This is a genomic window from Pseudoalteromonas rubra (assembly GCF_000238295.3).
In the GTDB taxonomy this organism is placed as follows: Bacteria; Pseudomonadota; Gammaproteobacteria; order Enterobacterales; family Alteromonadaceae; genus Pseudoalteromonas; species Pseudoalteromonas rubra.
In genome coordinates, this window is record NZ_AHCD03000034.1 from 57,672 (window position 1) to 115,342 (window position 57,671).

Genomic DNA, 57,671 nt, shown 5'->3' on the forward strand with positions numbered 1-57,671 from the left:
GAGAACCCAGCTAACCCGAAAATCCATGAAGAGACCACAGGTCCTGAAATTTTCGAAGCGATGGACGGTGCAATCGATTACTTCGTAGCCGGTGTTGGTACAGGCGGCACAATTTCTGGTGTAACCCGTTACCTGAAGAAAGAGAAAGGCCTGGATGTTAAATCAATTGCGGTAGAGCCGGTTGATTCAGCCGTTATTTCTCAAGCTCTGGCTGGTGAAGAGTTAAAGCCTGGCCCACACAAAATTCAGGGCATCGGCGCTGGTTTCATTCCTGGTAACCTGGATCTTGAGCTACTTGATGGTACAGAGCAAGTATCAAACGAAGATGCAATTGCAATGGCGCATCAGCTAATGAAAGACGAAGGTATCTTAGTCGGTATTTCTTCTGGTGCTGCAGTGGTTGCTGCTAAGCGCCTGGCAGAGAAGCCTGAAAATGCAGACAAGAACATCGTGGTTATTCTGCCAAGTGCAACAGAGCGTTACTTGTCGAGCCCATTATTTGCTGATGAGTTCACCGATCAGGAGATGGTTCAGTAATCTGAATCCCTCACGCTCGTTAGACTAATTGTCTATAATAAGGCCAGCTAAATGCTGGCCTTATTGTCTTCTACCCTTCCCTTTAGCGTGATAATGTCTAGACTTAATGGATAATCGATGTAGCCTAAAAGCAAACTCATCGTTTTATTTTTAAACGCTTTTATCTCAATTGTGCGCACCAGGAAACAGGTTATGAAAATACTCACCCGGCTATTGTTGCTGTTATTGTGCAGCGTATCTGTGACTGCCTTTGCGAGCCTGAATGTCGGCTACTTTAAACAAGGCAAGTACCTGATGGTTCAGGGGGAGCAATATAAAAATGGGTACCTGTACAACAAAAGCGGTGACAAGCCGTTATTGCATCTGGTAACACTGGACTGGCCGCCCTATATTGGTGACCAGTTGTGCAATAAAGGCTGGGTGTTTCAATTTACAATCTCCTTACTGGCGGATCAGGACTACCCTGTTTATGTCGAATTCCTGCCCTGGGCCCGCGCAGTCAAAGCCGTCGAGTCCGGCCGGGCAGACATTCTCTTTCCTGAGTACTTTATCGAAGATGCCTCCCCCTCAGATAACTACCCCGGCAAAACACGCCGTGAATTACTGGCACTGTCTAATGCATACCCGGGTGGTGAAATTAGCCTGCTGAAACGCCGCGGAGAGTCAGACAACTTCGAGGGCAACCTAAACGCACTCAAAGGCGCGACCATAGGGGTGGTGCGGGGCTACCAGAATACCCCCGAGTTTGACGCCATGATGGACAACAATGAATTCATCATTGTCGAAGCGGTCGATGATTTACAACTGGTTAAGCTGCTGATAGGCAAGCGCGTTGATCTGATTATTGGCGATCCCAAAGTGCTGCGTTTTACCGTAAGTTATTCAGATTTAGCTAAATCTGAAAAGGTCACCTTGTTGCGGGGGCTGGAAAATGTCGAGCCAGCTTTGAGATACAACAATCTGTATTTTGCACTCAGCAAAGCCAAACCGAACTGGCGCAGCGTCCTGAATGACCTCAATAAAGGCCTGTATCTGTTTAAAAACAGTGGTGAGACCGATCGCATCATCGAAATGGGCAGTTCAGAGTGTTATTAACTGATACTGCCATTGCTTAACTCAAGTGCGCAAGATTTGAATATTTTTCATCGAGTGAGCGCAATAGACTAGCCAGACGTTAAATCAATACTTGGTAATGATGGATGTCTGTTGATCCAAATCGCTCGTCCAGTAGTTCAGAGCACCTCGCGACCGAGCCGGTCGCCACCCTTTTTTTGAAACATTTTTTTCCAATATGTATCGGTATGCTAGTCGTTGGCCTGTACAATCTGGTTGATGGTCTGTTTATCAGCCATTTTGTTGGCGAACAGGCACTGGGCGCAGTTGCCATGGTGTTCCCTGTGCAAATGGGGATCGCCGCCCTGGCCGCTATGCTCTCTGCCGGCATGGCAACCTTGGTTACCCGGCTGCTGGGCACCAAACAAAGAGCCAAAGCCGGGCTCATAATTGGTCACACCTTACAAATGGCCATGCTACTGAGCGTAATTCTCCTGGTACTAGGCTGGCTCTATCCTCTTGAAATCCTAAATTGGCTCAGCGTCGACCCGGTATTCAAAGCCGACGCTCACGCCTACCTTCACCCCATTATGCTGTGTAGTTTTGTTGCGATACTTTTGCCTGTACTGGGAGATATTTTTCGTGCCGAAGGCCAACCGCATAAACTCATGCTGATAATGTTAACGGCCTCCGGGCTCAATATTGTACTGGATTACGTGTTTATCGCCGTATTTAAGTGGGGTGTTACCGGCGCAGCTTTCGCCACAGTGATATCCCAGGCTATCGCCTTGTTATTGGCTTTATATCTGCTAACCAGACCAGGCAGATTTACCCCCATTGATTTTGCAGTTGATCATAAAGCCTGGTTCCCTATTGTGTCGACAGGGGCACCTGTACTGATCACACATCTCTGTCTGGGCTGGCAAACGGCCATCATGAATCTTCAGCTCATGCAAACCGCAGGAGAAACCTGGGTGATCACTTATGGTATGCTAAGCCGGGTGCTGACTTTTGCTACTCTGCCCATGGTTGCCATGCTGGTCACTTTTCAAACTTTATGTGCCTTTAACCTGGCAGCGCAAAAAACAGAGCGGGTACGTAAATCAATTGAAATCGCGCTCATCTCTATGATGCTGTATGCCACCCTCGTGACAATCCAGCTTATTTGGTTTGCGCCAAGTGTCATGGCCTGGTTTACCAACCAGTCACTACTGATATATCAGGGTCAGAAAATGATACACTCCGCATTGTGGGGGCTGCCACTCGTCGCCTTGATGCTGGTTGCCAGCGGCTTTTACCAGTCAATTGGCGACCCTCGCCGGGCTAGTTTTTATAGTGCATTCAGGATCATATTTGTGTTTACGCCGTTGCTTTTTGTGCTGCCACTGTGGTTTGATCTGAACGGGATCTTTATCGCGATAGTCAGCGCCGATGTCATCACCGCGCTGGCAACCTGTTGCCTGTGCTGGTTTCACTACCAAAAAACAGCCTCTAACAAACTGGAGATTATCAGTGCAAAAAACTGATCGGCAGGAAAAACATCGGGACCTATATTATCAGCGCCTGAAACCTGTGGTTGCTTATATACACAGTCACCCGGATCAGCCTGTTAATCTGGAAAAAGCCGCGTTACTCAGCCACTTTTCTAAGTGCCACTTACAACGCATTTTTTCAGCCCTGATGGGAGAATCGCTGACTCAATACAGTAATCGGGTCAGGCTGGAACGCGCCGCCTCTTTACTGTTCTTTCACCCAGAAAAAAGCGTAACAGACATTGCGCTGGACTGCGGCTATTCAAGTAGCGCTAACTTCACGCGCTCTTTTAAAGAGCACTATGGCATTACACCAATCAGCGTCAGAAAAACTGAGCGGCTGAAAAAGCAACTGGCAGAGCGCCTTGAAGTTCAGAAGATGAACATTGAATTACTGATGCGACTGCAAGCTGAAAAGATGGCCGCTAAGCAGCCTGACATATCACCCACGGCCAGCCGGATTATGAAGATTGATGCGATGGACTTGTGCACACTCAGAGCGCCGCAAGGCTACCACCTTGGTGGGATCTGGCAATGCTGGGAGCAACTAAATCAGTGGGCCCAGGTGCATGATCTGGACTCTCACAGCATCACTAAGCTCGGATTTGGTCATGACAACCCCCTCTTTACCCCGCTGGATAAAGCCAGATATGACGGTGCGCTGGTGATCCCCGCGGGATTAAAAGACAAAGTTAAAAGCCCTTTCAGACTAAGTACGTTAGCTGCGGGCCAGTATGCGGTTTTTCGCTACCATGACTTAGTGAGTAACCTGCTGCCTTTTCAGTTGGCCCTCTACGCAGCCTGGTTACCGAACAGCGGGTTTGAGCCGGACGACGCCCCGCTCATTGAGCATTACGACCGGCCGGTTGACAACAACCATGACAAAGACCCTTTAAAACGCATGATTGCGTTGGAGATCTGGTTAAAAGTCAAACCGCTGGCTAAGGACGTTCCCGATTAACTGATGCCAATATATTTATGGACCTGCACAGACAAGCGCCAGTTTTTCTGTTTGCAGGTATCAATGGCCAGCTTAGTCGCTTTCGCTTTTTGACTGATAGGTTGCAGATATACCAGCTTCGGCTGAACCCCCGTCTCTTCGAACAAGGCTTCCAACTCTTCAACGTGCTTCTCCATTGCGACCGGGTGTTTAATTTCATCCGCTCTTTGCATCGCACTTGCCAGGACTTTGTAACCGCCGCGCATATTGATTTTCGGAGATACCGTGACCCAGGTTTGCGCTGGCACCAGAATTTCAAAAGTACCGCTGGTTTCTACCTGAGTTTGATATCCCTCAGCATGAAGCTTGTCGCACAGCGGATTGAGATCATACATGCAAGGCTCGCCCCCGGTGATCACCACATGCTTTGCGGTATAGCCACGCGCTTCAAACAAGGCCAGTAGTTGCTCAGGTGTGGCATTGGCCCAAAAATCTGAATCCGCTTTCTTCTCTACCGTTTGATCTAAGCTTACAAGATAAACGGGGTCGACCTCCCAGGTCTGTTTGGTATCACACCAGGCGCAACCCACAGGGCATCCCTGTAAGCGCACAAAAATGGAAGGCACACCAGTGTGGCTGGCTTCACCCTGGATGGTTTCAAACACTTCATTTATCTTGTACAAAACAGCTCCGAACTCACTTTACATCCCGGATTCAAACCGGACACATGACGACTTAATAACGTTTACATTTTACCCTGGCAAAAGCCATAACGCTGAAAAACAGGCATTATCTGACCCGTCGGATTGTCATTTTTTCAGCGGCCGTGTAGTATATCGCGCCCTGACATAAACCTCTATTAAAATCGCGAGCAATGTCAGTGAGTATTCGAGCACACAAACGAGGCAAACCTATGAGCGAAAAAGTCGTTGTTATTTATTCCGGTGGCATGGATTCATATACAGTCCTGAACAAGGCACTTAAATCAGGCTATGAGGTCTATGCGCTGTCTTTTAATTATGGCCAGCGCCATGTAAAAGAGCTCGAAGTTGCCCGTCAAGCCTGCGACGAACTCGGTGTGGCTCATAAAATCGTCGACATATCCGCTATCAACCAGCTGATCGGTGGTTCATCACTGACTGATGACATTGAAGTACCAGAAGGCCATTACGAAGAAGAAAGCATGAAAAGCACTGTGGTGCCAAACCGCAACATGATCTTGCTGTCTTTGGCGGTTGGCTATGCAGTTTCGCTCAAGGCCAGTAAAGTCTTTTACGGTGCTCATTCAGGCGACCACGCAATATATCCTGACTGTCGCCCTGAGTTCGTAAAGAAAATGGACGACGTCTGCCGCATCGCAAACTATGAAGAAATTGAAATTGTTTGCCCATACCTGAACAACAGCAAGATTGAGATCCTCACAGACGGCCTGAAAATGGGGCTCGACTACAGTAAAACCTGGACCTGCTACAATGGTCGTGAGAAGGCCTGTGGCAAGTGTGGTGCCTGTCAGGAGCGCCTGGAAGCCTTTACATTAAATCAGGCCAGTGATCCCCTACCTTACGAATAACGCACCACATTTACTCAGTGGGCACACGCTACGCCCACTGACGAAATCATATCTTGAAACAGATCCGCTCAAGACCTCTGTTCGATAATTTGCTACGCTAGGACTATCAAGGTGAAAAAAGGAATCACAGATATGTCCGGTACAACCATGGTTTTTCTAATTGTCTTAGTGGCTGTCGGTTTCGGGGTTATCCGAGATATCTTTACTAAACGTCTGGAAATGAAAAAGCTCGACGGAATGAGCCAGGCAGAAAAACAGGCCATGCAAGATGAAATTCGGCAACTCAAAGACCGTGTAGCGACACTTGAGCAGATCGTCACCGATGATGGCTACCAGGTTGCTAAAGAAATCAATAAACTATGATACCAGCCAGCAATGGCAGCTGGTATCACTTGACGCTCTAAGCCCTGCTGAAAGCTAAGCGCTGGTTGGCGTAGGCTGTGGATTCGCAACCGGCTTTTTGGCTTCTGAGGCCTTTGGCTTTTTCTTATCGAAGATCCCTAAACGAATTCGGATAAAGTGCAGGATCTCCCGAGCCACATCAACATCAACCGCAGCTTCTAAGCCTTCAAAGCCCGGGCTCGAATTGGCTTCACAGATCTTAAAATGCTCTTCATCAAATAACAGGTCAATCCCGGCCATATCCAGATTAAGAATATTCGCCGTTTGCGTTGCCAACCATTCAATTTCGGGGATGATTGGGTGTGACAGGCCCTTTGCGCCCGCACTCACATTGGCTTTAAAATTCGCGCCGCCCGAGTTTCGCTCCATACAGGCAACCACACGTCCACCAATCGTCAATACGCGTAAATCTCTGCCATGGCTCGACTTAATAAATTTTTGCAAAATTATGTTTGTTTTCGGACTGGTCGCTTCAATCAATTGCATTAAGTCGTCAAACTCACTGCGTGTTTTTGACAAAAACACCCCAATGCCCTGAGAGCCGGACAGCGTTTTTACCACTACGGGGAATCCAATCTGCTTTTCAACCAGATCAATATTCACCGGAAACTTCACCAGCATGGTTTTTGGCGTAGGCAAATTTTGCTGTGCCAAGATCTGCTGTGCAAACAGCTTATCTTTCACCGTTTCAGTCGCTTCTGAGCTGTTAAAACAGTGTACGCCAAGCCGTTCGAGGTGACGAATAATCGCCAGCGCAAAATACGTTGTTCCGGCGCCCATACGTGGTAACACATAATCGGGCAGCGATACCGGTTCGCCATCAATCAAAACACTCTGGTCGTCTTCACGGGATACCAGCAAGTCAAACTGATCAGGAGAAAACACCTGCAGATCTATGTTCTCCTCCTGGGCAACTTCCAGTAGGCGTTTAATTTCGTAAGTTTCTGGCTTTAAAAGGTTTGCCGAGTCTTTGTATATAATCCATCCACGCATCGGGATGCTCTGTGTTCGCTTGAAATTCAAAGCGCGGATTATGAAAAGCAATGACCCTAAAGTACAACAAAATTTATTTGTCGTCAGGATAAGAGAATTCCCAGTTAAGGGGTCAGTTTACGAACGCCAGTGTCTCGTCAATAAACGGGCTGGGATCGTCAGGCACCAGCAAGCAGACTTGCCGGCGGGCACGGGTCAGTGCAACATAAAACAACCGACGCTCCTCCGCATCTGGATACGACTCCCGCGCTGGTAACAACGCCTCTATGATGGCTGCACTATGCTGCCTGGCGGGCACGCTGTTGCTATGTAAACCCAATAAAATGCTGAAATCAGCCTCTTTCCCCTTAGCGCCGTGAAACGTCAGCGCTGTAATATGCGCTCGAGGAAATCGCTGAGAAAGTTTGGTCAATACTTCTGCGGATGGTAAAAACTTGTGATTGCGAGCCAATAGTAAGACTGAACAAGGCTCTGCTGTTAGACTCATAAATCCATCGATCGCAGTGCTTAGCACATCCTCTTCCTCAGGGCGCGCAATCAACACAGGGCAACTGGCCATTTGGCTCGAGTTAACCCGTTTAATCAATTGAGCTGGGTTCTGACACACAAATTCGCTGGCAATATCCAGCAGCTGTTGCGGATAACGAAATGTCATATCAAGCTGTTGGATCGTGGCCTCACCAAAGTGCTCGGAAAAATGAGTCGTCATGGAAATATCCCCGCCACTAAAGCGATATATCGCCTGCCAGTCGTCTCCGACGGCAAACAAATCGCTCTTACTGTTGCGTGCCAACAGCGCTTTAAGCAGCTCAGCCCGAAGCGGAGAAATATCCTGAAATTCATCAACCAGAATGTAATGCCAGGGACTGTGAAACTTGCCACTACGCACATATTCGATGGCACGCGTGATCATGTCATCAAAGTCGATACATTGCTCTTTTTGCAAATAAAGCTGATAGTCGGTAAGCACAGCCCGGAAACAACTCGTCCAGAGCGCAAAATCATGACTCAGTGATTGTGCTTTACCCAAAAACAAGGCCTGTTTATAGAAGCTCAGCGCCTCTGAAAATTGGCGGATCAGTTTGGTCGCCGCTCGGGAAGTCAAATCGAGCGTTTGGCTGGAGTCAGTAGCTGAGAACTGGCTTTTCAACAACGCCAGCAAGTCACGCTGATACTGGGCCTCCTGACACAAAGATGCCAGCGTCTCGGCAATAAACTGCTCCCTGGCAGCATCGCTCTGACACAGGGCAGACAAGGTCGGTTTATTACCTTCGACCTGAGCGATGATCTCCAATCCAAGGCTATGAAATGTAGCGCACTCCACCGCCACTTTACTGTGAGCCAGCCGTTGCTGCATCTCAATAGCCGCTTCCTTTCCGTATGCGAGCATCAGTATTTGCTCAGTCTGAGCTTGTTGGGAATGAAGCAGATAGGCTGCTTTGGCCACCATGACACTGGTTTTTCCGGTTCCTGCCCCTGCAAGTAATAGCTGACGCTCATCCTGTACCACACACGCCCGACGTTGTGCCTGAGTCAAGGGGTGCTCACACACCGTATCGAAAAAGCCCTCATAACGACGTAACTGCGCCTGAATAAAGGCTTCTCTGAATTGAGCCAGGTCTTCGTCATGCCAGCAATGCAACTCAGCTACCGTGTATTGTGCCTGTCGCAGAACCGCATCCATGTCTAGCCGACTTTGCCAGCCACTCCAGTACTTTGCCAACTCAGTGATCACAGAACGAGTGGCAGACCAATAACGTACAGACAGATACCGGTGTTGCAACAACTGCTCTAAAGCCGTGACTGAAGAGATCAAGCGTGCTTTATGTGTATTTAACCAAAAAGTTTCAAGCTGAGATTGCAAATGGGAGTCGGGATGGTATTTAACCCAAATAGACAGCTCTCTGTCCTGCTCATGGCACACCAGGCGTGTCCCCAACCAATCCACCAAAACACGAGGAGGCTGAGATTGCTGTGCCCAGGCGATCAGCGTTTCACCGTCGGCCTTGAGTATTCTTATCCCTTGTTGGCATACGTCGATTGCTCTAACGCCATGGAATACTTTGGAAATAAAGTGAGCAGGAAAATGCATAAAAAGAAACACAAACTAATTTCTTTTATTGTAACGCATGTAAGCAGAATAACGCATCTAAGTAGTTTAAATTAGGGCGTTTTTAAAAGTAAGAAAGGAAATTAGATAACCGATTGGTGCGAATGGGGGGACTTGAACCCCCACGAGCTATGCTCACCACCCCCTCAAGATGGCGTGTCTACCAATTCCACCACGTTCGCTAAGAAGTTTTTAGTTTGGGACGTCTGAGTTGTTTTGAGACTCTTCTGACGCTGGTACATCTTGGCTAGCAGGTACTACTGTAGAAGCTGGCGCTTCCAGATTTTCCCACTCATCAGCCTGCTTAATTTGGCTGGCAGTCAAGCTACCCAATACAATACTCAGGACGAAAAATACCGTCGCAAGAATTGTTGTTGTTTTGGTCATAAAGTTACCGGCACCTGATGAACCAAACACGGTTGCAGAAGCACCAGCACCGAAGGATGACCCCATGTCGGCGCCTTTGCCTTGCTGAATTAAGATCATGCCGATCAAAGCCAGCGAGACGACCAAATATATAACCAAAAGAATCTCGTACATTTACTTATCCCTTTGCACTTTCACAGATAGCGCTAAAGCTTTCAGGTTTGAGACTTGCTCCGCCTATCAGGCCACCGTCAATATCTGCTTGTGCGAACAATAATTCACTATTACTTTCATTAACACTGCCGCCATATAAGATGCGTAGTGCGTCTGCAACCTGTTCATCATAACTTCGTAACAAGTCGCGAATATACTTATGCGTTGCCTGAGCTTGTTCTGGTGTGGCTGTTAAACCGGTACCTATGGCCCAAACAGGCTCGTATGCTATCACAGAATTTACCAGTGATGCTATGCCTAATTTTTCGATAACAGATTCAAGCTGTTGTTTAACAACTTCTTCTGTCTTGCCATCTGTTCTTTGTTCTTGGGTTTCACCAATACACAGAATAGGGGTCAATCCGCTTTGCTGCGCCTGAGCAAATTTGTTTGCGACATCCTCGTTGGACTCACCGTAAATACTACGTCTTTCAGAGTGTCCTACTAAGGTGTAATTTGCACCAAGGGATTTCACTAAAGAGGCTTGTATTTCACCTGTGTAAGCACCAGCGTCAAATTCTGACACAGTTTGTGTGCCACATTTTAAACCTGCTGATATAGCCTCAGACAGTAACACCGCAGGAGGAAAAACTAATACCTCACACTGTTGCTCTGCGACTTGCGCACTCACCGCTGCAATTTCTTTTATAAGCTCTAAAGAGCCGTTCATTTTCCAGTTGCCTGCGACGATTGGCTTTCTCTGTCCCATGTATTACTCCGCATCAGATTCGCAATTCGGTGCTATGCATTGTCGTTTAAGATACAACTTAACTCATGTTATATGAGAGAGCCAGTGCATCTCTGGCTCTGAGATTGGTGCGAACGGGGGGACTTGAACCCCCACGAGCTATGCTCACCACCCCCTCAAGATGGCGTGTCTACCAATTCCACCACGTTCGCTAAGAAGTTTTTAGTTTGGGACGTCTGAGTTGTTTTGAGACTCTTCTGACGCTGGTACATCTTGGCTAGCAGGTACTACTGTAGAAGCTGGCGCTTCCAGATTTTCCCACTCATCAGCCTGCTTAATTTGGCTGGCAGTCAAGCTACCCAATACAATACTCAGGACGAAAAATACCGTCGCAAGAATTGTTGTTGTTTTGGTCATAAAGTTACCGGCACCTGATGAACCAAACACGGTTGCAGAAGCACCAGCACCGAAGGATGACCCCATGTCGGCGCCTTTGCCTTGCTGAATTAAGATCATGCCGATCAAAGCCAGCGAGACGACCAAATATATAACCAAAAGAATCTCGTACATTTACTTATCCCTTTGCACTTTCACAGATAGCGCTAAAGCTTTCAGGTTTGAGACTTGCTCCGCCTATCAGGCCACCGTCAATATCTGCTTGTGCGAACAATAATTCACTATTACTTTCATTAACACTGCCGCCATATAAGATGCGTAGTGCGTCTGCAACCTGTTCATCATAACTTCGTAACAAGTCGCGAATATACTTATGCGTTGCCTGAGCTTGTTCTGGTGTGGCTGTTAAACCGGTACCTATGGCCCAAACAGGCTCGTATGCTATCACAGAATTTACCAGTGATGCTATGCCTAATTTTTCGATAACAGATTCAAGCTGTTGTTTAACAACTTCTTCTGTCTTGCCATCTGTTCTTTGTTCTTGGGTTTCACCAATACACAGAATAGGGGTCAATCCGCTTTGCTGCGCCTGAGCAAATTTGTTTGCGACATCCTCGTTGGACTCACCGTAAATACTACGTCTTTCAGAGTGTCCTACTAAGGTGTAATTTGCACCAAGGGATTTCACTAAAGAGGCTTGTATTTCACCTGTGTAAGCACCAGCGTCAAATTCTGACACAGTTTGTGTGCCACATTTTAAACCTGCTGATATAGCCTCAGACAGTAACACCGCAGGAGGAAAAACTAATACCTCACACTGTTGCTCTGCGACTTGCGCACTCACCGCTGCAATTTCTTTTATAAGCTCTAAAGAGCCGTTCATTTTCCAGTTGCCTGCGACGATTGGCTTTCTCTGTCCCATGTATTACTCCGCATCAGAAAGCGGGTGAGATACTAACGTCACTCACCCTAAGTTACAAGAAAAAATTGTGGATTTTGGTTTAGTTGCTCACAGATTCAACGACTTGAGCAATTTTGGTGGCAAAGTCAATAACTTGCTTTTCCTGTTCGGCTTCAACCATAACGCGAACAACAGGCTCAGTACCTGACTTTCTTAACAGGACCCGGCCTTTATCACCCAACTCGGCTTCAACGTCCCTCACCGCTTGTTGAACCTCATCCGCTGATACGGGATCTGTTCCTTTGGCATAACGCACATTGATCATTTTCATTGGATATTTAACAAATCCAGCGCCTAAATCTTTAGTTCGCTAAGAAGTTTTTAGTTTGGGACGTCTGAGTTGTTTTGAGACTCTTCTGACGCTGGTACATCTTGGCTAGCAGGTACTACTGTAGAAGCTGGCGCTTCCAGATTTTCCCACTCATCAGCCTGCTTAATTTGGCTGGCAGTCAAGCTACCCAATACAATACTCAGGACGAAAAATACCGTCGCAAGAATTGTTGTTGTTTTGGTCATAAAGTTACCGGCACCTGATGAACCAAACACGGTTGCAGAAGCACCAGCACCGAAGGATGACCCCATGTCGGCGCCTTTGCCTTGCTGAATTAAGATCATGCCGATCAAAGCCAGCGAGACGACCAAATATATAACCAAAAGAATCTCGTACATTTACTTATCCCTTTGCACTTTCACAGATAGCGCTAAAGCTTTCAGGTTTGAGACTTGCTCCGCCTATCAGGCCACCGTCAATATCTGCTTGTGCGAACAATAATTCACTATTACTTTCATTAACACTGCCGCCATATAAGATGCGTAGTGCGTCTGCAACCTGTTCATCATAACTTCGTAACAAGTCGCGAATATACTTATGCGTTGCCTGAGCTTGTTCTGGTGTGGCTGTTAAACCGGTACCTATGGCCCAAACAGGCTCGTATGCTATCACAGAATTTACCAGTGATGCTATGCCTAATTTTTCGATAACAGATTCAAGCTGTTGTTTAACAACTTCTTCTGTCTTGCCATCTGTTCTTTGTTCTTGGGTTTCACCAATACACAGAATAGGGGTCAATCCGCTTTGCTGCGCCTGAGCAAATTTGTTTGCGACATCCTCGTTGGACTCACCGTAAATACTACGTCTTTCAGAGTGTCCTACTAAGGTGTAATTTGCACCAAGGGATTTCACTAAAGAGGCTTGTATTTCACCTGTGTAAGCACCAGCGTCAAATTCTGACACAGTTTGTGTGCCACATTTTAAACCTGCTGATATAGCCTCAGACAGTAACACCGCAGGAGGAAAAACTAATACCTCACACTGTTGCTCTGCGACTTGCGCACTCACCGCTGCAATTTCTTTTATAAGCTCTAAAGAGCCGTTCATTTTCCAGTTGCCTGCGACGATTGGCTTTCTCTGTCCCATGTATTACTCCGCATCAGAAAGCGGGTGAGATACTAACGTCACTCACCCTAAGTTACAAGAAAAAATTGTGGATTTTGGTTTAGTTGCTCACAGATTCAACGACTTGAGCAATTTTGGTGGCAAAGTCAATAACTTGCTTTTCCTGTTCGGCTTCAACCATAACGCGAACAACAGGCTCAGTACCTGACTTTCTTAACAGGACCCGGCCTTTATCACCCAACTCGGCTTCAACGTCCCTCACCGCTTGTTGAACCTCATCCGCTGATACGGGATCTGTTCCTTTGGCATAACGCACATTGATCATTTTCATTGGATATTTAACAAATCCAGCGCCTAAATCTTTAAGCGTCTGGTTTTGAGCAACCATAGCAGCAAGTACCTGCAAGCTTGACACAATACCGTCGCCTGTCGGGATGAGTTCAAGGTTCAGGACGTGACCCGAGCTTTCTCCACCAATAGTCCAGCCATGCTCCTGAAGCTTACTCAATACATAACGGTCGCCCACTTTACTGCGTTCAAACGGAATGTCTTTCTCTTTCAGCGCATTTTCCAAACCCATATTAGACATCACAGTGCCAACGACACCGCCTTTTAACTGTCCACTTCGCTGAGCTTGTGCAGCGATGATATATACGATGTCATCCCCATCGAACACACGACCGTTATGATCCACCATCATGACGCGATCGCCATCACCATCGTAGGCGATCCCCACATCAGCCTGGTGCTCAAGTACATGACGTTTTAGCGCATCAACGTGCGTTGCACCGCACTTTTCATTGATATTAACCCCATTTGGCTCACACGCCGTGCAGATGACGTCTGCACCTAATTCACGCATGACGGCCGGCGCAATGTGGTAAGTTGCGCCATTAGCGCAATCCAGGACGATTTTGAGCCCCTCAAGAGACAGCTCATTGGGGAATTGTCCTTTACAGAACTCGATATAACGACCGTCTGCGTTTTCCAGACGTCGTGCCTTACCCAGCTTGTCTGAAGCAACACAAGTCATAGGTTCGTCCAGCATAGCTTCGATTTCCAGCTCAACCTGGTCTGGCAGCTTTTTACCATCACCACCAAAGAATTTAATCCCATTATCATGGTATGGGTTATGCGAGGCACTGATCACAATGCCCGCTTCAGCGCGGAATGTTTGCGTTAAGTAGGCAACGGCAGGTGTTGGCATAGGTCCAAGCAGTACCACATTAATGCCAGCAGCAATAAGACCTGCCTCCAACGACGTTTCCAGTAGATAACCAGAAATACGCGTGTCTTTGCCTATGATTACTTTTTTGGTGCCAGATTTAGACAGCACTTTACCGGCTGCCCAGCCTAATTTAAGTGCAAATTCAGGCGTGATTGGAAACTCTCCAACCATACCGCGCACACCGTCGGTACCAAAATATTTTCTTGTTGTCATTCATTTACTCCATGGGTTGCTGCGCGCCAAACCCGCAGCACATCATTGGTTTCTTTAACATCATGAACACGTATAATCTGCGCACCCTGTTGGGCACATAATAATGCCCCACTCAGGCTTGCAGCCAAGCGCTCATCTGTATCCCGATTAAGTAATTTGCCAAACATAGATTTGCGGGATAACCCGGCAAGAATAGGACGTTGCAGTTCGGCAAAGTAAGATAAGTGTCCTAACAGTGAAAAGTTATGTTCCAGCGTTTTTCCAAAACCAAAACCTGGATCAATAATGAGGCGCTCACGCGCTATACCAGCCTCAACACAGCAAGTCATACGTGACTCGAAAAACGCGCTAATATCCTTAAAAAGATCCTCATAGCTGGGGTTGAGCTGCATGGTTCTGGGCTGCCCCTGCATGTGCATTAGACACACCGCAACATCGTCGTAACGTGCAGCCACTTCAAGGGCACCAGGCTCCTGCAAAGCACGCACATCGTTGATCATATCCGCACCAGCTTCAATCGCAGCTGACATCACCTCAGCTTTACTGGTGTCGACTGAAATAATGCAGTCAGACTGAGCTCGAATGCCTTCAATTACAGGAATAACACGTTCAAGCTCTTGTTCTAATGCGACATCAGGCGCACCAGGACGTGTCGACTCCCCGCCAATATCGAGCACACTCGCCCCTTGTTCAAGCAGTGTCAAGCCGTGATTGACAGCGCTGTCAGCCTGACAATACTTGCCGCCGTCTGAGAAGGAATCAGGAGTTACATTAACAATTCCCATTATCTGGGGTGTAGAAAGGTCAAGTGTACGACCACGAGGAAGTTTAAGCTTAAGCATAATACGCCTGTTGAATTGCTTTTATATAAGCATATTTTATAAAAAACTGCCACATTAAGATAGTAAGTGCTCGCTGGGGAGAGCTTATCTGACACCTTATGAATGGCTGCTTACTTAATCCAATTCGTCGAGTTTCGGCTCTTTAGGAAGCCAGGAAGACACCAACTTTCAGCATCACCTGTATACATAAATACGGTGCGCTAGACACGGTAATTGTCTAGGCGGACTGTCATTTTCCCTATGCTTTATGTATTCGTCAGCTGAACGTGAGATAAACAGAACCTCAGCCAATACAAGCCGTTCGTCAGACAAACTGGTAAAAAGGTCATCCTTAAAATATAAAAAAACCCCGGCTCATGCCGGGGTTTATCAATTATTGAATTCTAACTTAGATTATAACTTGTCATCAAGCTCAGAACCCGATACTGGGGCACTTTCGCTCTTTTCAGCGTCATTGCTGGTACCAGCAGAAGCACCGCTATTACCACTATCAGTTGGCTTACGGTCATGGGCATCTCTTGGTGGACGCACCTCTTTTCTTTCCATTAAGTCGTCAATCTGGCCTGCATCAATGGTTTCGTACTTCATCAATGCGTCCTTCATCGCGTGAAGGATATCCATGTTGTCTTTGAGGATTTGCTCCGCTCTGCCATAGTTACGGGTAACAAAATCCTTAATTTCAGCATCAATAAGCTTAGCAGTCTCGTCAGACACACCAGCCATGCGTGACGACCCGCCACCCATAAACATTTCGCCTTGCTCTTCCATGTACATCTGAGGACCCAGTTTTGGACTCAAACCCCATTGCGTTACCATCTTACGAGCAATATCGGTAGCTCGCTCGATGTCGTTGCTGGCACCCGTTGTTACTTTGTCATCACCATATATGATGGCTTCTGCAATTCGGCCACCATACAGGCTTGAGAGCATAGATTCCAAATGCTCTTTTGAGTGACTTACTCTGTCTTGCTCCGGCAAGTACATAGTGACACCCAATGCGCGACCACGCGGAATGATAGACACTTTGTAGACAGGATCATGCTCTGGAACCAATCGGCCCACAATCGCGTGACCAGCCTCATGGTATGCTGTCATTTCTTTTTCTTTCTCAGACATCACCATAGATTTACGCTCAGCGCCCATCATGATCTTGTCTTTGGCAGCGTCAAACTCAGCCATGCTCACTTTACGTTTGTTACCACGTGCCGCAAACAGTGCTGCTTCATTGACCAGGTTAGCCAGATCAGCACCGGAGAAACCAGGCGTACCACGGGCAATCAATGACGCTTCGACGTTTTCATCAAGCGGCACTTTACGCATGTGTACATTCAGGATTTGCTCACGACCACGTACGTCTGGTAAGCCTACAACTACCTGACGGTCAAAACGGCCCGGGCGAAGTAATGCCGGGTCAAGTACATCTGGGCGGTTCGTCGCAGCAATAACAATAATACCTTCATTGCCTTCAAAGCCGTCCATTTCAACCAACATTTGGTTCAGAGTTTGCTCACGCTCATCGTGACCGCCACCCATGCCCGCACCACGTTTACGACCTACAGCATCAATCTCATCGATAAAGATGATACAAGGTGCCGCTTTCTTAGCCTGGTCGAACATGTCTCGTACGCGTGACGCACCAACACCAACGAACATTTCTACAAAGTCAGAACCTGAAATGGTGAAAAATGGCACTTTAGCTTCACCCGCTACTGCTTTAGCAAGCAACGTTTTACCAGTACCTGGAGGACCTACCATTAACACCCCCTTTGGAATGTTACCGCCAAGCTTCTGGAACTTAGACGGATCACGTAGGAAGTCTACCAATTCGGTAACGTCTTCTTTTGCTTCGTCGCACCCTGCAACGTCAGCAAACGTGGTTTTAACCTGGTCTTCGCCCATCAGGCGAGCTTTGCTCTTACCAAATGACATGGCGCCTTTACCACCGCCACCTTGCATCTGACGCATGAAGAAGATCCACACACCGATTAACAACAGCATCGGGAACCAGGAAATAAAGATATTAGCCAGGAAAGACTGCTCTTCAGGCGCAACCCCTTTGACGTTTACATCGTTTTTAAGTAAGTCATTGATCAGGTCGTCATCATACAACGGCATAATGGTTTGGAAACGTTCACCATTATTCTTGATCCCTGTGATCGTGCCAGCTGTGCGGTCGATGTTGACATCGCGGACTACACCGCTACGCACTTCGTTCACAAACTGAGTGTAACTAGTCTGGCGATCTGCTTGTTCGCCACCATTGAAGCTCTGAAATACGGTCATAAGCACGACTGCTATCACCAACCAGAGTATTAAGTTCTTCGCCATATCGCTCAAGGGGTTAACCTCTTGTATCTAAAATAATTCAAATTCGTCTTAAAAGCGTTTCAACTGTACTACAGTTTGTAGCCCGTCGCCACTATATATACTTCACGAGATCGCGGACGCGACGCTTTTGGTTTGCGGATCTTAACCACTTTAAAGGCATTACGCACGTCCTGTACAAATTGATCAAAGCCTTCACCCTGAAACACCTTCACAGCAAAAGCCCCATTCGGTTTAAGCACCTGGTGACACATATCAAATGCCAATTCGACCAAATACATGCTACCAGCCTGATCTATCACGTTATTGCCACTCATATTGGGTGCCATGTCTGAACATACCACATCAATATTTTTGCCTCCAATTCGCTCCATTAAGGCATTGAGTACGGCCTCTTCGCGAAAATCACCTTGTAAAAAGGCGACACCTGGCAGAGAGTCCATTGGCAAAATATCACAGGCGATTACTTCACCCTTCTCACCAACCTGTTCCGCCAAATATTGAGACCAACTTCCTGGCGCTGCGCCCAAGTCGACAACATGCATGCCAGGTCTGAACAATTTGTCTTTCTGTTGGATCTCTTCCAACTTAAACACAGCACGTGAGCGATAGCCTCGCTTTTGTGCCTCATGAACATAAGGGTCTTCAACATGTTCTTTTAACCAGCGTTTGGAGCTCGCTGAGTGCTTTTTATTTGCCATATTAACTGCAACTCATTAGTAATATTCTTTAGATGGCGTTAGAATAGCGGTAATTCAAGCCTTAATTAGTAAATTGTACCAATATGACATTATCAAATAAACAGAAGCAGTACCTAAAAGGGTTAGCACATGACCTTAAACCCGTTGTTTTGCTCGGTGGTAACGGGCTGACAGAGGGAGTTCTGTTAGAGATTGAGCAATGTTTAGACATCCACGAACTCATCAAGGTCAAAGTACCGACCAATGATCGTGAAACCAAACAGCTTATCTTTGAAGCCATTATCCGTGAAACTGGTGCCCACAAGGTTCAGACGATCGGACATATCGTCGTTTTGTATCGCCAAAGCGAAGATAAAAAAATCCAGTTACCTCGCCAATAGCATCTAGCTGGCTGCCTGAGCATCAGCTTGTGCCCTGGCAGCTCTGCTAAATTCAATGGCCTGACGAATGAATTCTGTACTCAGGCCGTTGATCACCCCACTTTCAGCGTTCAGCAGTAAACTAAAACCAATCCCCAACTCTGGTAATACTGCCACATCCGTTCTATAACCCTGCACCCAGCCACTGTGGTAATACATTAATTCACCTGAAAAACTGTAGATCCGCCAGCCCAGTCCATAATGTGCTTGTTCAACATAATTACGCCACACACGTCTGCGTAATTCGCGCTTTGTGTGCGTGTACGGGCGTGACTGTATGGTAAGCGCATCCAGCGATAAGACCGAAGGGTATATACCCAATTGTGCCTTTAACCATTGTGCCATATCTGCGGCACTGGCATTCACACCTGCTGCTGGCGCCACTTTATAGTAGTGAGGCTTTAACCTGGCGGTGTGCCAACGTTTAGTTCCCCGCACATGAGGTGCCGCAAAATTATCATCTCTGGTCATATGCGCATGACCCAAGCCCGCATCTTTCATACCCAAAGGAGCAAAGAAAAAGTGCTCGAGCCAGGACTCGTAGCTAAGTTGCGTCGTTTGCGCAATCACATTGCCGATCAGGCTAAACATGACATTCTGATAGCCATAACAAATACCCGGGCGACAAATATGCTTAACATCAACCAGGCGCGGATAAATCTTGTCATACGCCATGCGTGACTCTATCAAGTTATCATAGGCGTTGGGTACCAGACCGCTGGAGTGGCTCAGTAAGTGATATAATTTAGCTTTACCGTAAGCACTCTCACTAAAAATAGGTAGGTGCTCCGCGACGGTATCTTCGAGATTGAGAACCCCTTGAGCAGCCAACTTAGCGGTCAGGGAGCCGGCAAAAGTCTTGGAGACCGATGCTAACCGAAAGCGCGTATTCGCCGTGACTTTGCGCCCTTTTTTCACTTTGGTTTGCCCTATACCCGCTATATGATCACCATGCTGCTGATGAACAATGCTCAAAGCAGCACCCGGTATCGATTTTTCTTTTAGTTTTTGTTTGAGTTGCTTAGAATATGCGTTCACAAATTGCTCCCAGCGCAGCTGTTCGCTGTCTGGGTTAGCCTGAACGACCCAGGTCGTCAGTGCGAAAGCAATAATAATAAGGTGATGCAGTGACTTCATAATGATCCGATTCATTAACACGCTGCACATAATATCATGAAGTTTGGCACTGCTCACGCGGACAATCCTTGTTGGTCATAGAAATTCTTCAATGTGGCCCGGGGGATAGTGCCAAATAATTTGTCGTGTTTTAATGCAGCTAAGTGCTGATCTATAAAACTAAGTTTAGAGGTATAAGTCATGCGCTGTTTGCTTTCAATTATTGCCTTGGCCGGACTCACAGGGTGTATTGCAACACCGCCAATGGCCCCCAAGCTAGACGTGCCAAAAAAGCCGCTATTAACTAAATCCGTTTATCAGCTGTCATATAGCACCGAACTCGAATCTGCCCGGATCAAATCTGTTCAACTGCCCGCCCACCCGGTTAAAAGTGGCAACACAGTTTACATTGATACCAGTAAAGTGAGCGTCACAGATACATTGCGTAAGCAGATTATCCAACTGCTAAAAGACAAAGGCTTGACAGTCGTTGCACAAAAAAGCAGTGATTACCACCTGGTGGTGCAGCAAATGGATCTATCGTTTGGCAAGGATAAGGTTTATGTACTTAATAAGCCTGAAGATCCCCACCCTTACATTGCACAACTCGCGCAAACGATCCCAAGTAAGCAGTGCAGTAATATCATCGCATCTTTAAGCATGCGGCTGACTCACAAGTCTTCTTCTGACGTCATTTGGTTTGCTAAATCATCGATTAACAGTGCGGGATATCAAGGGATCCCGCTACAGTATACCTTCACAGAAACCGAGAAGGTCGCAAACGAACACGCTGTGATTTCATTCATTGTCGAACAAAATCAAGAAGAAGCCCGTCGTGCAAGATACAATCAGGCTGTCGACATCCCACCCTATCAGGTGGAATCGCAGATTTCGCCTTTGGTAAAAACCGCTGGCGCATGTAATAAAACAGAAGTGAGCGCACTGACCAGCGACATGATGCATCATTTGAGTCGAGGTCTGATAGAAAAGCTTAATGTGTTGCTTTAACTGAGGTTCTTACACAAGAACACACACTTAATTACACTTTTTACGTGATTCATACTTATAATTGCAGGCAAGCACATAATTCAAACAAAATAGATAACGCCTTGTCCGGCTGCATCCAAGGCAAGCGCAATAAAGGAGAAGTCAAATGGAGCAATACGGCACGATTTTGTTGGTTGAGGATGACGAATCACTCGCACAGTGGGTTGCTGATTACCTGAATAATCAAGGCTACACCACGGAGTGTTGTTATCGCGGCGATCAGGTTGTCAGTATGGTCAAACAACACGATCCTGATTTGGTATTATTGGATATCATGTTACCGGGTCAAGATGGTATCAGCGTGTGTCGCGAGTTGCGCCAGTTTTACAACAAGCCCATCATCATGCTGACAGCCAAAGATGAAGAGATGGACGAAGTGATTGGACTGGAGGTTGGTGCCAGCGACTATGTGATCAAGCCGGTGCGCCCTCGCGCATTGCTGGCGCGGATCAAAGCCAATATGCGGGTTGCCCAGGACAATGATGCCGGCACAGATACTAATGCAGTGATGCTCAATGTTGGCAATTTGCGTATAGATACTCAGGCACGTAAAGTTATCGTCGCAGATCAGGAAGTGAATGTCTCCAGCGCCGAATATCTGTTACTTCATTTTCTGGCCAGTAACGCTGGTGAAGTGGTTTCCAGGGATGCCGTGTTTAAAGCCACCAAAGGGCGTGAGTATGACGGTCTGGACCGCAGTGTTGATGTACTTATTTCTGCACTGCGTAAGAAATTTGGCGATGACCCTCAAAACCCTGAAAAAATTAAAACAATCTGGGGGAAAGGCTATCTGCTGGTGCCTTCAGCCTGGTAAGCCAACTCTGAGCTATTTATAGGTCCGCTGTTTATTGTGCGGACCCCAGCCCTGTCCCTTGCTGACCTTATGTAATGGGATTTATCTTTGGAGTAAAGGATGAGAAAGCTCTACCTGTATTTGTTAGCGAGCGCTCTGATCTCAATCGTGGTACTGGGCTGGCTGCTTGATACCCTGAGCCAGCAAGCTGAACCCGCGGAAGATGCCTTTGCCTGGCAGGCCAAACTGCTTTATGGTGTGACCAACCAAAGTGCCTCCATCCCAGAGACACTGCGAGCAGCCTATATGGAGCAAGTGAGTAAAGACTTTGATCTCCCCATCACCTATAGCTCAGGAGACTCCTTAGCGTTACCGGTCGAACTAAAAAACCAGATGATGCAGCCCGAAGGCCTGCTGTTAGAAGATGATATAGGCTACTACTTGCTTAAGTCTGCGCCGTCACTGGCTCCCGACTACCTGGAGCTGAGACTCGAAAAACCACCCGAACAATATGACTCAGATGTGTTTTTAACCCTGGCTTTTTATGCCGGGATTTGCACTTTTATGTGGGTCATCCTCGCGCCCCTAGCCAGACGACTTGCGGTACTGGTCAGTGCAGCAAAACAATTTGCCAGCGGTGATTTAAGCGCTCGCATTGAGGTGAATCATTTCACCTATATCAAAGATCTGGAGCTGACCTTTAACCGCATGGCTAATCAGATAGAAAAGCTGCTTGCCGAAAACAAGCTGATGGCGTCCAGTTTATCTCACGACATTCGTACCCCGGTTGCCTGTTTGCGATTCGGTTTTGATGCCGCCTTTGAAGAAGATGATATTGAGCAGGTGCACGCCCTGATGCACCGGATGGAGAAAGATCTGGATCAGATGGAAGATATGCTGGCCAGTTATTTGTCTTTTGCCACCTTGGAACAAAAGTCACACCTGCTCAAGTTTACCCCCACCCAGCTGGACACCTATATTGGTAATGTGGTTGAGCAAATGACCCCCAAACTGGCCAAAAAGCAAATTAATGCCAGTGTTTCAGTTCCGGCAAGCTTACAATTGGCTGCCGATCCCCACTGGTTGGCCAGAGCCATCTCCAACTTGTTGAGCAATGCCTGCGATTTCGCCAACAAGCAAATCATTGTCAGTGCCCAGCAACTGGATCATCAAATTGAAATCCGGGTCGAAGATGATGGCCCGGGCATCGAAGAAGAAAACTGGGCCAAGGTATTTGACCCTTTTTTCCAGGAACAAGGACATCGTAACCGGGCAGGAAAAAGCTATGGCTTGGGGCTGGCTATTGTGGCAAAAGTAGTCGACTGGCACCATGGGCAAGCCAGTGTCAGCAGATCTGATCTGCTCGGCGGCGCAAAGTTCACATTGACATTTTCCTGTAAAGCCCCGAGAAATACTGTCAAGACTGACTGACAAGCGTTAGATTTGTGCTATAAATCAGCTAGATACTAACCACAAGTGGAGACACTACTGGATTTTTCGGATTACGCTCAGGATTTAAGCAAAAACTTGTGTTAGATCAATGCAATTTAGGCCTTTTTATTTCCTTTTAATTACAGTAGATTGTTGCCGCCGTCTTTAAAAAAGAGAAGTATAAGAATATGAGCAGTGTGCGCGGAGAGTTCAGCTCTCGCTTTGGATTCATTATGGCTGCAGCGGGATCTGCTGTAGGCCTGGGGAACATTTGGGGTTTCCCCACTCAAACCGCCAGTAATGGTGGTGCCGCTTTTGTATTAATGTATTTGATCCTGGCGTTCTGTCTGGCTTATCCCGCACTGATGGCTGAGCTGGTGATCGGTCGCCACGGTCAGGCCAATGCCGTGTCTTCACTGCAAAAGCTGGGTAATAACCCGGTGCAAAAAAAGTTTGCGTTTTTCGTCGGTTTTGGCGGCATCATTTGTGCCGGACTGATTTTAAGTTTCTACGCCATTGTCGCTGGCTGGATGTTAAGTGCCACCTTTGAGCCTGTGGCCAACACAATCGGTGCAACAGGTGCGGCGCAGTGGCTCTCAGAGCAATCTCTGCTGAGAGATCTCAGCTTCACGCTTGCCTTTGTCGCCCTGACTATCTCCATCATCAGTAAAGGCGTCGAAAATGGCATAGAAAAGTGGTCCAAGCGTCTGATGCCTGCGTTGCTGCTCATTCTGTTCTCATTAATTGCCTATGTACTGACTCAGGATGGTGCTACGACTGGCTTAAAAGCCTACCTGGTCCCTGAATTCTCTTCATTGCTGGATCCAGCCCTACTGGTCAGTGCGCTCGGTCAGGCTTTCTTCTCTTTATCGCTGGGTACCAGTGTGATGATCATTTATGGCTCTTACATCAGCAAGCAAGAAAACCTCGTGTCACTGGGTGCATATGTCACCTTAATCGATGTGTTCATTGCTTTTGTTGCCGGCCTGCTGATCATTCCAGCGATGTACGTAGCACAAGCTCAGGGCGTCGAGATCTTCTCACCAACCGGGCAGTTGTTATCAGAAGATACTTTGGTATTCCAGGTTTTACCGGCCTTGTTTGAAGGCATGGGTGGCGTTGGCGTGTTCGTAGGTTTTGCTTTCTTTGCACTGATGAGCATCGCTGCACTAACCAGCTCCATTTCCATGCTCGAAGCGCCCGTGTCTTACGCAGTTGAAAAGTTCGCGCTGGCCAGAACACAGGCAACCTGGATCATTGGTGGAATTATCGCGACAGTGAGCGTGACGATTATTCTCAACTTCTCGGCCCTGTTTGGTCTGGTTGTGAAACTGACCACGCAGTTTGGTCAGCCCCTGCTAGGCATGCTGTGCTGCATCTTTGTAGGCTGGATCTGGCATCGTCAGAAGCTACTCAAAGAAATCCAGACTGGCCACCCGGAAGTTGCTTCATCACTGTTTTGGCGCATCTGGCCCTGGTATATCAAGTTTGTTTGTCCGCTGGCCATCGCTCTGGTGTTCATCAATTCCCTGTAATAAAAAGACAAACTCAAATTCACTACAGAGAGGCAACACCGCCTCTCTTTTCATATCCACTATACCTCTACTGGCACACCAGTTTTAGATAATTTATACCAAGTTGCTTAATTAAGCGTTCTATTTTGAGGCGAGAAGATAGGATCGATAACCAGGCAAAAAATTTGCGAGCCTATGTCTGAGATATAAGGTTCTAAATGAGAAATTTTTAACGCTGTTAGCGTCCTATTTGCTCCTTCAAATAGACCAGGTATTAAGTGAAATTGGTATTAGTCAATATGTGGTAGCCAGGCATTAAAAAAGCACGCCCGGGGCGTGCTTTTTAAAAGCTTCTTACTAGGTGTCTTTAATTAGGGGCACCAGAACACACTGAGCTTCAGCTCCGGGTGGTTTAACACCGCACGCAGTGGAATATCGAGTTCAGAGCCAGGCTGCTTGGCTTCTTCGTAAACAGCGCGCTTTGCATCCCCACTGATCAGCAAGACAGCATGCTTAGTATTGGCAATGCCAGACAAAGTCAGGCTCATACGCTCTGTAATGCTGCCTGTCACTTCACTTTGCTTAGCATTGATGGCACACACCAGCTCAGAGGTCTGCAATGCTTGCTCCAGTCCTTCTGCATGCGGGAACAAAGATGCAGTATGTCCGTCGGGACCCATACCCAGAATGGTGATATCAAATGGCGCTTTTAATTCAGCATAGGCGCTCTCGCACTGTGCCTGGCCTGCAATGGCTGTTGCTTCAGCATTTTTCATCGTCACAAATGTAGCTTTACTCGCTTCGTTTTGCAGTAAGGTCGAATTAATGAACGCTTCATTAGACTTCTCATGGTCTGCGTCAACCCAACGCTCATCAACCATGGCCACAGTCACTTTATCCCAGGACAGAGATAAATTAGACAGGTGCTTGTAGGCAGGTGCTGGTGACGAGCCACCAGATACCAGCATAGATGCACGACCATCCGCTTCAATCGCCTGACTTAAAGTGCTGCTCAACAGCTCAGCCAACTTTGCAGTCATCGCCTCTTTACTATCAAAAAACGCTTCGGTCAGTTGTGCCATTATGCTTTTTCTCCTACGTTAAACCAGGCGTGATTACTTTCTTCCAGCAGCTCATCAGCAGCTTCCGGGCCCCATGATCCCGCGCGATACAGCGAAGGTGTGCCTTTTTCCTGCCAGCGTGCAACGATCGGGTCGATCCACTTCCAGGCTTGTCTTACTTCATCACGATGGATGAACAATGCCGGGTTATTCGCGGCAGCATCCAGCATCAGGCGCTTATACGCATCTGAGTGGAAACCTTTGCTGTACTGTTGACTCAGCTCAATGTTCAGTGTCACCGGCTGCAACTGCATTTCCAGGTTATCAAGGCGTTTAGACATCAGTGTCAGCTGAATGCTTTCTTCTGGTTGCAATCGGATCTCAAGGCGGTTTGGCTGAATTGGACCAACGCTCGGGTCGTATACGTTATGAGAAACAGGCTTATATTCAACCACGATTTCTGCACAGCGCTTTTTCATTCGTTTACCCGTTCTCAGGTAAAATGGCACACCAGCCCAGCGCCAGTTATCGATATGCGCTTTAATCGCTACAAATGTTTCTGTCTTACTTGACCCTTCCCCAAGTTCTTCCAAATAACCGGGGACCAGTTTACCGTTCAGGTCGCCTGGCACGTATTGGCCACGAACGACGTTGTCATCCACTTCCTCACCAACCAGTGGACGTAACGCTTCAAGCACTTTAAGCTTTTCAGCACGAATACTATTGGGTCAATATGTGGTAGCCAGGCATTAAAAAAGCACGCCCGGGGCGTGCTTTTTAAAAGCTTCTTACTAGGTGTCTTTAATTAGGGGCACCAGAACACACTGAGCTTCAGCTCCGGGTGGTTTAACACCGCACGCAGTGGAATATCGAGTTCAGAGCCAGGCTGCTTGGCTTCTTCGTAAACAGCGCGCTTTGCATCCCCACTGATCAGCAAGACAGCATGCTTAGTATTGGCAATGCCAGACAAAGTCAGGCTCATACGCTCTGTAATGCTGCCTGTCACTTCACTTTGCTTAGCATTGATGGCACACACCAGCTCAGAGGTCTGCAATGCTTGCTCCAGTCCTTCTGCATGCGGGAACAAAGATGCAGTATGTCCGTCGGGACCCATACCCAGAATGGTGATATCAAATGGCGCTTTTAATTCAGCATAGGCGCTCTCGCACTGTGCCTGGCCTGCAATGGCTGTTGCTTCAGCATTTTTCATCGTCACAAATGTAGCTTTACTCGCTTCGTTTTGCAGTAAGGTCGAATTAATGAACGCTTCATTAGACTTCTCATGGTCTGCGTCAACCCAACGCTCATCAACCATGGCCACAGTCACTTTATCCCAGGACAGAGATAAATTAGACAGGTGCTTGTAGGCAGGTGCTGGTGACGAGCCACCAGATACCAGCATAGATGCACGACCATCCGCTTCAATCGCCTGACTTAAAGTGCTGCTCAACAGCTCAGCCAACTTTGCAGTCATCGCCTCTTTACTATCAAAAAACGCTTCGGTCAGTTGTGCCATTATGCTTTTTCTCCTACGTTAAACCAGGCGTGATTACTTTCTTCCAGCAGCTCATCAGCAGCTTCCGGGCCCCATGATCCCGCGCGATACAGCGAAGGTGTGCCTTTTTCCTGCCAGCGTGCAACGATCGGGTCGATCCACTTCCAGGCTTGTCTTACTTCATCACGATGGATGAACAATGCCGGGTTATTCGCGGCAGCATCCAGCATCAGGCGCTTATACGCATCTGAGTGGAAACCTTTGCTGTACTGTTGACTCAGCTCAATGTTCAGTGTCACCGGCTGCAACTGCATTTCCAGGTTATCAAGGCGTTTAGACATCAGTGTCAGCTGAATGCTTTCTTCTGGTTGCAATCGGATCTCAAGGCGGTTTGGCTGAATTGGACCAACGCTCGGGTCGTATACGTTATGAGAAACAGGCTTATATTCAACCACGATTTCTGCACAGCGCTTTTTCATTCGTTTACCCGTTCTCAGGTAAAATGGCACACCAGCCCAGCGCCAGTTATCGATATGCGCTTTAATCGCTACAAATGTTTCTGTCTTACTTGACCCTTCCCCAAGTTCTTCCAAATAACCGGGGACCAGTTTACCGTTCAGGTCGCCTGGCACGTATTGGCCACGAACGACGTTGTCATCCACTTCCTCACCAACCAGTGGACGTAACGCTTCAAGCACTTTAAGCTTTTCAGCACGAATACTATTGGCATTGAGCTTTGACGGAGATTCCATCGCCACCAGACATAGCAACTGCAGCAAATGGTTCTGAACCATATCGCGCAGTGCACCGGCCTTATCATAAAAGCCAGCACGACTCTCAAGGCCCACCGTCTCAGAGATACTGATTTGGATGTTGTCGATTGACTTTGCATCCCACAGATTTTCAAACAAAGCGTTCGCAAAACGCAGTGCCATCAGGTTTTGTACAGTTTCTTTGCCCAGATAGTGGTCAATACGGAAAATTTGATTTTCTTCGAAGAATTGTGCAATTTTCCCGTTAATTTCTTCAGCCGACTTACCACAATAGCCAATCGGTTTTTCAACTACCACACGGGAATTATCCGTGATCAGGTTCTTTTGCGATAACAACTCACAACACGTACCGTACACAGCGGGCGGTAAAGATAAGTAGAAGACGCGTGATTTTTCTTCACCATCTGCATCGAGAATATCTTTCAATACATCCCAGTTATCGTCAGCTTCAGTCACATTTACCACTACCGGTACCAGGAACTGGGCAAAAGCCTGCCAGTCTTTTGCGTTAAACTCACCTTCGCTAAGGTGCGACTTAAGTGCCTGCTCTGCCGTGGCAATGTATTGTTCTTTTTGTTCTTGTGCCCGGACGGTAGGAAGTACGCGTGAGCCTTCAGGTAAATTACCTTCTTGATACGCACGATACATTGCAGGTAACAACTTTCGTAACGCTAAGTCGCCGCCCCCACCAAAAATTACGATATCAAAAGGATTAAGCATAATTATGTCTCACAAGGTTAGGCGCGTCGCACCAGGGTGCATCACACGCTCGTTAGTTAAAACCGTTTTCCAGTCTGCATTCAGACTAGCAAACTCTGCTTTCTTGCTGGAATTGAATTCGTTCGCACCACACAATGATATCATGGTGTTGTGCCGCAGTGCGGTAAGGGATGGTGATGGCTCACCTGTCTGATCTGTTTTATGTACTTCGTCGTGACGACTACACCATACATCCCCAGTCAGAGTCTGTTCCGCCACTGCTTGTTGGCTCTGTTATAGCCAGTTTACTCACCTGCCGCTTACAGGTTATGACAAGGCAAGTAAATTTGAAAAAATGAGCCTTAGGGGCACTGTAATTCCTCTCACAAAAATACAGGCCCTAAGCACTCCAGCGCTACCCGTTCAAAGGTATTCTTTTCATCTGTGCCAGGTTGCAATCTGGCACCCGACAAGCACCTTGCTTGTCGGCTATTATCTGTTTTGTTTGTAATACGCGATCAACCCAGCTGTGGAGCTATCGTGTGCGTGTTCAACGTTATCCTGCGTCAGTTCTGCTTCAATGGCGCTCGCCAGCCCTTTGCCCAGCTCAACACCCCACTGATCAAATGAGCAAACTTCAAGGATAATACCCTGACAAAATATTTTATGCTCATACAAGGCAATAAGACGGCCCACCGCTTTGGCATCAACTTCGTCCAAAATCATTGACGTAGTTGGTCTGTTCCCTTCATGAATTTTATGTGGCAGCAAACGCTCAATTTCTGCTTCTGATTTGCCCTTCGCGGCTAAATCGCTGCGCACCTGCTGCTCATTCACCCCAGCCATCAGGGCTTCTGTTTGGGCAAAAAAGTTAGACAACAAAATATCATGGTGTTTGGCCACATCGCGCTGTGGTTTAACAGACGCAATAAAATCGGCTGGAACAATGACGTTCCCCTGGTGCAAACACTGATAAAATGCGTGCTGGCCGTTGATGCCTGTCATGCCCCAGATAAGCGGTACAGTGGTATACGGAACCGTTTGGCCCGCAAAGGTAACATGCTTACCGTTACTTTCCATTTCACCCTGCTGTAGATAGGCAGGAAGCATATGCAGTGCCTGGTCGTAAGGCAAGATGGCTTGCGACTGATAACCGAGAAAACTGGTGTTCCAAACGCTCAGTAGCGCCATAATTAATGGAATATTCTGGTCAAATGAGGCATTTTTAAAATGCTCATCAATCTCGTAAGCGCCTTCTAAAATAGCTTCAAACTTGTCGTAACCCAGATACAGGGCAATCGGTAAACCAATTGCGCTCCACAAAGAGAAGCGTCCGCCTACCCAGTCCCACATGGTAAATACATTTTCGTCTGCGATACCAAAGGCACGCGTTTTCTCAAGATTGGTACTCACAGCAACAAAATGCTTAGCGATTTCTGCTTCATTTTGTGCAGACTTCAGGAACCAGGCAACAGACGAGCGTGCGTTTGTCATGGTTTCTGAGGTGGTAAAGGTTTTCGATGAGACCACAAACAAGGTGGTTTCTGGAGATACCTTGTCCAATACATGAGCGAGCTGAACACCATCAACATTAGACACATAATGTACATTGAGGGTGTCGTCCGCATAAGAACTCAGTGCTTCAGTCACCATCTGCGGGCCCAGGTTAGACCCGCCCACACCAATGGCGACAACATCTTTAACTGCTTTACCTGTATAACCCAGCCAGTCGCCACTGCGCACTTTATGACTGAATACTTTTAGCTTTTCAAGCTCTGCATTAACTTGGTCCATGACGTTTTCGCCATCAACATAAATCGGTGTATTACCACGGTTACGCAAAGCGACATGTAACACCGCTCGGTCTTCGGTGATATTGATTTTTTCACCTGCAAACAACTTGTCGCGCCACTGAGCCAAATCACATTGTTCAGCCAGATTAATCAACTGTGCGAATGTGTCTTTGTCGATGAGTTGCTTAGAAAAATCAAACAACAAGCCCGGGATCTGACGAGAAAACAGGTCAAATCTCGTTGCATCTTGCTCAAACAAAGATTTTAAATGTTGTGTCTTCAGTTGTTCTGATGCTGTTGTTAAAGCCTGCCAACTCGATAGTTGTGTACGGCAACTCATATTAATTCCCCTAGTGACGATGCGTTTTCAAAACAATAAAAATTGTATTTATCACAAGTGTTAAACGACGTATTGCGTTAAACATAAGTTAAAATGACAACGCTGTCAAATAGCTAATTCTTAATTTTACATTGCGCATAATACCCCAATTTTGACTTTTTGACACCGGTATCATTAATTTATTTGGTAGAATTTTTGCTGCTAATTTAAGAGCAAATTGGATAGACTAGAAACAACAAATGATCATTTTATGAAATCAAGGCACGGACTATACCGAGTGAAAACCTGAGTGCTAGTCATCAGGAATGCGCAATGATCGCGCTATAAAGTGCATGGTTAAGCACTTGTACACAATATAGTACCACCTTCTCTCACAGAAGAAAAACAAGATGAAAGTAACCATCAACGATGTAGCAAAACATGCAGGCGTGTCGATGAAAACCGTATCGCGCGTGATTAACAAGGAACCATCGGTACGCAAAAAAACCTATGATCAGGTAATGCAAGCCGTAAAAGAGCTCAATTATCAACCCAATACTGCCGCACGTAACCTGGCAGGCACATCATCGTTTGCCATAGGATTGGTTTATGACAACCCAAATGCCTACTACATCATAGATATGCAAAACGGGGTACTTTCGCGCTGTAAAGAAGAAGGCTATGAGCTGGTGATCCACCCCTGCAATGCACAGCAAAAAGATATGCAAGCTGAAATCGCAACTATGATCAAACGCTCTCGACTTGCAGGCCTGGTTCTGACTCCCCCGCTATCTGAGCAACAACCCATTATTGATATGCTGGATGAACTCGGCGTCAGCTATGTACGACTCTTGTCGGGCCACAATGAAGACGAAGAAGAAAAATCGAAAAACTGTATCTATGTAGACGATTTTGCAGCCGCTTACGAAATTACAGAGCACTTGCTTTCGCTGGGACATAAACACATTGCGTTTGTCTGCGGTGATGAAGAGCACAAATCGACCACAGAACGCCTGGCAGGCTATAAACAGGCATTGGCTGATCATCAGATAGCCTTTAATGAGGACTTCATACACAAAGGCACCTATTCGTTCGAATCCGGTGTTAAGGGTGCTAAAGCGCTACTTGAAGATGGTAACCCGAATAAGATCACCGCAATTTTAGGCGGTAACGATGAGGTGGCCGCTGGTGCGTTATTTGCGGCTCGTTTGATGAACATTGAGATCCCGGCGCAACTTTCTATCTCCGGGTTCGAGGACTCCCCGTTCTCGCGTCAGACCTGGCCAAAACTTACCACGGCACATCAGGCTAATGATGTGATTTCCGAACATGCTGCAAGGCTGCTTTTCTCTAAAACCCGTGGCAGTCGAAATCAGGACAAAGACATCACCACTACTTTTACGCCCAATATGGTGGTACGAGAAAGTACCGGTCCGGCGCCACAATAAAGACTTTGCCCCGGCATGACCGGGGCTTCAGCATACTAATTTAACGCCAGTCCACCTGCCAGGTTCGCGACCCTATCAAACCCTAGCATAGCCAGCGTGTTACCAGCCTGCATCGAACGATTACCGGTACGACACACCAACAGATAATGCTGCGATGAGTCAAGCGCCCCATTTCGCAATACGTCGGTCATTCTGCTTAGTGGAATATTCAGCACCCGGCCAACCGCGAGATTGCCAAACAGTTCAGTGATCCCACGGCGTGAGACATCGGACTCATACGGTTCCCGGCAATCAATGATCATTCCTTCATGACATTGTAACCACTCTTCTGCGGCCGATCTGTTCAGCGCTTTCACCGCAGGCACAGCCGAGTCCATCAAGGCCCCCAGGAAGCGCTCTCTGAATGTGCTGGAATCGCTGTCTATGCTGGCTTTTTGCTCAATAAACTCATCGGTTGAACAGGCCCCATTCAGCAGGCGACCCAGTAACGGGCTAACCTGTACTTGTGCATGCCAGTTAATTGCAAAGCACTGTTGATAATCCAGCGCACTACAGATCAAACTATTGTCATCCAGTATTTCATTGAGCCGTAGTAGCGTTCCAGCCATAGAAGCCGCGCAGGCAGCCTCTCCCTGACTATCACCAAGCCCCTGGGGCAGTAACAGCTTGCCGGCAAAACAGGCAGATACATCATCGCCCTGCATCAATAAATAACAACGATTTTCCGACTCTCTCTCAGTACCTGGTAGTTGTATCAGGGACTCTTGCAATAATCCGTGTGTGCCGTCCACGGGCCAGCCAAAGTCATCCAAGGCCTTGTCATCAATCAGGTTATGAGACAACAAATTCACAGCATCTCTTGCTTGCTCACTCAGATGGGTTTTCAACAATGCCCTGCAGCCCAGCCCTTGTTTATCCAGCAAGCGTTGTAAACGAGGAACTAACTCAGGTACGGGGTCCACGATAACAGCCTGTTTATCGGGTGTAACATAGAGCCAGCAACAGGCGCCCTGATGACGTAGCTGAGTTAAGCCCACTGCGCAGGCTTCCTGCTCAGGTGCGGTGCTGTCTGAAACCACCAGGCAGTTGTTCTCCAGTATCGGCTGAAGGCTTTTTAATGCCTCACAGGCCTGGCGGATCTGGGCTTCACTATCGGCCGGGCCAAACGACAGCCGGATGGCATTTTCACTTTGCCAGTCCGGGACATTCATTGCGTCAAGCACAAAGCTGCGACTTGAGCCTGAACTACAGGCAGATCCTCCGCTGACACGTATCCCCGCAGCATCCAGCAGATCAATGACCTCTTTATTAGTCAGGTGATCCACCGAGAAGTTAAGCGTTGTTGGTACAGACAGCGCAAAGTCATGATGAAAAGTGACCTGCTTAAAAGTCGTTTCAATGGCTTCGGCCAACATACTGCGGTGTTTTTCAAGCTGCTCTACCGGATTAAAAGGCGAGTTTTCTTTATCCAGCAGCATATCAAAGAGCGTACTGAGTGCCGCAATGCCGGGAATATTTTCCGTACCTGAACGCATCCCCGATTCCTGACCACCGCCCGCAATAAAGGGCGTGTATGGACTGCCACTGCGAATATACAAAAAGCCGATGCCTTTTGGTGCATAGAGCTTATGGCCAGAAAACGGCGCATAATCTATTGTGGTCTGTGACAACTGCAACGGCAACTTACCTAAAGCCTGAACACAGTCGACCATCCAGGCCGTTTTTGCGTTGCCTTCACGGATCACTTGCTCAAGTCTGAGCAAATCTTGCTTGATACCTGTTTCATTGTTAGCCGCCATAGTACAGATCATCACAGCCTGTTCAACATGCTCTGCAATAAAATCCAGATCCAGTATCCCTTTTGAATCGACAGGTATTTCCAGGATCTGTGCATCCAGACCTAATAACCGATTCCAGTGTTTTAAGGTATTCGGCACCGCTTTATGTTCCGTTGCGCCATACATCAGCACCGGCTTTTCGTATGCCTTATCGGCGCGTTGCACATAATCGCTCAGAGCCGAGACGATGGCCGTTTGGATCCCTTCTGTCGCACCAGAGGTAAAAAGCAGCTCTCCGCTCGTCGCCCCAATCACCTCTCGACCTTTATTTCGGGCCTCTTCCATCAAGTGCTTGGCCTGCACGCCCGTAATGTGGGCACTCGAAGGGTTACCAAAACACACTTGCATGGTATGCACCACGACTTTTGCAATCTCGGGTAATACCGGCGTAGTGGCATTGGCATCGAGGTAGATTAATTGGTCTTGTTCAGACTGGATCACACGGCGCTCCTTTATAACAATATAGAATATCTTATTCCATTCTACACAAAAGGCGCAACAAGCATAATAATCATTTGCTGTATAAATGAAGATCGTTATTCCAAAATGGTACAAGATAACATTTGGGGGAGACAGGAAAGAACGAGGTGACGCAGGCGCGCCACCTGTTGTAGATTATTTGGCCTCAGATGCGAGGTATTCCTGTTGCTGTGTTGACCAGGCATTGAGCAGGGCTTTGACTAAAGAGGCCAGCGGAATGGCAAAAAAGACCCCCCAGAACCCCCACAAACCGCCAAAAAACAGGACTGCGACGATAATGTATACCGGGTTCAGGTCTACCGCTTCAGAAAACAGCAGCGGCACCAACACGTTGCCATCCAAAGCCTGGATCACTCCATAGACCACCAATACAGTCCAAAACTCTGGCGCAATACCAAATTGAAACAACGCCACGGCAGCCACAGGCAAAGTCACCACCGCAGCCCCAATGAAGGGGATCAACACCGAGAAACCCACCAGGGTGCCAAGTAAGGCTGCATAACGCAAATCCAACACAGTGAAGGCAATAAAACTGGATAACCCGACAATCACAATTTCAATGACTTTACCCCGAATGTAGTTCATGATCTGATGGTCCATTTCTTCCCACACCTGATTGATCAGACGTCTTTCTTTTGGCACCAACTGCAACAACCCGGCGGTGAGCTGGGTTTTATCTTTCAACATGAAAAACACCAACAAAGGCACCAGGACTAAGTAAATAAGCCAGGCCACCACATCTTTTATTGATGTCAGAGAGGCAGAGACCACCTGTTGGCCAAAATCAAACAACTTAGTTTCCACCGCTCCCACAAGGTTTTGAACCTGCTCTGTCGATATCAGATTTGGGTAATTGTCAGGTAAATGAAGCAGATAATATTTGCCTTCTTCAATCATAGTCGGGGCTTCTTGCACCAGGTTACTGGTTTGCGCCCACAGCACTGGCAAAATGCCAAACATCAGTGCCAGCATGACGCTCACAAAGACCAGCATCACGAGGTTGGTCGCCATCTGCCGGCTGGGCACCACCCGCTGCAGATGCGTTACAGGCCAATCCAGCAAATAGGCTATAACGATGGCCACTAACACGGGAATAATGAAAGTCCCAAAAAAGTATAACAGTGCAGCCATCGCCAGCAGCATCAGCAGTAAGGTCACAGAATTGGGATCTGAAAACTTGGCCCGATACCAGGATTTAATGAGTTCAATCATCTATACACTCCACTTGTATAAAAAATGGTTCTGACTGCTGATTATGTTGAAATACCATATCTTGATTGTCTAAATAGCGCATTACATCTCGCAAGTCTTGTTCTTTTGTGTAAAAAAAGCGCACGGCTTTTGCTTTGATTTTCGCCTCTTTAAGCTGCCACTTAAACTGGACAAAAAGCTGCGGACACTGAAACGGTCGTAAATCACATTCAATCACTCTGTTTTGAGCCTTCTTTAATTTTACTTTCAACCTGTTACAACTCTTAGCCTGTGCCGGAGCACAGTTCGGGTTTGCTCTGTGCGTAAACCGTATAGCCTGAACCCGGTCAATGCGTTATCCTTATAAAAGAGATAGTGATTTTTCGGATTTTCACATGCCTGGTGTAAACAACAAGGCGCGTTTGCCTGACAACCCAACCTTAAAAGAAATAAACTGGTTTAAAAAACAAATTAACTGGGGTGAGTTGCCACCATTTTATCATCTTGTCGCCTCTTCAGTTAGTGAAGGCGAAGGTATTTTTCAACATGGATTTGATCATGCCGTTAAGCGCCTGCTCGACAAGCGCAACTGGAATTTATCTCTGCTTGGCGGATATGAAGACAGCAACGGTATCATCCACTGCGACAAGGCTCCGGCCTTAGCGCTTCATCAAGTGTTTACGGACCGTGGCTTTGAGTTATGGGCTTACCCTATCGCCAAGGGGGTTAAAGTAGACCGTTATCTGAAAGACAATAAATATCTTGAGTTTAACGTCTGGGACCCACATACCATGAAAGTGCTGCTGCGGTTTAACCAGCTCCACAAGTTTATCGCATTTTATTTCGACAGAGGTGACACCGCAGACAAAGCCTTGATTTTGCATGCACACAAAGTGGTCTATAAAACATTAAACATGCTGCAAAGAGAATTGAACGTTATCAAGGTTGATGGGGTCTCAATTAAAGATTTTTATATGTTGTGCGAAAAAGACGCCCGTGCGTGCAGCGATGAAATAGACATCGCCAAAATCATGCTGGGTGACGAAACGAATAAGGACTAGAATGCAGTTAAAAAAGCTGTTTCAGGCATCTCTATGTGCCCTGGCTTTGAGTATGTCAATCCCGGGCCAGGCTCAATCAACACTTAAACTGCCCGACTTGGGCACATCCGCAGTCCAAGTGTTGCCCATAGACAAAGAGCAAGCCATCGGCGAAATTATGATGATGCAGATCCGCTCAGGATCTAAGCTGGTGCAGGATCCGGTGCTCGATGAGTATTTGTCTACGCTCGGCAATAAGTTGGTTGCCAATGCTAACGATGTACGTTTTCCTTTTTCCTTTTTTTGGATTAATAACAAAGACATTAATGCGTTTGCCTTTTATGGCGGTCACGTTGGCGTGCATACGGGCCTGATGGCCCAGGCCGATAACGAAAGCCAGTTTGCTTCTGTACTGGGCCACGAAATAGCCCACGTGACCCAGCGTCACCTGGCACGCAGGATCCAACAAGCTAAAGACAATAGTGCCCTGACCATTGCAGGTATGATCACCGGTATTCTGGCAACTGTGATAGCCCCGGATGCGGGTATGGCCATCCTCTCGGCCAGCTCAACACAATCAGCACTGAGTCAGCTTACTCACAGCCGCAAAGCTGAGCAAGAAGCCGACCGCTTCGGTATGCAGACCTTATACAATGCGGGATTCGACCCACATGCTTCCAGCGAGTTTCTGAGTAAACTGGCAGCCCAGGTACGCTTTAAAAATAAAGCGCCGGTGTTTTTAATGTCTCACCCACTGCCCGACTCACGGGTCTCGGACGTCCGCTTGCGTGCTCAACAATACGAGCAACGCTATGTACCCAGAAGCCCTCAGTTCCAGCTGGCCAAGAGCCGGGTTATTGCCAGATATCAGCTCGATAGTGAGTCAGCCCAGGCGTACTTTGAGCAGGCACTAAAGCGCTCATCAGAACTGGACAAAAGCGCCCTGGAATATGGTCTGGCCATTACTTTCCTGGATCAGGAAAAACTGGATAAAGCCCAAACAGTAATGGACAAATTACTGCGTGCTGACCCCAATAACTTGTTTTATCTGGACGTATACACCGATCTGTTGCTGGCGAAGAAAGATTACGCTGGGATCACTAAGTTACTGGGTGAAAAACATCAACTCAGACCGAATAACCAGGTGATCACCCTGAACTACGCCAATGTTGCAATCAAAAGTGAGCAATATGATCTGGCTGAACAACTACTGAAAGTCTTTTTGCTCGAAAAACCAGGTCATGTTTTGGCAAGGCAGCTACTCACTGATACATACAAAAAGATGGATGCCAAAGCCGATTACCATGAAAGTCAGGCCAGTTTGCTCAGCCATTACGGCGCCTTTATGCGTGCTGCGGATGAAATTCAAAAAGCACTTAACCACGTGGAAAAGGAAGAAACCATTCGTCGCCTGCGCTTAAAAGCACTACTGACGCAATACCGTGATATGCAAAAAGAACTCGCCAAACTTTAGTTTACCTGCTGTACCATGAGCACAGCCATGTTGCCGTGGCGTTCATGGTGCAACTTTGCCTCTGCCCTCCTCAACCTCCTGACGCACCGCTTGGTTATACACTGCTACTTAGCCTGAAAAACATAGGCAGGGCTTACAGGATACGATACAATTTGCGCCAAATTAGATAAGTACTATTACCGTAAAGGATCTTGTATGTCTGTTACGATTTATCACAACCCTCGTTGTTCAAAATCTCGTGAAACGCTGGCTCTGCTGGAATCTCGTGATATTCAACCTGACGTCGTCGAATATCTGAAAACCCCCATCGACGCAGACACGCTAAGTGGCCTGCTGCAAAAACTGGGTTTTACCTCAGCACACCAGCTGGTACGCAGCAAAGAAGCACTCTACAAAGAGCTGAGCCTGAGCAAAGACAGCGACGAAGCGCATCTGCGTCAGGCAATGCTGGACAACCCAAAACTCATTGAAAGACCTATCGTGGTTAAAGGTGATAAAGCCGCCATTGGCCGACCGCCTGAGTCTGTACTGGATATTCTGTGATCCTATGCCTGAGATCTTAGTTTTATATCATTCAAGCCATGGCTCTGTTGCAGCAATGGCACATGAAATTGCAGACACACTGGAGTTTCACGGCGCGCAAGTCAGACTTCGCACCTTCGTTGCGAAAGAAGCCCATGACATTGTGGTATCAAAGCAAGATCTCATTGACTGCGATGCGCTGGCATTTGGCACGCCCACCCGCTTTGGCATGATGGCGTCACAAGCCAAAACATTCTGGGAAACAACCAGTGATATTTGGCTCAAAGGCCAGCTAATCGATAAACCGGCATGTGTGTTCTCTTCGTCCAGTAGTATGCATGGTGGCAACGAAGCGACCCTGCTTAATCTGTCTTTGCCGCTGTTACACCACGGTATGCTGCTGATGGGTGTACCTTATGATGTACCTGAGTTACTCTCTACCACCAGTGGTGGTACCCCCTATGGCGCAACCCATGTGGCAGGCATGGACAACAGCTGTGAGTTAAGCGATACAGAGATAAAAATCTGCCGTGCACTTGCAAAACGACTGTTTACCATTAGCAATAAATTATCATGAGTCAGATCCCTAAAAAAACCGTCACAAAACGCTTTCAAGCCTCAGCCCTTATTGGTTACGTGGGCTTGTTAATTCTTATGCCTTTATGGTTATTTGTGTTGGCACCCCGTGAGGGCTACAGCACAGGTTTCGTGTTTGCGGTGTATATTTTACCCCTGTTGTTGCCACTTAAAGGCATTATTCAGGACAAACCTTATACCTATGCCTGGGCCAACTTCATTGTGTTGATCTACTTCACACATGGACTGACGCTGCTTTGGGTGTCTCCGCAAGAAATGCTGCTGATTTTACTTGAGCTCTTTTTTGCTACCTGTATGTTTATTGGCTGTACCTATTACGCCAGACACCGAGGTCAGGAGCTGGGGTTGAAGATCCGCAAACTAAAGCAGGATTTAGCTGATGAGAAAGCAGCTTACGAGCAGGATAGCCCTAAGGACGAAGAAAGGTAACGCAATCAGGCCATGCATATTAACGCAGTGGCCTGAGCTGCAAATACTAATTAGATAGTGGGCGTCCACCAGTGATTTTATTGGCACGCCCTTCTTCTTTGGCTTTTTCAGCCCGGCGGCGGCGCGCTTCTTTAGGATCGGCGATAAGTGGGCGATACACCTCAATCCGGTCACCAGCACGTACTACGTGATTCAGCTTAACGGTTCTGTTCCACACACCCAGGCTCAGGTTCGTCGGATCAATTTCAGGACATCGTTCCAAAATACCACTTTGTAAAACCACTTGCTCCACCGAGGTTCCCTCTGCAACGTCGACACTGAGCGTGGTGGCCTTATCAGGCAACGCAAATACCACTTCAACCTGGATCATGAGCGTACTCCGTATACAATTTTAGCTCGCTGTGTAAAAGCAGAGACCATGTTCTTCGCCACTTCATTAAAGATACGGCCAAATGCCAGCTCAACCAGCTTATTAGCAAATTCGAACTCTAGCTTTAAACAGACTTTACACGCTTGCTCATCCAATTCGATAAACTCCCAATATCCGTGTAATGACTTAAACGGACCATCAACAAGCTGCATTCTAACCCGGTTACCTTCGTACTGATTCTTAGTCGTAAACCATTTTGTCAAACCCGCCTTAGAGATTTCAAGGCTTGCAGTCATACCCTGATCTGAAGTATCTATCACCCGCGCCCCGGAACAATGTGGCAAAAAAGCGGGATACGCGTCAACATCATTGACCAAGTTAAACATCTCTTGTGTGCTGTACATCACTAACGCACTTTTTTCTACTTGTGGCATACGCTCTCCAAACTCTAACAAGGCGATTTTACCAAGGTTTTCAAGATTTATCTTGTTTGTGACAGGCGACTGCGCGAAAATAGCCACAATTTTTGATCCGCGCCGATATACAAGGTAGACTAAGCCATTATGGCAAAGAAAAAACCAAACAAATCAAATAGCAATACCATAGCGCTGAATAAAAAGGCGCGTCATGAGTATTTTTTACACGACAAGTTCGAAGCGGGTATTGAGCTTCAGGGGTGGGAAGTTAAAAGCATTCGCTCTGGTAAGGTCAATATCACAGATACTTATATTCACCTGAAAGACGGCGAAGCCTATCTGCTTGCCAGTCAGATCCAGCCGCTTAATAGCGCATCCACACATGTTATCTGCGATCCCATGCGTTACCGTAAGTTGTTGCTTAAAAAACGCGAAATAGACCGCTTGATCGGTGCAACTGAGCGTGATGGCTTCTCACTGGTAGCCACGGCCATGTACTGGAAGAAGTGTTGGGTAAAACTTGAATTCCACCTTGCCAAAGGTAAGAAAATGCATGATAAGCGGGCCGACATCAAAGACAGAGACTGGTCTCGTGATAAAGAGCGCCTGATGAAACATAAAGCTTAATACCAAGACACATAAAAAAACCGCCTTTCGGCGGTTTTTTTATCGCTTAATGGCACAGGCCATTAAGCTTTATACTTTTGCATAACCAAAGTCGCGTTAGTACCGCCAAAACCAAAACTGTTCGACATCACAGTATTCAGTTCCTGCTCACGCATTTCAGTAACAATATCCAGGCCTTTTGCCTGCTCATCCAGCTCGTCAATGTTGATAGACGGTGCAATGAAATTGTTTTCCAGCATCAGCAATGAGTAGATAGCTTCGTGAACGCCTGCTGCACCCAATGCGTGACCTGTCATTGCTTTAGTTGCACTAATCGCAGGAGAGTTATCACCGAATAACTCCTGAATAGCGCCCAGTTCTTTCACGTCACCAACCGGTGTAGACGTACCATGCGTGTTCAGGTAATCGATTGGGCCTTCGAGATCTTGCATCGCCTGCTTCATACATCTCACTGCACCTTCACCAGACGGCGCAACCATGTCATAACCATCAGATGTTGCACCGTATCCAACGATCTCCGCATAGATATGTGCACCACGAGCCAGCGCATGCTCAAGCTCTTCAACAACGACGATACCGCCACCACCAGAGATAACAAAGCCATCACGGTTTGCATCGTATGTACGCGAAGCGGTTTCTGCCGCGTCATTGTACTTGGTTGACAAGGCACCCATAGCATCGAATTCCATTGCCAGAGTCCAGTGTAGCTCTTCACCACCACCGGCAAAGATCACGTCCTGCTTGCCCAGCTGGATTTGCTCAACCGCGTTACCAATACAGTGTGCAGACGTCGCACAGGCAGAACTGATTGAATAGTTTACACCTTTAATTTTGAACGGTGTTGCCAGACAGGCAGAAGCTGTACTCGCCATCGTGCGCGGTACCATGTATGGACCAACACGCTTTACGCCTTTCTCGCGCAGAATGTCTGCGGCTTCAACCTGATATTTAGATGAACCACCACCTGAGCCAACGATCAGACCAGTACGCTCATTTGAAACTTGCTCAGGTGCCAGACCTGAATCTTCAATCGCTTGCGCCATTGAAATATAAGAAAATGCAGCTGCGTCGCCCATAAAGCGATGTGCTTTACGGTCAACCAGAGACTTCACGTCAATATCCAGCTTGCCAGATACCTGGCTGCGCAGATTTAGGTCTGCGAACTCTTGGTTAAAAGCGATACCACTTTTACCCGCTTTCAAAGACTCTAGTACTTCTTGCTTGTTGTTACCGATGCTTGACACTACACCGATACCCGTAATAACGGCTCTTCTCATGGGTAATTCCCTTAGGACATTTTAAATTTACGCGTATTCTACGCTGAAACCAGGCACCAAGTGGTCAGCTTTCCAGCGTACACACGTACTCTGAACTGATATTTGTTAAAATGCAACGGACGAATGCAAATAAAATCCGTAAAATAGGCGTCAATTTAGTAGCGAACTTTTACACACACTATGATACGCAACGCCCAGATACACTTTAACGACGCAGGAACGCCCGTCGCAGACAGCTTTGACGACGTCTACTTTTCTAATGATGATGGCCAGGCTGAGTCCGACTATGTTTTTTTCTCGCAAAATAAGCTCAATACCCGTTTGCTGAACCATGACCGCCACCATTTTGTTGTTGCGGAAACCGGATTTGGTACAGGCCTGAATTTTCTTAATACTTGGGCTCAATTTCAACGACTGAAAACACCAGGTAGCGTTCAGCGTCTTTATTTTATTTCATTCGAAAAATACCCGATTAAGATTGAAGATTTAAGACAAGCCTTAAAAGCCTGGCCGGATTTATCTGAGCAAGCCAGACAACTCTGCGAACAATACCCGGATGCTGTTGAAGGTTGCCATCGCCTTGAATTTGATGATGGACAGGTGATCCTGGATCTGTGGTTTGGCGATGTGCACACTTCCTTGCCAAAACTGTCTTATGCGCCGCAGGGCCTGGTTGATGCCTGGTACCTGGATGGTTTTGCACCGAGCAAAAACCCGGACATGTGGCAACAATCTCTGTTCGATTCAATGGCTGCGCTGAGCCGAGACAACGCCACGTTTGCGACCTTCACCGCGGCAGGTTTTGTCCGCAGAGGCTTGCAGCAAGCCGGTTTTACCTGCCAGAAAGTAAAAGGTTATGGCCGTAAACGAGAAATGGTGATCGGCCAGTTTGGGACAGCCAATGCGCAAGCGACTAACCCACAATACTACCGCCACGCTCCCCGCGCACTCAGTAACGTTGCCATTATTGGCGGCGGCATAGGCTCGGCCTGTTTAAGCTACCACCTGGCCAAACGTGATATCAACACGACCTTATTCTGTAAAGATGGCACGCTGGCCGGTGGCGCCTCGCATAATCGTCAGGGTGCCGTGTACCCCAACCTGCAAGCCCAGTACAGCACAACCAGCGAATTGTATGGTTTAAGCTTTTTATACGCACGCCGCTTTTATCAACACATTGAAACACTGGGCTTTACCTATGAGCATGATTGGTGTGGCGTGCTGTTGCAAAGCGTCACCGATGGTAAGCGCACACAGCATCAGAAAATCGCTACTAGTGAATTATTTCCCAAGTCTCTGATACGCCCTGTCTCTGCGGCAGAGGCACAAGCGCTGGCCAATATTGATACGCCATTCGAGGGACTCTTTATTGAACAGGCCGGCTGGGTGAGTCCGCCTCAGCTTACCCAGGCTGTTTATGATGCAGCACAGGCCAGGTGCCCAGGCCAGCACCACTTTAATGCAGATGTCAGTGAACTCGAAAAACGTGAGGACGGCTGGTATTTACAGGTTAACGGTCACTGGCAGGGCCCGTTTTCTGACGTGTTTATATGCGGCGGTGAACACAGCGATATGTTCACTCAGACTCAGCACTTGGGGCTGCACGGTGTACGCGGCCAGGTTTCGCATATCCAGGCAGGCGAAGCCTCGTCTAAACTCTCGACCGTGCTGTGCCATAAAGGGTACTTTACACCCAGTATGGAGGGGGAGCATTGCATGGGCGCTACCTTTGAAAAATACAGCAAAGGCCGGGAAGTCACCGAGCAGGATAACCTAACCAACCGCGCTCAGTTACAGGGCTTTTATGCAGATACTAAATTTGATCAAAGCCTGGGGGAGATCACTGGCGCTAAAGCGGCTGTACGTTGCTGTTTTAACGACCACTTCCCAATGGCAGGTCAGGTGCCGGACCCTGACAGCCTGTGCAGTGCGTTTGCAAACCTGCGCCGGGGCAAACACGATGACTTTGAGCCGTTAACTGAGCCTCATGAGGGATTACATGTGGTGACCGGGTTTGGTGCCAGGGGACTATGCAGCGCCCCTTTAGTGACAGAGCACCTGGTTGCGGCGCTGTGTGACGAGCCACGCCCATTTAGCGAGCGGATCAATCAGGCACTGCACCCTGCCCGCTTTGTGATCCGGGACCTAATCAGGAATAAGATCTAATCGAAACTGCCACTTTGCAGCGACGCGCCTGACAAGCGCGCCTGTTTGTGCTGTTACGGTTTCGAGATCTGGATAATTACCCGACGGTTTTTATCCCGACCAATCGGCGTGTCGTTTGGTGCAACATGACGCTTTTCACCAAATCCATCAGTGACAATTTTATCTTCGGGTATGCCTTTTGACGCCATATAGGTTTTTATCGCTTCGGCCCGCTTTTTCGACATAGCCATATTAACCGAGCGGCCACCATAGCTATCCGTATACGCCGAAATATAAATGGATTCAATTTGCGGATCGTTATTCAGATATTCCCCAATCATATCCAAACGTTTTCGTGATGACTTGGTCAGTTCACTGCTGTTAAATTTGTAGTTCATTACCGTGAATGCAATGTCTTCAAAGCTGTAAGGCAGCAAATTATCGCGACACTGCAAAAATTCCCAATAGGCATTTTTGAAGTTCACAGATGAGAGTGCCACGGAGATCTGATCATGCTGGTTTTGCCAGTCCTGATAATAAAAAGTGGGATAGTAACCCTTTTCTAACTCTGTAAGCATCTCCCAGCTGATGGCATTGGTGAGTTCACCATCAAATTTCTTCAACAACTTCATCTGGCCCATTACCCTGGCAGGCAACCCTGCCCGCCACGCCGGTGGCACAGACTCAAGGCCAGCAAAGTCGTAACTATCAGGCCTGACCACCATATCCAGGTTAAAGGTGAGATCTTTATTCTTACTCGCCGTTGCATGGAATATCGCTTCGCCGTAATACGGGACTTCATGTGACAGAGCACAAGACAACCGCGTTGTCCTGTCGACAAACCACTGGGAGTTGTCTGCTGTGGCAGAGTATTGCCGCATTGCACCCTGCGCCTGAAGTGTCAGGATACTCAGTGTGGTAGCAATAATCAGGTTCGCTTTAAACTTCACGCTCTTACTCCGCTTTAAACAAAAATACCGAACTGGGCGAGCTGGTTGATTGACCATCGCAATCGTCAGGTAGCGCCTCACCGATAGTTTAAGCAATAATCATGCCTTTAAAAACGGACTTTGACGGCAAAGTTCTGACGGCGGGCCCGCTTTGCATCTAGCCTGCGTTACGTGCAGGAAACACGCCAGTAAATTCGCATCTTTATCTCTGATCAGTATAATAGGCCGCTCAATTTAGTAAACCAAGCAGATTATGGCAGAACAAGAGCAAACCCTATTCGCAAAGCGCTTCCGCGGCTTCTTTCCGGTCGTCATTGACGTTGAAACCGCAGGCTTTAATAAAGACACCGACGCACTGCTGGAAATTGCTGTCAGCATGCTCAAAATGGATGAACAGGGCCTGCTCAGTCTCGACCACACGGTGCATTTTCATGTCGCACCATTTGAAGGTGCCAATATCGAGCAATCGGCGATTGAGTTCAATGGCATTGATCCCTTCAGTGCACTGCGTGGCGCAGTGGATGAAGAAGAAGCCATCAAAGAGATCTGCAAAGCGGTACGTAAAGCCCAAAAAGCAGCTGGATGCCAACGCTCTGTGGTGGTCGCGCACAATGCCGCATTTGACCATGGCTTCTTAAACGCAGCCATTGAACGCTGTAAAATCAAGCGTACCCCATTCCACCCATTTGTGAGTTTTGATACCACCTCGCTGGCCGGGCTGGCACTGGGTCAGACCGTACTGGCGAAAGCCTGTCGCACCGCGGGGATTGAGTTTGACAACAGTCAGGCACATTCAGCCCTGTATGATACTGAGCGCACCGCTGAACTATTCTGTCATATCGTGAATAAATGGCAGGCACTGGGTGGCTGGCCTTTGCCAGACGTTGAAGATGAGAACGACGCAGCGTCTGAATAGCAAACCACGCTAAGATACGCGATACCGTGCACTGAGGTATCGCGACAAAATTACTGGGTCGCGAATTCCTGCGTGATCTTACCCTCGTCGAGCAAGACCGAATGAGGCGGATAGATCCGTGAAAAAGACTTGCTGTCTCTGGCAATAGTCAACTCAATGCCCGGATGCATTAGTTCGTTAATCTTAATCCGGCTAAGCTTTAATAGTCGCGCCAGCTTATGTTGCACCAGCTTCATATTTCTTTGATTACGTGCGTAATGTTTACTGAGCTGTTGTTCATTCTGAGCCAGCTTGCTGAGATAAGCATCGCGTTTATTAGAAGCGGGCGCCTTTTGGGCTTTGATCTGTGCGCGTTTCAGGGCAAGGGTTTTATCTGTGAGGCGTTTTTCGAGGTCTTTAAATTCTTGTTGTTTTTGCTTTAGCATATGCCAGTCCTGGGCCAGCGCAATCCGCGTTCGTGTCCCCGACGGAGCCCCCACTTCACCCGCTTCGATGCGCATGGCGTCATAGACTGTGCCACCGATCAACTTTCCTCGGGGCGTATCGCCTTTTCCTACCCGGATCATTCGCTTGGCTCTGAGGTCACAATGTAAAACCTGACGTTCAATCAGCAGATCTTGTTCGGATTCTATATGACAATATTGAGCATACCCGATAGAGACCGTACGCTTTGCTTTGATACAACAGCTGAAATCTTCGCCTTCATCTCGCTTACGACCTATCACGCCCAACATCACGGTCACGGCACCATTGCTTTCAAGTTGAGCAGACTCGACAAACCCAATTACGGTGATATCACCGGATGCTTTGATCCTCATGCCATCTTTGACATCACCGCTGACGATCACACTACCATCAAACTCAATATGGCCCGTGGTGACATCAACCTGATCGTAACACAATACATCATCAACGCGGATCCCTCGCGGAATAGCAACAGGTACGCCTTTGGCGTCAGCAATGAGCAGGTTAGGATCATCCGGTGAGATTTTAGTCCCTTCGGGTACTTCCAGCGCAAAGTCTTTGCCCTGCTTAGGTTCCAGCACATCGCCAAACACAGAGTAGCCTTCTTCGCCGGGTGTTGGCGGGACACGCTTCATAAGTGGACTGCCCGGACTAACGGTAATGATGGCACCCAGGTCACGCATATCAACCTTACCACCATCTTTTTGTTGCGGGCTCAACACTCTGTCCTGCGCTGTCATGCACAAACGGACAAACCGGGCATCGGTGCCATCTTTAGCGCGCTGACCATGGGCGACGATACCACTGTAGGCACTGCCCGGAGATTGCTCAAACTGCTGACCTAAAAAGGTATCTAAAGCCTGCTTGCTGATGCCGCGCTTAACGCCTGCGGATTTAAGTGCTTCACGGGCTTGATCCATAGTGACCATTTTACCGCCACGTGCCGTTGTCAGTCGTGCTTCAGCCATCATGTTATTTTCGTCAACCCGGATCGACAACTCGGCATCAACCGCCTGCGCAACAATTAAAGAATCCTTCTCCCGGTCATCCGACGGCGAAAACAACTGCCCGATATTGGCATGTATGATATCAAAGTCGGCATAAGGAGAGCTTTCCAGCGCTTCAACAAGCTGCGCGGAACTGGCCGGAAATCCGGTATTTGCAGGGTGTTCGTTCATTGAAACGTACCCTGACTCCTCATCAAAATGAAACAAAGACATCACTTACTTCCCGAAAAATATGCACGATGTTACTAAATTTATTATGCACTACCAGGTCTATACATTGGACTCGGCCGCTGTGTAACCTCTTATTGTGTATTGCATCCATGCTGACAATCTGTGAAGAGCTTATACAGAAAACAGCCTGCGATATCCTCGCCAAAAAAAGCGCTCACGCTTCTAATAGCTTTGATATCTAGTCCCATCATTTTACACTTGTACCCAGTCATGCAAGAGAATTTTGACAAACAACAAAAATCACGTGGAAAAATTACAACCAAAGTGCTATATTTCCCATAATCTAAGATGCGGCCAAATTTCAAATTTAGCTAAAACAAGTACAAGTCTGCCAAACAGACTAAACAACGATACATCAAAACAACCATTGCCTTGCCTTATTTGAGCATAACCTTCCCTAATTGTTAAGCCCGACCAGCCGTTCAGCTAGACAAAATATAAACGATTGTAAATGAGACTTGAGTATAAAACCGCCAAGTAGTTCTTATCACTGTACTTATCGGCAAACTTCGCTTGAGCTTTAGGGATTTTATTGGGTATAATCACAATTACTGACTGAAAGAGATTTCAGGGGCTGATTAGGATTCGACAGGATTCATGAAGCCTGAGGTGCATGTCGAGGGGCGGTTGGCCTCGTAAAAAAGCCGCATTTAAAGTAATCGCAAACGACGATAACTACGCTCTAGCGGCATAATAGCCCGCTAGCACTCTGCCAAGATATGCTTGTGGATCTGGATTATGAGTGTCACCCTACACAAGATCGCTACGGAAACCCTGGCCGGGGTTGAAGGGCTAAATTTAAGCGGCCTCGCCTTTACTTATCGTGTTCGTCCGAGACTTAAAGGTTAACCAAAAGACGATACTAAACATGTAGGACCGAAGGTCGACGCTTTCTGGACGGGGGTTCAAATCCCCCCAGCTCCACCAATAGATAAGCCCCCGCATTTGCGGGGGCTTTTTTTATGGGATTGTCCATCCTCAAACATGTTTTTTAACTACTCACTTTTCCGCGCGATTCAATCATAGCCTGCACTCGTATTTCTTTCATTTCGGCATTGCTCTGTTCAAGCAGTTCGTCGCTGAAGGTGGTATCCGCAAAGGTATGCGGCCTGAAAAAGCGAGATAGTAGATTCACAAATTCGTTTGAGCTTTGTGCATCGTAACCCTCTTCTTCTTTTTCCATACTTTTTAGTCGCGTGTAGATCTCAATGGCTCTTTCGGGGTAGGCGTAATCATCTACGCTGAGCCAGGCTTCCTCCAGGTCACTAAGTGAATATGTCGAATAATCAATCTCTTTTCTTATAATCAATGTACTACCCCGGTAAAAATCAATCTGCCACACTATATCAGCACACTCAGCACAGAAGCAAAATACCATCCTTGAACTATGCCGCCTGCCAGGCTTTGAATTGCTTAAAAGTCAGATTTTGCCGGATGTAATGTGACCTCGTCCGCTTCCCATAAGTCCAATAATATTTGGGCGTAACAGTTGAAAGGGGCAAAACCCGCTGCCCCTCCTCAATCAGCTACTCAACAGCCGGGGCTTTTGTCAGTTCCGTAAGCAGTAACTCAAATAGTCCATATTCTGCATTGACGCATTCCTCACTGCTAAACCCACAACTCAAAAACAGGACAATGCTGGTATCGTGACTTTCAATATAGGCATTCTGAGTGGAATAACCATGGTTACCGCCGCTGTGTTCGTATACGGTGGCATTTGGATAAGTGTGTTTCATTATACCCAGTGCGTATTGGGTGTTTTCATCTTCACGAACAAGACTGTCACTGCCCCGCAATAACTCTTGTAACGACTCACTCGCAAAGTCTGGATTTTTAAACAGACTACGGGTGAGCAATGCCAGATCAGCAACCGAAGAGGCCACCGGTGTTGCATTTGACCAGATGGAGCTAAACAGCGGGCCAACATTCATGAACTCGCCGTCGATATAATCATAGCCCGGCGTTATTTCGCCCTTGTCCTGTTCGTAACCGATGGCAAATGTCGCATCCAGTGATAAAGGCGTAATAATGCGGTTTCGTATCTCAATGGCGTTATGATATCCCAGCACTTTATCCAGTATCATGCCTGCCAGCGTATAATTGGTATTGGAATAATGAACGCCTGCACCGGGCTTGAAATAACCGGGGTTATTCAGTGCGTACTGTGTCAGGCTTTCGTTGGTTACAAGTAATGCCGGATTAGCGAGTTTATCTTCTACATAGGTATTTTTATCTGAATAGTTGTAAATACCACTGCTGTGATTAAGTAGCTGCCTTAGTGTGATTTGGTCACTGTACTGGATCTGATCCAGCAAAGTGTCTGGTAACCAGGTATCGAGTGTGTTGTCCAGATCCAGCATGCCGTCCTCATGCAGCATAGTGGCCAGCAGCGCGGTAAAAATTTTGCCAGAGCTGGCAATATGAAAGCTGCTGTTAACATCCATTGGCGTATGCTGCTCAAGATCTGCGACACCAGCGGCCCCTGTGAATTCGTGTTCGGGGGTTCTTACATACAGCAGTATTCCTGGCACTTCTTCCGACACCAGTTGATCTATCAGTGCCTGGTAATCCAGGGTTTTGCTCTCAGGCTGCACTACTTCGGCTTTTTTTACCGGCTCTGGTTGAGTTGCCGCTGTATGCTTATCTGACCCGCCACAAGCGCCCAGACCAAGACACATCGACGCCATCAGCACACTGTGTTTTATCTTTGTTGTAAATTGCATTGCATATCCTTTAGGTGGTTTGCTTAAGTGAAACCATCCTAAAAGAAGTCAGTATGCGAAGGTGTACCAAGGGCTACCAATGTGTATCAAAACGTACCAAGATACACTGTTTACAAACATAGGCTTAAAACATCCGCCATGACGCAGGTGAACGGCCCGAACGCTTATATACCCACATCAGCTTGAGCTCACGTTTGGCAAGCTCCGCGCCACCTTCTTTATAAAGCGTAAATACAACAGGCTCTGTGGTCACTATAGTTTGTTCAATATAGCCACTTTGTGCTCCTGTCCAACACTTTAACACTTCCTGAGAATGGGAGGATTTGAGACAATACGTACCTCCTGCTTGTGTCTGCCATTGCACTTTCACATCAACGTGACATTTATCCCCTTGCGTAACTGACACACACTGCGTCGGCGATAACTCAAGTCGATTTCTGCTCAGCTCAGGGTCATCTGGCTTTGCCTGAAGATAGCCACACAGTAACAAACCCTGACATGTAAAAGCCGGTATGATGAGCAAACCAGCTCGGTTCTTTTTTATTCTTTTCATAACGCTATAACAGTAGATACTTTCAACCTGGTTAGAACACAAAGCTCACCAAAACCCCCAGCTCAGATACATGCCCGTCACGGTTTTCAGTTTTGTTGAACATAGCGACCCACGGACTGTTATTGATACTGCGCGGCATATGGCTGTATTTAAAATAGGTTTCAAACATCCAGTGTTGTGAAATAGGATACAGCGCCCCAATTTCTGCACTCACCTCAGTCCCGGAGGAAGTGGAATAGGCAGGAAACATATAAGACGCTATCTCCTCAGGCACACCAAAATAGTAATTGATGATTTCCTCAGAACGATAAACTAACCCCGTATTGGCGTACATCTGCCAGTTTTTGTACTGAAACGACTGATCGACCCATAAAGAGGCAAACATGCCATCGTCATACTCCCGGTTAAACGAGTAGGGTGCCCAGCTAAACTGGACTGTGGTTTTGTTAAAATAACCTGTGGCCCGCACGCCCAGCATTTGCGTTGATTTACGATAATGTACGGTCGGCTTATTATTCTGCCAGCCTGGAAAATCAAGGCTTTGATGCGCCTTGAGGGTGATAACATCAAAATTCCATCCGTCGGGGTTATAAAAATTATACCCAACACGCGTACCATCATTGAGCATTCTGTAGTTAGTCAGCTCAGCAAACAAACCGTTTGCTAACTGATAACGAGCATTGATAAATGCTGAAGCCCCGCTGCCTTGATGATCCCGCGCCCGGTTTGGCGTTGAGGCCCGGTAGCCAAGCCCCAGCTTAACATACCCGCCTTCAAGCGCTTCATCGTCCCCGCTTTGCGTGCTTTCTTGTGCAGCAAGCCCTGAAGAAGAACTCAAAACAAGTAACGAAGCCAGTGAAACGCGTAAACACGCTCTGGCATATATCGAATTCATACTTATTCCATCTAATTAGTAATGTGTATAAAGCGCAATGATAAATGTACAGATTCGGAAAAGATGTACCAAAGTGTACCTATTTATGAATACAAGTGCGATGTGCATACGAGATCTGAGTGCGTAACTCAAAGAGGCGCAGAAATAGCATGGAGTTCAGGTGGACTGTAATGCGCATTGAGCATGAGACAGCTCTAACCTATCATCATGAGGATGCTGCCATGATAAATGTGACATATATACCTTGGCAACCCGTACTCTGTTAAGTCTCAATATTTACATTAAGAATTGTTCACCATAGCTCAATTAGCTAGAAAATGATGCTGTAAAGGGAAAGGAGGCTCACCCATCAAAACTTTGAATTGTATGGATAAGTTACATTTAATCTTTAAGCAATTTATTAGCGAAAGTCAATGAGACGGAGTGCCATTTTAATATTGCAGGCACTTACCAATCACGACTTTTACTTTGAGTTTATTTGATGTGATAATACCTCACAAAAGCTACTTAAAATCAAAAAAGTATCAATTAGCTTTAGTCATACAGAACAAAACTCTACTTTAGGATCATCCATGGATAACAAGTATATTATTTTTTACTTCATATTTTTCTTTCTCACAGGCTGTGCATCCAAAGTCCAAGTGGAAGACGTTACAAGCAAAAGAATCGGCTATGTTCCTCCAGTCGGTTACAAAAATGTGTTGTGCCATTACTACACTGGTTTTACGGTCTTTCACAATGATAGTGCTAGACATAAATTAACAGTTCCGCTATCTGAGCTACACAACCAAGCACTTAAAAGTGGAATTGAGCAAAAGTCAGGGGTCCCTATTTTTACTGGTGAAATATCAGTCCTCAATGACGCGATGCACGCACAATTTAGTAATATTGACCATTCAATAACTTTCTCTAAGGAAGCTGAACACCTAATCCATTCTAAAATGGAAGAATTGGATCTTGAATATCTCATCTTTTCAAGACACTTGAAAAGTAATGCAGATAAGAGCTGCGCACTGTTTGTTAGCTCAGGTAGCCAAGAATACAATGGGAAGATGGCAATGATGTCCTCATCTCTCAAGCTATATTTACTTCGGCGAACAGAAGGCGAACTCAGATTTGTATTAGATAGATTCGGTGGTGGTCAAAGCCATTCAGAGCAATTCGAACCGAAAAACCTGAAAGAGTTAACTATACAAGATGTAGAGAAATACCAAGCGCTATTTGTTTTTGGCCTGGCTGAGGATATCGTTAAGCTTTTAAACGGTGAGCTGTATCGTTAATGTGAGTTTATGCGGTCAAATAAGTATTTCAGTAATGTTAGAGTAGCTCAATTGTATGACGGACACGATTGTGTCCGAGCATACACAAAAGCTTAGCCGCACCTCATTTGGGGCTGAGACTTGCTAAGATTTAACCAGGACGATAAAGTTTCGAACACTATAATAACCTTCTGGCTTTTCCCAATGCAGGGTTTTTAGCATAGAGGCTCCATTTTCCCAAACCTCGTTTTCTTTAAGTGCTTCAAAGGTAAGATTTCCTGAAACACTCCCGATAAAGACCCTAAACCAGCAAATATCGGATCCCAGCACTTCACTTTTAATCGTGCTTTCTATAGATTCAAACAGGCCTTGTGGCATTGAGACATCAACCCCAGTGGTGGCTTTGGTTCCAAAGTTACCAATAAAAGCTGTGTAATTGTCTCCGTTTATTTGCCAGTTTTCGATTTCCACCTGTTCAGGGTCATGTTTCTTCCAAAACGCTGACAGAAAAACATGCAGTGAATTTACACAGAAATTCTCCAATCCATTCAAGATCCCTTCCTTACCTATACCAAAACCAGAGAAACATTCATTTATAATACGTCCCCCCTCTAATAACACATCTACTTCAAATACACCGCTCGTTTCTCTCTGATACCAGGTTGCGCGAATAGCAGGCAATTCACCATAAGGAATAACCCATTCATTCTCTGTATGAAAAGGCACATCGTGTGCCTGAAGTAATTCAGATATATATTCTTTTAAATCTATCGGTTCCATTTCTTTCATTCATAAATAACACCTCTTCTCTGAGGCAAAATTGTGTTGATTATAATGTGAAGAGAAGCAAAATACGCCAACTTTCAGTTCATTTTGAAAGCCCTGTTAACCGTATTTCTTACACATACTTGTACCATTCAGCAAAGCCGTGGGCCTTCTGGCTCAGCTTGATCCGTAATAATCAAGCCAACTTAGTCATATCCAATTGCCAACAAACGAAGAAATTAAACACAGTCAGATGCAAGCACTTTAAGGTCGCCTTCAAAACCTATATGAACAATTGGGTATGTGCCAGTACCTTTGTCCCACAAGCAATATAATGAGTCGTCAGCACCTGTTCCAAATTGACCGAGTTTGGTTTCTGCTTCTCGAAGCCCAAATCAGTAAAACAGAGTATCGCCATAATCGGCTTGTTATATGCCGAAAGCGTATAATACACAAAGTAAAATCAAATTTGGACGCAAAAAGATTCAGACATGCTGCCATCACCTGCTTATAACTAACACCTAACCAAAGTGTAATGATTCCACCAAACTATTCACCGTATTTAAGGTCCCCAAACATATCTTTGTCACAAACAGTTCAGTAGAATACTAAATTGGAAACAAGGATAATTTTAAGGAATAGATATGTTGACCAATAAGAAAACCCAATTGTGTTTGAGTACACTGGCGCTGGTTGCCTGCTCTGCTGTAGCGCAAAGTGATGAACTGATCCTGAAACAGGACAGTGTCAGAGACAATATACTGACGCAAGATAAATTAACCACATTCACACCCGACTTTCGTGGCGCGCATTTCATTGCAACGGACAGCCACGGCAGTATTATCTCTGGTAACCAGGTTCATGGGACTCAGCCTCAATTAAACGCTGCCGACAGCACCAAGTACATCACCTTTGATGTGATCAATCAGGCCGGTGTGAAAGCCACATATTATGGTTCTCCGTCTCTGGATTTCAATGGCTGGTATGGTCACTGGGTTGATGCGACGGAGCAAAGCGGTGATTTTGAACTGACCATAGGTGATGGCACAGTGCCTAACCGTGCCTGCCAGCTGGCAGACGAACAAGTTGCTATCAGTGGCTTTGAAGTGGCGACGACCAGTCACGGTAGTATTAACCACCTCAATGATGACGTGGTTGTTTATAGCTACAACCATGTTTGGTTCTCTAAAGAGAAGCAAGAGTCAATCTATGTCACTTTGCCTCAGGCAGAAGCCGTGTCTAAAATCGCACTTGCACAAGGCTACAATCACACCACAACCTGGGTAACCACCAGCTGGAAACTATATGGCAGTAACGACAAACAGGTGTGGGCCCCTATTGGTTCTGGCGACAAACCCGACTTTCCCACTATGTCTGAGTACTGTCTGGAATCAAAGGCACATTACCAATATTACCGTCTCGATGTATCCAACGACCTGGGCAACTACCTCAGCTTAGGCGAGCTGGAACTGTATAAGTAAAATACGACTTACAGGCCGGTTCAGACCAGCGGCAAATCACGCCTCCAGAGACGGAATAACAGATGTAACTTACCCATAAAGTGAATTGCAGCTTTATTGATCTGAAACTTCGGTGTATTATTTGCCGCTATTTTTATACAGAGAACTGAAACAATGAAAACCTGGACTCCCCTCCTGTTAGCCATATTGTCCACTTTTAGTACTTTAGCTATTGCTAATTCTGATATTGATACTAGTCCCAAAGGTTCCACAAAAACAACTGTGGCAAAGGTCGTTACGTACTCACAGTTTGGTCAGGGTGATGTCGTATTTAAGCTCACTACAAGTGAAGACTCTTGCCCGGATGGATACTGGATGACAAGGTCAGACCCCGGTTTTGACGCCAATTTATCTGTTTTATTGGCTGCACATCTTGCTAAATCAGAGGTTATCGCACATGGCTACCCCCATAAAAGGTGGGCAGGATCGACTGGTAAATACTGTTTACTCTATGCCATCGAACTCTTTTAAATTCCAAGCGAATGTCAAAGGGGCGCCTTAAGGTTTCCCCTGGTCCCTACATACATCCTCCCAACTTAGCCTCACAAGTTAAATCAACTAACGAATTTCTTCAGGCATCACAACTTGATCCCGGCCATTGTTCTTAGCCTGATATAAACACTGATCGGCGCATTTAAATGCCCCATCCGAAGCCCCCAATTGCAGTACGCTCATTGCCTCGCTTACACCAAAAGAGGCGGTCACTCGCAGCGAAGTGTCATCCAATTCAAAGAGCTCTTCTCTCAGCGCATCAACCATGTTTTGAGCGAAGTCCCGAAAAGCATCGCGCTGTTTAGCCACCATCAGAAATTCCTCTCCCCCCCAGCGTACAAACAACTCATCATCGGCTACAAACTTTTGTAAGCGGGCTGCGGCTTCACTGAGTACCCAATCTCCCTTGTCATGACCATAGGTATCATTGATCTGTTTAAAGTGGTCCAGGTCAATCACCACCAGTCGGTACTGAACCTCAGCTCTCAGCTTGCTTGGCCGTGCCATCTCCTGCTGATACAAACGACGATTGGCCGCTTTTGTAAGCGGATCTACAAAGCTTAGGTCATACAGGCGACGGTTTTCTTTGTTCACTGCTCTGGCACGCAGCGCCAACCACCCAGCCCCCGTGAGCGTCAGGAACAGCCACAGAACCAGTAATCTGAAACGCTGCTTATCCAGTAAAAGCTCAAGCTTAGATAAACGACTTTGCGCACTCAACAGGTCACGTTCCTGAGCTATTTGTTGCACCTCCAATGCCGTATCCAGTGCAATCAGCTCATTCATAATCATGGCTTTTTCTTCTATTCGGGCATTTTTAAGTAGTGCTAATGCCGCTTGCGCCTCCCCCTGACGCTCAAGCACATCGGCAAGAAAAAGCCGACTTTTTATTAGCCAGCGAGCATGGTTAAGCTTGCCAAAAACCGCCATTGCCGAGCGCGTTGCCGCATGTGCTTCATCTAAACGGCTGCTCGCGTAGTAAGCAAAGCCCAGCTCCAGTAAACAGATCCCATGCTGCATTGGATATTGTTCAGCACTGGTCATCTCAACGCACAGGCTGGCTTTTTGCGTTGCACCACTCAAGTCTTTTTCCAGGTTAAGTAGTCTGGCCTCAT

The 57,671-nt window shown here is 47.0% G+C and carries 55 protein-coding genes, 2 tRNA genes, 1 other RNA gene and 2 pseudogenes (2 of these 60 cut by a window edge); 24 read left to right on the forward strand and 36 right to left on the reverse strand.

Features of this window, described 5'->3' with window-relative positions; all coding sequences use genetic code 11:
• The 4 genes from cysK to PRUB_RS09490 form a co-directional block, all read left to right on the forward strand.
• Positions 1 to 537, forward strand: partial view of a cysteine synthase A gene (gene cysK / locus PRUB_RS09475; protein WP_010385928.1) — the 3' portion only. The gene continues 432 nt to the left of window position 1, outside the view; 537 of the gene's 969 nt are visible here — the last part of the coding sequence; its start codon lies off the left edge, out of view; the stop codon is at positions 535 to 537.
• A 192-nt stretch (positions 538 to 729) separates the two neighbouring features.
• Positions 730 to 1,632: a substrate-binding periplasmic protein gene (locus PRUB_RS09480; protein ID WP_010385927.1), complete on the forward strand. Its 903-nt coding sequence runs from the start codon at positions 730 to 732 to the stop codon at positions 1,630 to 1,632.
• Positions 1,633 to 1,736: 104 nt separating this feature from the next.
• On the forward strand, positions 1,737 to 3,116 hold the full coding sequence (locus tag PRUB_RS09485; protein WP_010385926.1) for an MATE family efflux transporter: 1,380 nt from the start codon (positions 1,737 to 1,739) through the stop codon (positions 3,114 to 3,116).
• Positions 3,103 to 4,083, forward strand: coding sequence for an AraC family transcriptional regulator (locus PRUB_RS09490; RefSeq protein ID WP_010385925.1), 981 nt, complete (start codon positions 3,103 to 3,105; stop codon positions 4,081 to 4,083). The genes PRUB_RS09485 and PRUB_RS09490 overlap by 14 nt, the downstream gene beginning before the upstream one ends.
• On the opposite strand, the gene queE is transcribed toward PRUB_RS09490, so the two are convergent.
• Positions 4,080 to 4,745, reverse strand: coding sequence for a 7-carboxy-7-deazaguanine synthase QueE (queE, locus tag PRUB_RS09495; RefSeq protein ID WP_040645553.1), 666 nt, complete (start codon positions 4,743 to 4,745; stop codon positions 4,080 to 4,082). The two genes, PRUB_RS09490 and queE, sit on opposite strands and share 4 nt — an antisense overlap.
• A 230-nt stretch (positions 4,746 to 4,975) precedes the next feature.
• Here queE and queC point away from each other — a divergent pair, with 230 nt between their 5' ends.
• Together queC and PRUB_RS09505 are read left to right on the forward strand one after the other, a co-directional pair.
• On the forward strand, positions 4,976 to 5,632 hold the full coding sequence (gene queC / locus PRUB_RS09500) for a 7-cyano-7-deazaguanine synthase QueC (RefSeq protein WP_010385922.1): 657 nt from the start codon (positions 4,976 to 4,978) through the stop codon (positions 5,630 to 5,632).
• Between the two features lie 132 nt (positions 5,633 to 5,764).
• The gene (locus tag PRUB_RS09505; RefSeq protein ID WP_010385920.1) at positions 5,765 to 5,995 is read left to right on the forward strand and encodes a hypothetical protein; all 231 of its coding nucleotides are present in this window, start codon (positions 5,765 to 5,767) and stop codon (positions 5,993 to 5,995) included.
• A gap of 54 nt (positions 5,996 to 6,049) precedes the next feature.
• On the opposite strand, the gene PRUB_RS09510 is transcribed toward PRUB_RS09505, so the two are convergent.
• From PRUB_RS09510 to rlmE, 15 genes and pseudogenes are all read right to left on the reverse strand, one after another.
• Positions 6,050 to 7,027, reverse strand: a complete 978-nt coding sequence (locus PRUB_RS09510) for an ATP-grasp domain-containing protein (protein ID WP_010385918.1) — start codon at positions 7,025 to 7,027, stop codon at positions 6,050 to 6,052.
• Between the two features lie 112 nt (positions 7,028 to 7,139).
• Complete coding sequence (locus PRUB_RS09515; RefSeq protein ID WP_155946400.1) at positions 7,140 to 9,131, reverse strand: UvrD-helicase domain-containing protein; 1,992 nt, start codon at positions 9,129 to 9,131, stop codon at positions 7,140 to 7,142.
• A gap of 102 nt (positions 9,132 to 9,233) precedes the next feature.
• Positions 9,234 to 9,319: transfer RNA gene (locus tag PRUB_RS09520), tRNA-Leu, on the reverse strand.
• A gap of 10 nt (positions 9,320 to 9,329) precedes the next feature.
• Positions 9,330 to 9,677 carry a preprotein translocase subunit SecG gene (gene secG, locus PRUB_RS09525; RefSeq protein WP_010385914.1) on the reverse strand — a complete coding sequence of 116 codons (348 nt, stop codon included), beginning with the start codon at positions 9,675 to 9,677 and terminating at the stop codon, positions 9,330 to 9,332.
• Between the two features lie 4 nt (positions 9,678 to 9,681).
• Entirely contained in the window at positions 9,682 to 10,425 is a 744-nt protein-coding gene (gene tpiA / locus PRUB_RS09530; protein ID WP_010385913.1) for a triose-phosphate isomerase, read from the reverse strand.
• Between the two features lie 105 nt (positions 10,426 to 10,530).
• Positions 10,531 to 10,616 (reverse strand) — tRNA-Leu (locus tag PRUB_RS09535).
• Positions 10,617 to 10,626: 10 nt separating this feature from the next.
• Positions 10,627 to 10,974 (reverse strand): preprotein translocase subunit SecG, encoded by a 348-nt coding sequence (gene secG / locus PRUB_RS09540; protein WP_010385914.1) that lies wholly within the window; start codon positions 10,972 to 10,974, stop codon positions 10,627 to 10,629.
• Between the two features lie 4 nt (positions 10,975 to 10,978).
• Positions 10,979 to 11,722: a triose-phosphate isomerase gene (gene tpiA, locus PRUB_RS09545; RefSeq protein ID WP_010385913.1), complete on the reverse strand. Its 744-nt coding sequence runs from the start codon at positions 11,720 to 11,722 to the stop codon at positions 10,979 to 10,981.
• 79 nt (positions 11,723 to 11,801) lie between these two features.
• Positions 11,802 to 12,065 (reverse strand): annotated as a pseudogene (gene glmM / locus PRUB_RS09550) (phosphoglucosamine mutase); the annotation flags it as partial.
• Between the two features lie 17 nt (positions 12,066 to 12,082).
• Positions 12,083 to 12,430, reverse strand: a complete 348-nt coding sequence (secG, locus tag PRUB_RS09555) for a preprotein translocase subunit SecG (protein WP_010385914.1) — start codon at positions 12,428 to 12,430, stop codon at positions 12,083 to 12,085.
• 4 nt (positions 12,431 to 12,434) lie between these two features.
• A complete protein-coding gene (gene tpiA / locus PRUB_RS09560) occupies positions 12,435 to 13,178 on the reverse strand; it encodes a triose-phosphate isomerase (RefSeq protein WP_010385913.1) in 744 nt (247 codons plus the stop codon).
• A 79-nt stretch (positions 13,179 to 13,257) separates the two neighbouring features.
• Positions 13,258 to 14,598, reverse strand: coding sequence for a phosphoglucosamine mutase (gene glmM, locus PRUB_RS09565; RefSeq protein WP_010385912.1), 1,341 nt, complete (start codon positions 14,596 to 14,598; stop codon positions 13,258 to 13,260).
• Entirely contained in the window at positions 14,595 to 15,440 is an 846-nt protein-coding gene (gene folP, locus PRUB_RS09570; protein ID WP_010385911.1) for a dihydropteroate synthase, read from the reverse strand. Before folP ends, glmM (PRUB_RS09565) begins: the two co-directional genes overlap by 4 nt.
• A 393-nt stretch (positions 15,441 to 15,833) precedes the next feature.
• Positions 15,834 to 17,768: an ATP-dependent zinc metalloprotease FtsH gene (gene ftsH, locus PRUB_RS09575; RefSeq protein WP_010385910.1), complete on the reverse strand. Its 1,935-nt coding sequence runs from the start codon at positions 17,766 to 17,768 to the stop codon at positions 15,834 to 15,836.
• A 68-nt stretch (positions 17,769 to 17,836) separates the two neighbouring features.
• A complete protein-coding gene (gene rlmE / locus PRUB_RS09580; RefSeq protein ID WP_010385909.1) occupies positions 17,837 to 18,466 on the reverse strand; it encodes a 23S rRNA (uridine(2552)-2'-O)-methyltransferase RlmE in 630 nt (209 codons plus the stop codon).
• Between the two features lie 83 nt (positions 18,467 to 18,549).
• On the opposite strand from rlmE, the gene yhbY reads away from it, so the two are divergent.
• Positions 18,550 to 18,846, forward strand: coding sequence for a ribosome assembly RNA-binding protein YhbY (yhbY, locus tag PRUB_RS09585; protein ID WP_010385908.1), 297 nt, complete (start codon positions 18,550 to 18,552; stop codon positions 18,844 to 18,846).
• A gap of 3 nt (positions 18,847 to 18,849) precedes the next feature.
• Here the strand turns inward: yhbY and PRUB_RS09590 are convergent, their stop codons facing one another.
• Positions 18,850 to 20,022, reverse strand: a complete 1,173-nt coding sequence (locus PRUB_RS09590; protein WP_040644752.1) for a serine hydrolase domain-containing protein — start codon at positions 20,020 to 20,022, stop codon at positions 18,850 to 18,852.
• Positions 20,023 to 20,202: 180 nt separating this feature from the next.
• On the opposite strand from PRUB_RS09590, the gene PRUB_RS09595 reads away from it, so the two are divergent.
• From PRUB_RS09595 to PRUB_RS09610, 4 genes are all read left to right on the forward strand, one after another.
• A complete protein-coding gene (locus PRUB_RS09595; RefSeq protein ID WP_010385905.1) occupies positions 20,203 to 21,009 on the forward strand; it encodes a hypothetical protein in 807 nt (268 codons plus the stop codon).
• A 145-nt stretch (positions 21,010 to 21,154) separates the two neighbouring features.
• Complete coding sequence (locus PRUB_RS09600; RefSeq protein WP_010385904.1) at positions 21,155 to 21,862, forward strand: response regulator; 708 nt, start codon at positions 21,155 to 21,157, stop codon at positions 21,860 to 21,862.
• Between the two features lie 99 nt (positions 21,863 to 21,961).
• A complete protein-coding gene (locus tag PRUB_RS09605; RefSeq protein WP_010385903.1) occupies positions 21,962 to 23,272 on the forward strand; it encodes a sensor histidine kinase in 1,311 nt (436 codons plus the stop codon).
• Between the two features lie 188 nt (positions 23,273 to 23,460).
• A complete protein-coding gene (locus PRUB_RS09610; protein WP_010385902.1) occupies positions 23,461 to 24,807 on the forward strand; it encodes a sodium-dependent transporter in 1,347 nt (448 codons plus the stop codon).
• A gap of 350 nt (positions 24,808 to 25,157) precedes the next feature.
• On the opposite strand, the gene pgl (PRUB_RS09615) is transcribed toward PRUB_RS09610, so the two are convergent.
• The 5 genes and pseudogenes from pgl (PRUB_RS09615) to pgi all read right to left on the reverse strand — a co-directional run bounded on the left by pgl (PRUB_RS09615) (position 25,158) and on the right by pgi (position 30,947).
• Entirely contained in the window at positions 25,158 to 25,868 is a 711-nt protein-coding gene (pgl, locus tag PRUB_RS09615; protein ID WP_010385901.1) for a 6-phosphogluconolactonase, read from the reverse strand.
• Positions 25,868 to 26,572, reverse strand: a pseudogene (locus PRUB_RS09620) (glucose-6-phosphate dehydrogenase (NADP(+))); the annotation flags it as partial. The pseudogene PRUB_RS09620 and the gene pgl (PRUB_RS09615), both read right to left, overlap by 1 nt.
• 80 nt (positions 26,573 to 26,652) lie before the next feature.
• A complete protein-coding gene (gene pgl / locus PRUB_RS09625) occupies positions 26,653 to 27,363 on the reverse strand; it encodes a 6-phosphogluconolactonase (protein ID WP_010385901.1) in 711 nt (236 codons plus the stop codon).
• On the reverse strand, positions 27,363 to 28,835 hold the full coding sequence (gene zwf / locus PRUB_RS09630) for a glucose-6-phosphate dehydrogenase (RefSeq protein WP_010385900.1): 1,473 nt from the start codon (positions 28,833 to 28,835) through the stop codon (positions 27,363 to 27,365). The genes pgl (PRUB_RS09625) and zwf overlap by 1 nt, the downstream gene beginning before the upstream one ends.
• 471 nt (positions 28,836 to 29,306) lie before the next feature.
• Positions 29,307 to 30,947: a glucose-6-phosphate isomerase gene (gene pgi / locus PRUB_RS09635; RefSeq protein WP_010385899.1), complete on the reverse strand. Its 1,641-nt coding sequence runs from the start codon at positions 30,945 to 30,947 to the stop codon at positions 29,307 to 29,309.
• 389 nt (positions 30,948 to 31,336) lie between these two features.
• Here pgi and PRUB_RS09640 point away from each other — a divergent pair, with 389 nt between their 5' ends.
• Positions 31,337 to 32,374, forward strand: a complete 1,038-nt coding sequence (locus PRUB_RS09640; protein ID WP_010385898.1) for a LacI family DNA-binding transcriptional regulator — start codon at positions 31,337 to 31,339, stop codon at positions 32,372 to 32,374.
• A 35-nt stretch (positions 32,375 to 32,409) separates the two neighbouring features.
• On the opposite strand, the gene PRUB_RS09645 is transcribed toward PRUB_RS09640, so the two are convergent.
• The 3 genes from PRUB_RS09645 to PRUB_RS09655 all read right to left on the reverse strand — a co-directional run bounded on the left by PRUB_RS09645 (position 32,410) and on the right by PRUB_RS09655 (position 36,154).
• A complete protein-coding gene (locus tag PRUB_RS09645; RefSeq protein ID WP_010385897.1) occupies positions 32,410 to 34,653 on the reverse strand; it encodes an aminotransferase class V-fold PLP-dependent enzyme in 2,244 nt (747 codons plus the stop codon).
• Between the two features lie 174 nt (positions 34,654 to 34,827).
• Positions 34,828 to 35,904, reverse strand: coding sequence for an AI-2E family transporter (locus tag PRUB_RS09650; protein WP_010385896.1), 1,077 nt, complete (start codon positions 35,902 to 35,904; stop codon positions 34,828 to 34,830).
• A complete protein-coding gene (locus PRUB_RS09655) occupies positions 35,897 to 36,154 on the reverse strand; it encodes a hypothetical protein (protein WP_155946280.1) in 258 nt (85 codons plus the stop codon). The genes PRUB_RS09650 and PRUB_RS09655 overlap by 8 nt, the downstream gene beginning before the upstream one ends.
• A 124-nt stretch (positions 36,155 to 36,278) precedes the next feature.
• Here PRUB_RS09655 and PRUB_RS09660 point away from each other — a divergent pair, with 124 nt between their 5' ends.
• From PRUB_RS09660 to PRUB_RS09680, 5 genes are all read left to right on the forward strand, one after another.
• Complete coding sequence (locus PRUB_RS09660) at positions 36,279 to 36,944, forward strand: hypothetical protein (protein WP_010385894.1); 666 nt, start codon at positions 36,279 to 36,281, stop codon at positions 36,942 to 36,944.
• Position 36,945: 1 nt separating this feature from the next.
• Entirely contained in the window at positions 36,946 to 38,397 is a 1,452-nt protein-coding gene (gene bepA, locus PRUB_RS09665; RefSeq protein ID WP_010385893.1) for a beta-barrel assembly-enhancing protease, read from the forward strand.
• A gap of 195 nt (positions 38,398 to 38,592) precedes the next feature.
• A complete protein-coding gene (gene arsC / locus PRUB_RS09670; protein ID WP_010385892.1) occupies positions 38,593 to 38,940 on the forward strand; it encodes an arsenate reductase (glutaredoxin) in 348 nt (115 codons plus the stop codon).
• A gap of 4 nt (positions 38,941 to 38,944) precedes the next feature.
• On the forward strand, positions 38,945 to 39,496 hold the full coding sequence (gene wrbA, locus PRUB_RS09675; RefSeq protein ID WP_010385891.1) for an NAD(P)H:quinone oxidoreductase: 552 nt from the start codon (positions 38,945 to 38,947) through the stop codon (positions 39,494 to 39,496).
• Positions 39,493 to 39,945 (forward strand): DUF2069 domain-containing protein, encoded by a 453-nt coding sequence (locus tag PRUB_RS09680; protein WP_010385889.1) that lies wholly within the window; start codon positions 39,493 to 39,495, stop codon positions 39,943 to 39,945. Before wrbA ends, PRUB_RS09680 begins: the two co-directional genes overlap by 4 nt.
• A gap of 46 nt (positions 39,946 to 39,991) precedes the next feature.
• On the opposite strand, the gene PRUB_RS09685 is transcribed toward PRUB_RS09680, so the two are convergent.
• Positions 39,992 to 40,315 (reverse strand): RnfH family protein, encoded by a 324-nt coding sequence (locus PRUB_RS09685; protein WP_010385887.1) that lies wholly within the window; start codon positions 40,313 to 40,315, stop codon positions 39,992 to 39,994.
• On the reverse strand, positions 40,312 to 40,749 hold the full coding sequence (locus PRUB_RS09690) for an SRPBCC family protein (protein ID WP_010385885.1): 438 nt from the start codon (positions 40,747 to 40,749) through the stop codon (positions 40,312 to 40,314). Before PRUB_RS09690 ends, PRUB_RS09685 begins: the two co-directional genes overlap by 4 nt.
• Before the next feature lie 129 nt (positions 40,750 to 40,878).
• Between PRUB_RS09690 and smpB the strand changes: the two genes are divergently transcribed.
• Positions 40,879 to 41,358 carry an SsrA-binding protein SmpB gene (gene smpB / locus PRUB_RS09695; RefSeq protein WP_010385884.1) on the forward strand — a complete coding sequence of 160 codons (480 nt, stop codon included), beginning with the start codon at positions 40,879 to 40,881 and terminating at the stop codon, positions 41,356 to 41,358.
• A gap of 62 nt (positions 41,359 to 41,420) precedes the next feature.
• Here smpB and fabB read toward each other — a convergent pair whose 3' ends face one another.
• Complete coding sequence (fabB, locus tag PRUB_RS09700) at positions 41,421 to 42,635, reverse strand: beta-ketoacyl-ACP synthase I (RefSeq protein WP_010385882.1); 1,215 nt, start codon at positions 42,633 to 42,635, stop codon at positions 41,421 to 41,423.
• Between the two features lie 180 nt (positions 42,636 to 42,815).
• On the opposite strand from fabB, the gene mnmC reads away from it, so the two are divergent.
• Positions 42,816 to 44,801, forward strand: coding sequence for a bifunctional tRNA (5-methylaminomethyl-2-thiouridine)(34)-methyltransferase MnmC2/FAD-dependent 5-carboxymethylaminomethyl-2-thiouridine(34) oxidoreductase MnmC1 (gene mnmC, locus PRUB_RS09705; protein ID WP_010385880.1), 1,986 nt, complete (start codon positions 42,816 to 42,818; stop codon positions 44,799 to 44,801).
• Positions 44,802 to 44,854: 53 nt separating this feature from the next.
• Here the strand turns inward: mnmC and PRUB_RS09710 are convergent, their stop codons facing one another.
• On the reverse strand, positions 44,855 to 45,730 hold the full coding sequence (locus PRUB_RS09710) for a flagellar protein MotY (RefSeq protein WP_010385878.1): 876 nt from the start codon (positions 45,728 to 45,730) through the stop codon (positions 44,855 to 44,857).
• Positions 45,731 to 45,983: 253 nt separating this feature from the next.
• Here PRUB_RS09710 and rnt point away from each other — a divergent pair, with 253 nt between their 5' ends.
• On the forward strand, positions 45,984 to 46,646 hold the full coding sequence (rnt, locus tag PRUB_RS09715; protein WP_010385876.1) for a ribonuclease T: 663 nt from the start codon (positions 45,984 to 45,986) through the stop codon (positions 46,644 to 46,646).
• Positions 46,647 to 46,696: 50 nt separating this feature from the next.
• On the opposite strand, the gene PRUB_RS09720 is transcribed toward rnt, so the two are convergent.
• Entirely contained in the window at positions 46,697 to 48,331 is a 1,635-nt protein-coding gene (locus PRUB_RS09720; RefSeq protein WP_010385875.1) for a DUF342 domain-containing protein, read from the reverse strand.
• A gap of 588 nt (positions 48,332 to 48,919) precedes the next feature.
• Here PRUB_RS09720 and ssrA point away from each other — a divergent pair.
• Positions 48,920 to 49,276, forward strand: a transfer-messenger RNA (tmRNA) gene (ssrA, locus tag PRUB_RS09725).
• Positions 49,277 to 49,340: 64 nt separating this feature from the next.
• On the opposite strand, the gene PRUB_RS09730 is transcribed toward ssrA, so the two are convergent.
• The 4 genes from PRUB_RS09730 to PRUB_RS09745 form a co-directional block, all read right to left on the reverse strand.
• Positions 49,341 to 49,658 (reverse strand): hypothetical protein, encoded by a 318-nt coding sequence (locus tag PRUB_RS09730; RefSeq protein ID WP_155946281.1) that lies wholly within the window; start codon positions 49,656 to 49,658, stop codon positions 49,341 to 49,343.
• A gap of 217 nt (positions 49,659 to 49,875) precedes the next feature.
• Entirely contained in the window at positions 49,876 to 51,072 is a 1,197-nt protein-coding gene (locus tag PRUB_RS09735) for a serine hydrolase domain-containing protein (RefSeq protein ID WP_010385873.1), read from the reverse strand.
• A 124-nt stretch (positions 51,073 to 51,196) separates the two neighbouring features.
• The gene (locus PRUB_RS09740) at positions 51,197 to 51,625 is read right to left on the reverse strand and encodes a DUF3019 domain-containing protein (RefSeq protein WP_010385872.1); all 429 of its coding nucleotides are present in this window, start codon (positions 51,623 to 51,625) and stop codon (positions 51,197 to 51,199) included.
• Positions 51,626 to 51,656: 31 nt separating this feature from the next.
• A complete protein-coding gene (locus PRUB_RS09745) occupies positions 51,657 to 52,520 on the reverse strand; it encodes a MipA/OmpV family protein (protein ID WP_010385871.1) in 864 nt (287 codons plus the stop codon).
• A 572-nt stretch (positions 52,521 to 53,092) separates the two neighbouring features.
• Here PRUB_RS09745 and PRUB_RS09750 point away from each other — a divergent pair.
• The gene (locus PRUB_RS09750) at positions 53,093 to 53,800 is read left to right on the forward strand and encodes a hypothetical protein (RefSeq protein WP_010385870.1); all 708 of its coding nucleotides are present in this window, start codon (positions 53,093 to 53,095) and stop codon (positions 53,798 to 53,800) included.
• A gap of 123 nt (positions 53,801 to 53,923) precedes the next feature.
• Here the strand turns inward: PRUB_RS09750 and PRUB_RS09755 are convergent, their stop codons facing one another.
• Positions 53,924 to 54,568 (reverse strand): DUF6348 family protein, encoded by a 645-nt coding sequence (locus PRUB_RS09755; RefSeq protein WP_010385869.1) that lies wholly within the window; start codon positions 54,566 to 54,568, stop codon positions 53,924 to 53,926.
• A 620-nt stretch (positions 54,569 to 55,188) separates the two neighbouring features.
• Between PRUB_RS09755 and PRUB_RS09760 the strand changes: the two genes are divergently transcribed.
• Positions 55,189 to 56,025, forward strand: coding sequence for a hypothetical protein (locus PRUB_RS09760; protein WP_010385868.1), 837 nt, complete (start codon positions 55,189 to 55,191; stop codon positions 56,023 to 56,025).
• 153 nt (positions 56,026 to 56,178) lie between these two features.
• Positions 56,179 to 56,535: a hypothetical protein gene (locus tag PRUB_RS09765; protein ID WP_010385866.1), complete on the forward strand. Its 357-nt coding sequence runs from the start codon at positions 56,179 to 56,181 to the stop codon at positions 56,533 to 56,535.
• Between the two features lie 87 nt (positions 56,536 to 56,622).
• Here PRUB_RS09765 and PRUB_RS09770 read toward each other — a convergent pair whose 3' ends face one another.
• Positions 56,623 to 57,671, reverse strand: the 3' portion of a protein-coding gene (locus PRUB_RS09770) for a diguanylate cyclase (RefSeq protein ID WP_010385864.1). 883 nt of this gene lie beyond the right edge of the window; the window shows 1,049 of its 1,932 coding nt (coding positions 884-1,932); its start codon lies beyond the right edge, outside the window — the gene reads right to left on this strand; it ends in the stop codon at positions 56,623 to 56,625.

Excerpts from the sequence above, each read along its gene's own strand:
- PRUB_RS09480 (WP_010385927.1), top strand. The coding sequence starts at position 730 with ATGAAAATACTCACCCGGCTATTGTTGCTGTTATTGTGCAGCGTATCT.
- PRUB_RS09485 (WP_010385926.1), top strand. The coding sequence starts at position 1,737 with ATGTCTGTTGATCCAAATCGCTCGTCCAGTAGTTCAGAGCACCTCGCG.
- queC (WP_010385922.1), top strand. The coding sequence starts at position 4,976 with ATGAGCGAAAAAGTCGTTGTTATTTATTCCGGTGGCATGGATTCATAT.
- PRUB_RS09505 (WP_010385920.1), top strand. The coding sequence starts at position 5,765 with ATGTCCGGTACAACCATGGTTTTTCTAATTGTCTTAGTGGCTGTCGGT.
- PRUB_RS09510 (WP_010385918.1), bottom strand. The coding sequence starts at position 7,027 with ATGCGTGGATGGATTATATACAAAGACTCGGCAAACCTTTTAAAGCCA.
- secG (WP_010385914.1), bottom strand. The coding sequence starts at position 9,677 with ATGTACGAGATTCTTTTGGTTATATATTTGGTCGTCTCGCTGGCTTTG.
- tpiA (WP_010385913.1), bottom strand. The coding sequence starts at position 10,425 with ATGGGACAGAGAAAGCCAATCGTCGCAGGCAACTGGAAAATGAACGGC.
- secG (WP_010385914.1), bottom strand. The coding sequence starts at position 10,974 with ATGTACGAGATTCTTTTGGTTATATATTTGGTCGTCTCGCTGGCTTTG.
- tpiA (WP_010385913.1), bottom strand. The coding sequence starts at position 11,722 with ATGGGACAGAGAAAGCCAATCGTCGCAGGCAACTGGAAAATGAACGGC.
- secG (WP_010385914.1), bottom strand. The coding sequence starts at position 12,430 with ATGTACGAGATTCTTTTGGTTATATATTTGGTCGTCTCGCTGGCTTTG.
- tpiA (WP_010385913.1), bottom strand. The coding sequence starts at position 13,178 with ATGGGACAGAGAAAGCCAATCGTCGCAGGCAACTGGAAAATGAACGGC.
- glmM (WP_010385912.1), bottom strand. The coding sequence starts at position 14,598 with ATGACAACAAGAAAATATTTTGGTACCGACGGTGTGCGCGGTATGGTT.
- folP (WP_010385911.1), bottom strand. The coding sequence starts at position 15,440 with ATGCTTAAGCTTAAACTTCCTCGTGGTCGTACACTTGACCTTTCTACA.
- ftsH (WP_010385910.1), bottom strand. The coding sequence starts at position 17,768 with ATGGCGAAGAACTTAATACTCTGGTTGGTGATAGCAGTCGTGCTTATG.
- rlmE (WP_010385909.1), bottom strand. The coding sequence starts at position 18,466 with ATGGCAAATAAAAAGCACTCAGCGAGCTCCAAACGCTGGTTAAAAGAA.
- yhbY (WP_010385908.1), top strand. The coding sequence starts at position 18,550 with ATGACATTATCAAATAAACAGAAGCAGTACCTAAAAGGGTTAGCACAT.
- PRUB_RS09590 (WP_040644752.1), bottom strand. The coding sequence starts at position 20,022 with ATGAAGTCACTGCATCACCTTATTATTATTGCTTTCGCACTGACGACC.
- PRUB_RS09595 (WP_010385905.1), top strand. The coding sequence starts at position 20,203 with ATGCGCTGTTTGCTTTCAATTATTGCCTTGGCCGGACTCACAGGGTGT.
- PRUB_RS09600 (WP_010385904.1), top strand. The coding sequence starts at position 21,155 with ATGGAGCAATACGGCACGATTTTGTTGGTTGAGGATGACGAATCACTC.
- PRUB_RS09605 (WP_010385903.1), top strand. The coding sequence starts at position 21,962 with ATGAGAAAGCTCTACCTGTATTTGTTAGCGAGCGCTCTGATCTCAATC.
- PRUB_RS09610 (WP_010385902.1), top strand. The coding sequence starts at position 23,461 with ATGAGCAGTGTGCGCGGAGAGTTCAGCTCTCGCTTTGGATTCATTATG.
- pgl (WP_010385901.1), bottom strand. The coding sequence starts at position 25,868 with ATGGCACAACTGACCGAAGCGTTTTTTGATAGTAAAGAGGCGATGACT.
- pgl (WP_010385901.1), bottom strand. The coding sequence starts at position 27,363 with ATGGCACAACTGACCGAAGCGTTTTTTGATAGTAAAGAGGCGATGACT.
- zwf (WP_010385900.1), bottom strand. The coding sequence starts at position 28,835 with ATGCTTAATCCTTTTGATATCGTAATTTTTGGTGGGGGCGGCGACTTA.
- pgi (WP_010385899.1), bottom strand. The coding sequence starts at position 30,947 with ATGAGTTGCCGTACACAACTATCGAGTTGGCAGGCTTTAACAACAGCA.
- PRUB_RS09640 (WP_010385898.1), top strand. The coding sequence starts at position 31,337 with ATGAAAGTAACCATCAACGATGTAGCAAAACATGCAGGCGTGTCGATG.
- PRUB_RS09650 (WP_010385896.1), bottom strand. The coding sequence starts at position 35,904 with ATGATTGAACTCATTAAATCCTGGTATCGGGCCAAGTTTTCAGATCCC.
- PRUB_RS09660 (WP_010385894.1), top strand. The coding sequence starts at position 36,279 with ATGCCTGGTGTAAACAACAAGGCGCGTTTGCCTGACAACCCAACCTTA.
- bepA (WP_010385893.1), top strand. The coding sequence starts at position 36,946 with ATGCAGTTAAAAAAGCTGTTTCAGGCATCTCTATGTGCCCTGGCTTTG.
- arsC (WP_010385892.1), top strand. The coding sequence starts at position 38,593 with ATGTCTGTTACGATTTATCACAACCCTCGTTGTTCAAAATCTCGTGAA.
- wrbA (WP_010385891.1), top strand. The coding sequence starts at position 38,945 with ATGCCTGAGATCTTAGTTTTATATCATTCAAGCCATGGCTCTGTTGCA.
- PRUB_RS09680 (WP_010385889.1), top strand. The coding sequence starts at position 39,493 with ATGAGTCAGATCCCTAAAAAAACCGTCACAAAACGCTTTCAAGCCTCA.
- PRUB_RS09685 (WP_010385887.1), bottom strand. The coding sequence starts at position 40,315 with ATGATCCAGGTTGAAGTGGTATTTGCGTTGCCTGATAAGGCCACCACG.
- PRUB_RS09690 (WP_010385885.1), bottom strand. The coding sequence starts at position 40,749 with ATGCCACAAGTAGAAAAAAGTGCGTTAGTGATGTACAGCACACAAGAG.
- smpB (WP_010385884.1), top strand. The coding sequence starts at position 40,879 with ATGGCAAAGAAAAAACCAAACAAATCAAATAGCAATACCATAGCGCTG.
- fabB (WP_010385882.1), bottom strand. The coding sequence starts at position 42,635 with ATGAGAAGAGCCGTTATTACGGGTATCGGTGTAGTGTCAAGCATCGGT.
- mnmC (WP_010385880.1), top strand. The coding sequence starts at position 42,816 with ATGATACGCAACGCCCAGATACACTTTAACGACGCAGGAACGCCCGTC.
- rnt (WP_010385876.1), top strand. The coding sequence starts at position 45,984 with ATGGCAGAACAAGAGCAAACCCTATTCGCAAAGCGCTTCCGCGGCTTC.
- PRUB_RS09720 (WP_010385875.1), bottom strand. The coding sequence starts at position 48,331 with ATGTCTTTGTTTCATTTTGATGAGGAGTCAGGGTACGTTTCAATGAAC.
- PRUB_RS09735 (WP_010385873.1), bottom strand. The coding sequence starts at position 51,072 with ATGCAATTTACAACAAAGATAAAACACAGTGTGCTGATGGCGTCGATG.
- PRUB_RS09740 (WP_010385872.1), bottom strand. The coding sequence starts at position 51,625 with ATGAAAAGAATAAAAAAGAACCGAGCTGGTTTGCTCATCATACCGGCT.
- PRUB_RS09745 (WP_010385871.1), bottom strand. The coding sequence starts at position 52,520 with ATGAATTCGATATATGCCAGAGCGTGTTTACGCGTTTCACTGGCTTCG.
- PRUB_RS09750 (WP_010385870.1), top strand. The coding sequence starts at position 53,093 with ATGGATAACAAGTATATTATTTTTTACTTCATATTTTTCTTTCTCACA.
- PRUB_RS09755 (WP_010385869.1), bottom strand. The coding sequence starts at position 54,568 with ATGAAAGAAATGGAACCGATAGATTTAAAAGAATATATATCTGAATTA.
- PRUB_RS09760 (WP_010385868.1), top strand. The coding sequence starts at position 55,189 with ATGTTGACCAATAAGAAAACCCAATTGTGTTTGAGTACACTGGCGCTG.
- PRUB_RS09765 (WP_010385866.1), top strand. The coding sequence starts at position 56,179 with ATGAAAACCTGGACTCCCCTCCTGTTAGCCATATTGTCCACTTTTAGT.